Source organism: Alistipes sp. An116 (assembly GCF_002161005.1).
GTDB classification, from domain to species: Bacteria; Bacteroidota; Bacteroidia; order Bacteroidales; family Rikenellaceae; genus Alistipes; species Alistipes megaguti.
On sequence record NZ_NFLR01000007.1, the window covers coordinates 1 to 57,671 of the forward strand.

The window sequence follows — 57,671 nt, forward strand, 5'->3', positions numbered from 1 at the left end:
TCGATGGACCACAACGAGCGGGCGCTGGAGTTGCTCTCGACGATGCCGACGGATGCCGTGACGGAGTACCTGCGGGCCATAGCCTGCTCGCGGCTGGGGCGCAAGGCCGAGGGACGTGAGCACTTTCTCGAAGCCTGCCGCCGGGATGAACGCATGGAGTACCGGGGGAATCTGGACCCCGAAATTTCGGAACTTTTAAAAGAGTAAAAATGATGAAACGCAAACGCATAATAACGATTCTGACCTACGTTCTTCTGGCTGCAGCCTGGGGCGCGATCTTCGTCTCGCTCTTCACGGCCTGCAACGTCTATGAGGATACGACGGTCGAGGTGATCCGATGTCCGACAATAGACGCGGACACGGTAATGATTCCCGATTGGGAAGATGTGCCGAACGATTCGGTCGAATACTAAAAAACAAAAAACGATGAGACGATTGAAAAGATGGCTGGCGCTCTGCGCCGGCATAGCAATGACAGGCGTGCTGACTGTTGCATGCGATGAGAACCTGAACATTCAGCAGCGCTATGGCTTCACCCTTGAGACGATGCCCGTACAGAAGCGGCTCAGTGTGGGCGAGACAGCCGAGATACGCTGTACGCTGGTTCGCGAGGGAGAGTATGACGAGGCCCGATACACGATCCGCTATTTCCAGCCGGACGGCGAGGGGGAGCTGCGTATGGACGACGGGACGGTCTTCCTCCCGAACGACCGTTATCCGCTGGAGAGAACCTCGTTCCGCCTCTATTACACATCGTTGAGCGAGGCTCAGCAGGTGATCGACATCTATGTCGAGGACAATATGGGACAGGTGGTTCAGAAGAGCTTCACGTTCCAGAATGACACCGATACGGGTGAGTAAAAAACCGCAGACGCCCGGCAATTTTGTCGGGCGTTTTTAATACGAAAGAAAAATGACACCACAGGAAAAGGCAGACATTGCTCTGCTCGATCAGGATCAGACCTTTCAGGATTTGCTACGCACGCTGCCTCTTGAACGGCGTACGAAGGCTGTCTGCAGCCATGCCGTCGAGATGTCGGGAGCCAATATTCGCTATGTGCCTCGGGAGTTGCTCTCGCGGTCGCTGTGCCTCCGAGCCATTCGCGACTGGGCTTTTGCCTTCGATTACGTTCCCGAGGAGCTGAAGACGGAGGCGATGTGCCGGGAGGCGGTTCGCCATTACGGCTCGGCGCTGAATTTCGTGCCGGACAAGTATCGCACGGCATCGTTGTGCATGCTTGCCGTGCGCCATGATCCGTGGGCCTTGACATTTGTTCCCGACAAGGTGTTGACCGCGCAGATGTGCGAGACGGCCGTCAAGGGTGACGGACTTGTGCTGAAATATGTTCCCAAGGCGCTGCGCACGCCGGAGTTGTGCCGGGAGGCTCTGAATGCGGAGCCGTTCACGCGTGAGATGCTTCGCAGCGTTCTGGAAGATATTCCCTTCCCGGAGGTTTGTTTGGAGGGTTTGCAGAAGTACCATCGGCAAGGCTACAACCTTATGGAACTCATGGCCGGGATTGATCCCTCGGCGCTTACGGAGCAGGTCGCGCTCTACGGGGTTCAGACGGATCCGATGTGTCTGCTGGTTCTTCCGGCGCATTTGAGAAGCGAAAAGATCTGCCTGGAGGCCGTCCGAGGAGACGGCATCCTGCTGCATGATATTCCCGAGGCGCAGCGTAGCGCCGCATTGTGCGAGGCGGCGGTGATGAACAGCGTCGGAGCCTTGCTCTATGTCCCGGACAAACTGCATACGCGGGATCTGTACCGGAAGGCGCTGGCCGCGGATCCCGCGGCTATCCGTTACTTCAAACCGCAACTGCTGACCCGGGAGGATTGCGAGATGGCATACGCCCGGACGAAGGGCTGTGATCTCGTTCGCTTCATTCCATATCCCGATCTGCTTGAGCGCATGCTCGATGAACGCTGTGATACGTACTCCAAGACGCAGAATTTCCTCAAGAATATCAATCCGGAAGTCATGACGTTGCGTCTTGCCGAGAAGATCTTTCTGAAAGAGCCCGAACTGTTCTATGCGCTCCCGGAACGTCTCCGGGACCAGTCGCTCTGCGAAGCGGCTGTGAAGACCGACGGGATGAATCTTCGCTACGTCCCCGAGGCGCTCAAAACCGAGGCGCTGTGCCGATCAGCCGTCAGAACGAGCCCTTATGCCATCGAGTATCTTCCCGAGACGATGAAGAACGAGGCGTTTTATGCCTCGCTGATTGAAGAGACTCCGCGGATTCTTTTTGGCGTCCCGGAAGCGGAGCGTACGGAGGCGCTGAACCGCCTTGCCTTCGAGCGGAGCTACTTGCGTGATTCCTCGGATTTCTCGGCCCTCGGAGCGATCACACGTCCGGAGCTTCTGATGCAGGTGCTGCATGAGGAGCGCGATCCGCAGAAGATCGACCGGCTGCTCAACCTCATTCCGCGACGCATGGTAAGTGAGGAGATGGCCTATGAGGCGATACGGAAAAACAGCCGCTGCCTTCATCTTCTTGCCCCGGAGATCATCTCGAAGCGCATCGCCGAGAGCGCCGTGCGTGAGGATCCGCGGGCTATCCAGTGGGTTCCGCAACACCTGCGGACTCCCGATATGTGTCTGTATGCGGAATCGAACTACCTGCATTTGAGAATTTATGTCCCCGAGTCGGTGGCAAAGGGCGACAACATCTACTCTTTCCATCGACGTGTCGATCAGACGCTGCGGCAGCCTCTCGACTATGCACAGTATAAGATCCTCTATACCGGAGGTTCAGTTGTTGTGGATGATGTTGCGACACGGGCCGGATATGCCGGCTGCTGTCGGGTTTCTTTCGATCGGAAGAGGGATGAATTCAGCTTCCAGCAACTGACGCGGCAGCAGGAGCAGACCTTCCGCGTAGTCCGTATGCGGAAGACACAACGGAAGATGAAACTATAATTTTCGCGACGATGAACAACATGGAAAACAGCTCTCTGATTCAGTCCGAGGAATCCCTTCATCCGGGCGATGTCTTCATGATGCTTGCAACGGACGGGAAGGTTCAGGTAACATCGGCCAACGGTCGTTTTTTCAGAAGTTTCTAACATTTCTCGATACACTGAGCGATGGCTCTTCTCAATCAAATGCGGCCGCCGTATGGCAACAGCTTTTTTTGTCCATTGGCGCTTTGAGAATCCCGCATCCGTGTGGGCCGGAAACGAAAACATTTCGATCTACCCACGCAGGCTGCTGCAGGCCGTTCGGGACCAGGGCCTGCGGCCGCGTGCTACGAGACGTCTCTATCCATTGCTCTATGGCCTTCAAAGGGGGGGGGTACCCGTCAGATAGCGGATCTGTACGACAATCCCGACTATCTGGAACGGGTTCGCCTCTATGAGGGTTCCAATTTCGAAGAACGTCCGCTGTCGTACCGGGGTATTGAAACCGATGCGGGCGTTCTTCTCTTCAACTGCACTCTGCGTGGCGAGTCGCTTTACGATGATTATCTGCGTTTTCTTGCAGATCATCTCAACCATCCATGCATGGAGCTTACCTACGTTCGCACGTTGGAATTGCTGCCCGACGAGACCCTTCGTTCAAAGGTCAATCCTCCGGTGGACGTGCTTGGGTCCGGGAGTATGGAGATGCTCGGTCGCAGACCCTCCGTGTACCATGCGGAATGGGATCAGCTCGGGATCTACACCGAGCTTCGGCGCTTCGACCTCACTCCGAAGGAGACGGTGAATGCCGATTTGATCGAGAAGGATTTGCGCACCAAAGGTCGCTTGTCATTCAATGATTTTTCCATTATCGTCAGCGAAGAGGAATTAAAAACCGGATTTCAGGCCAGTGGCTTGTTTGCCAAGACGGGGCATGGACAACAATTGCTCGACACGCTGAAAGTGCATCTTAATGTACTGAATATTCCGGATCCAGCACTGATAGATTCCTATTTTGCGGCTTTTGTTGCAGAATTTCTCCGTTTGAAGATGTTGAATGTCGTGGAGACATTCACCATTGAAACGGTTATGTCCGACAGCCGCAAGTTGGATTATATTCAGCTGGCCAAGAGTATGGGCTATCGGATCTATCTCTATTTTGTCTCCACGAAAGATGTTACGATCAATATAGACCGGGGTCGTTTCCGAGTGGAAGTAGGGGGTCATGATGTTCCGGAGGAGAAGATCCGCAAGCGATATGAGGGGTCTTTGCGTAATCTGAGGCGAGCGATTCAACTTGCCGATCGAGCCTATTTTTTCGATAACAGCATTACGGACGAATATGTGAAGACCTTTTTTGCGGAGTATGATGGCTCTAAACATCAGATTCATTTCCGGGCAGATCACTATCCATGGTGGTTTGAAAAGTACGCTATAGGCCAATAATCATTATTATTCAAAGTCAAAGGGCGCTCCAATGCTTCCCGCATTGGAGCGTTTTTTCATTTGCAGGTCCTGTATGAATGTTCTGTTTACGGGACAGAACAGACGCACGCGAGTATTTACGAGGCTCTTTTCCTCCAAGCTGTTCGCCATAGAATTGTATTTCATAGCGATTTTTTGATCTATCCGGATGCGGATGGCACTCCGATAGAGATTTATTATCCCGACATATTTCGTTGTATATTAATTTTAGTTATTATAAATTTGAGTGATTAAGACATCAGAGTATGGAATAAGTCCGATCTTTCATTGGCCTGCGAGACCGAAAGCTATGTTCTGACCCCATACTCTTTACATCGGAATCCGGATAGTTCGTAAGGTGTTTGAACCCGTATTCGCAATGAAGGATCAAGGTGTAAGCGATGTCATTAAAACTAAAAAACCAAACGGCCATGAAATACATTGGAATCGACGTGAGTAAGGCTACATTCGTGGTGGCTTACTCCTCCAGCAAAGGCGGAGAAATCCATACTTTTAACAACACGACCGCTGGGATTAAGCAATTCATCGAAACTCTCCCAAAAGACGGCAGCATCCACTGTGTCATGGAAGCCACCGGAAACTACAGTGCCTTGCTGTTGTACATGCTTAATGTCGTAGGGATTACTATCAGCATGGAAAATCCGTTGAAGATAAAGAACTTCGCCAGACCATGCTCTCCACTGTCAAGACTGACAAAATCGGCGCTCGGCTCATAGCTCTCTACGGAGAGAAGATGAATCCGCAACCTTTCAAGATACAGGGAGAGGCTATCCTGCGGCTCAGGCAGAAGAGAACGGTCATACGGCAGCTCACTAAGCAAATTACCGCCATGTCGAACCTCCGAGGCTCTCTGGCTTGTCTGCCTATCCCGGATAAAGGTGCGATCCATACCGTAGACGAAACCATCAAGTTTCTCGAAAAGAAACGTGACAGGCTTCAATCGATCTTGCAGTCGGCATTGTTGATGATCGACTCCTTGACAATCGGCGCGAAGATGTAGTCCATGTTGGACAGCGCACGGATAACCGATGGATTGTTGACCGTCCCGGGCAAGTCGAAAAACACAATGTCAAAAGCGGCCTGCGACGTAATTCGTTCTGCATCCTCAATGGATCTTTCAGTGCTACTTTCGATGACCGGATAGGCCTTCTTGTTGAGACGCGTGAACTGCGCATAGGCAAGGCCTCGATAATACTCGTCATCCTTAATCTGCTTCAAATCCCGGCGCCGCATCTCCACGATCGAATGCTGGGGATAGTCACAGTCCAGAACTGCAACATTGTAACCTCTCACATAGTGCAGATACGACGCGACAAGTACGGTAAGCGTCGTTTTCCCGGCTCCTCCCTTCTGTGTCGAGAAGGCCAGATAAATGGGGTCTTTTGCCATACTCTTTTCAGATTTAAGAGTTCATATATAAATCATTGATTCATAGATATTCATGCCCGTTGGAGCAATTCTGAATTTCAATCTATCCTTAGCGAACGGCTGATAGATTGAACTAATGCCATGTTTCATCTCTGATTCTGTGTTGTGCATCCATATTGAAAACAGTGTATCTGTAAAACAACAAAACTGTGTATCGGTAAAACAGCAAAACAGTGTACCTGCAAAACAGCAAAACAATGTGTCCGTAAAACAGCAAAACAGTGTATCAACAAAACAACAAAACTGTACACCTTCAAATTTTTACATCGATGTTGATCGAATTGCATGTTGAAAAATTTAATGGCTGACTTGTTGAATCGAATCAATGCTGGTTTGTTGCCGGGAACAAAGAAAGGGGCATTTCACCCGATTTGCGCGGGTTCCTGAGGATATGGCAGTGGTTGGCGTCGGTGTGGCAGTGGTTGGCGTCGCGTTCGACCATGAAAAGCGATTACTCTTATCGAAAACCGTGTCCCGTGAGACTATGCCGGGACCCGACGTTCGCCTCTTTGTGCTGGCCGACGAACAGGGGGAAACGGGGCGTGATGTTCGACCCGTTTTTGAGTCCCCAGAACATAAAAAATGTTCGGGACTCAGCAAGCTGTGTTTTCCGTTACGCGAAATATTCTCGGTAACGAAAACAGCTTGCCCGCAAGGGAGTGGAAAACTCCTCCGAAGTCGTCGTTTTTTACAGGGCACCCCATGTGCCGAGACCGGATTTTAACCGCTGAAGGGTTTCCGGCACCCTTCGTTCAAAAATGGGGACCTTGGAAGGCATAATTGCGTCCTACGGGCAAAAGAAAAGGAGCAGCCTTTGAAAGACTGCTCCGACAAATGGGGATATTCTGTTTCGATTCTCGGATGAAATCACACCGGTTTTCTGACTGTAATCACGAGATATGACGAACATCTAATGGCTTGTTCCATCTCAAATCGAGGCCGTGACACGACCCTCTCTTCATACACATAAGCAACGTAAAACAATGGAATTAGCCGCCACAATGGCCTTCTCCCACGCTCAATCCCATAAAAACTCTGTCAATTATTACCATGATTTGCGGCGGTTAAGGACCATTCTTTTGTGCAAAAAATACGCTGGAAAACCTGCTTATGGGCACACCCAAATATGACCAAACAATTGCTGTCAGTGGAGGAAAAGTAGGTTGCACACCATTTATCGAGTTTATTTTTGAGTAATTGCAAAGACATAGACTACCCAGAAAACTGCCCCAAAACCACCTCAGTTTTTGCTCAGGAAGAGAAGTTAAATGAGAATGGTCGACACCCGGGAATTTCACATGCTGCTCTGGCCTGGTTGGTAGGTATTACGCCCGATGGTGTCAAATACCATTTGTAACGTCTGACTCGTGCGGGTGTGATTCGTCATGTCGGCCCAGCGCGTTCTGGCGAATGGATCATCTGCAAATAACAGCCACCCCGAAAACATACTCCGGTCTTTTCTCGCGCGAAGACCATACTCGGCAAAATATTTTGCGACCAGATAGGACAAAGGAAACTTAGCCTCTCGGGGTTGTCTTTAACACTCAATCTGTAAACATTCCAGCCCCTGCTACCTGCTATATTCTGTCCGTGGCAGTGGTTGGCGTCGGTGTGGCAGTGGTTGGCGTCGCGTACCCTTATACAACCAATGATTCCTCTCGGTAACTTTGCCTCGTGAAACAGACCGAGATCGGATCCTCTCTCTCCGGACAGTCAGAAGGACAAAATAATAGCATTGTCGTCTGCTGGATATCGGTCCACATTTAACACAGAGGAGCTTCGTCTCCTCCATGCAAAATTGAATGCTATGGAAGACCTTATTACTCCCGACAAACAAAGGAAACCGGGCAGGCCTCCCAAAGCCGATTCGGCAAAGAAATGCGTCATGGTTCGATTTACGGACGAAGAATACGCCCGTTTCCTGACCATGTTCGAGACATTCAATGGCTCGTTTCATCAAGAGGCGGATCTTTGACAAAACATTTCGCGTCATCCAATTGATTGCTGTCAGTGAGAAGATTTTTGCCACAGTTCAAAAATTAAGACAAAATGATAGCTAACATAACTACCGGAAAGAATGCGTATGGCATTCTGAATTACAATCAGTTGAAAGTCAACAAGGGAAAGGCTTTCGTATTGTCGACAAGACTGATATTTGAAGATCCTGACGGGAATTGAGAGCGCTACTCGCCCTGTATCGTATCGGTGTAGAAGAGCCGCAAGGATCACGTGCAGGAAACCATACCACGGTTTGGTATATACCGTGCTGGATGAGAATGGGAAAAAGCACCCGTGACGCCGCTGAAAGCGTCCAGCCTGGGAGATGACGCCTCCTTGAAAAAGGTCGAGACCATTCTGGCAAGTTCCTCGGAGAAGATCAAGTCCGCCAATCTTCATAAAATGACATTACATCATGCAGAGGAGGAGCCATAATAATTAACCATATCACTTTCAATAACAGTCTCTGCCAACGAAAGAATCCAAGGTTATCGAGGAAAATATAAGCAGTAATGACGAGAATTCCAGACTCACAGGGAGCTCCGTTTTTATTATGCAAGCTGGACTCTCATGATACTGGGAAATACCTAAAACTCGGGATTGTTTCTCTTTTCCCTTGAAAGTACTTTTGTCCCCGTATTTGAAAATGCGAGTCACAACGCAGCTAACGATGTTTTTCAGTCTAAATAGATTTAAATCTGCAAAAACTCTTGAGAATGCGTTCCGAACTCCATAAGCGAGCAAGCTACAGTCCTATCGTGCACATCTCCATATCCAACATAATGTTATATATACGAACAAACCGGCTCTGAATGAAAAAACATTACCTCGCAATTCTCCTCTCCTGGATACTGCCAGTGTTGCCAAGCATGGGTAGCTGGGCTCAAGAAAAAACGATCAAGCAACATTGCGAGTTGAGCGGCACTGTCACCGACAACCACGGGCAGCCCCTTCCGGGTACCACCGTGCGCATCAAAGGCACCATGCAGGGAACCGTTACCGACACCAACGGGCACTATACGCTGCGCGGAGAATGGGCCATGGGAGACATCGTGCTCTTCACCTTCATCGGCATGAAGGAAGTATCCGTAAAGTATACCGGACAGAAAGTTCAGGATGCCGCCATGCAGCAGGATGCTACCGATGTGGGTGAAGTGGTCGTGGTCGCCCGCCGCAACATCAACGAACTCGACATCCGCGCCAAATCGGGCGTCGTACAGCGCGTAGACATGGAACGTCTGAACGACAAACCGATGATCGACATGTCGCTCGCCCTGCAGGGTGCCGTTCCGGGACTGATTGTCACCAACACGGGCGACCTGGGCTCGAAACCCCAGATCCGTCTGCGCGGGAACTCATCGTTCCGAGCCGGAGATACGGCCAACGAACCCCTCTACGTCATGGACGGACAGATCATCTCTTCGGATGCCCTCCTGACGCTCAATCCTGCCGACATCGAAGAGATCAAGGTCCTCAAGGATGCTGTGGCATGCGCCCTCTACGGCGTAAAAGCCGCAAATGGAGTCATCGAAATTACCTCCCAGCGCGGAAACCCCGACGGAGTACTCAAAGTTAACTACGACTTCAGCATCGGCGTCACGCTGCGCGGCCGCCGTGGCGTGGAGATGATGCAGAGCGACGAAAAGCTGGAGATAGAACGTCTGTTGCAAAATCCGTCTACCCCCGGGTATCGCTACAGCGCCGACTATTACCGCAAATACTACCCCAACGATCCAAGTCGCGACGAAATGATCGCCCAGGGCTCTCAGATCCTCGATTCGCTGCGAGGCATCAACACCGACTGGTTCCGGGAACTCATCCGCCCGAACATCTACCAGCGGCACAACATCAGCATCCGCGGAGGTGACGACAACACCTCCTACTTTATTTCAGCGAACTACTCCCAACAGGGAGGCCGGGTTCCCGGGAACGATGTGCAGCGCATCTCCACACGCATGAGCCTCGATCAACGACTGGGCCGCTGGGGCTACCTCTCGCTGGCCAGTGACGCCGGATACTCGATCACGAACACCCCGAACGGCAGCTCCTTCTCGCCGACGGACCTCGTCTATCAGCTCAACTCGTACGAGACCAAAACCAGCCCGCTGGTCTCCTTCTCGAACGAATCCTCGGAGTATACCTACAACGACCTGCTGAGCCAATACCAGAGCAAATCCACCGACAAGCATGCCGGCATAAGCGGATCGCTCAACCTTCACCCGGTCGAAGGTCTCGACGTCGATGCCGTAGCGGGTGTGGATTTCATGTTGGACGAAGGTCTCACGTTGCTGCCCTCGACCTCGATTGAGGAGCGCAAGTCGGGCGCGGCCATCAACGAACGGGGTCGTCTGACCAAGAACAAAAATGTTACGACCAACGTGTCGTCGAACATCCGTCTGACATATAATCGGGTCTTTGCGGAACGCCACGACCTGACCATCGGCGGCAACATGGACTACTACCTGACGGATCAGGACAACGTCTCGATCACGGGCTACGGCGTCGGCACGCAGATGTCACCGGCGGCCATCAACCAGTCGATCACCGGCAACCGCAAACCATCGGTCGGCTCACTCAAGGAGAAGAGTGCCCAGATGGGATTCGGATTGGTGTTCGGATACTCGTTCGACTCGACCTACGACCTGTTTACCACCTACAAGACCGACGCCTCGTCGATCCTCCCGGCCGACAAACGGTGGAACGCCGCTTGGGCCGTCGGTGTGGGCTGGACCCCGACCCGCTACGGATTCCTGCGCGACAGCCGTGTCATCACGTCACTCAACCTCAAGGCTTCGTATGGCAAGATGGCCAATCTGGCTGGCGTATCTTCGGCTTCGGCAATCGGAACCTTCTCCTATTCGACGGATTTCTATGGAGATGCCCGTCTGCTGGAGCTCCTGGCCTTCTATAATACGGACCTCAAGCCCGAGCAGACCGAATCGATCGATGCGGGGCTTTCGCTCGAACTCTTCAAGCGAGTGACTCTCGGCGTGAACTTCTACCGCCGGGATACCGAGGATGCGCTGCTGTCGGTTCCCATCTCCCTCTCGAACGGGTTCTCGACCATGCTGCGCAACATCGGCGTACTGCGGAATGAAGGATACGAACTCTCCGCCTCGGTCAAGGTTGTGGATCGGGATCCCTGGCGTCTGTGGCTGCGTGGATCGCTGGCCTACAACCGAAACAAGGTGATGGATCTTTATTATGCCGACCGGATCTACGCCAGCGCCGAGTCGATCATACCCGATTACGAAGTGGGAAAGGCGTACGACATGCTTTACGGTCTGGAGTCGCTGGGGATCGATCCCATTACGGGACTTCCGGTTTTCCGAGGGGCTGACGGTCGCGAGATCCCCGCCACGGAGACACCCTCCAAAGAGAATATCGTGGCGTTGGGCCACAGCACGCCGCCCTACAGCGGATCGATCAACGTGAGTCTGTCGTACCGCAGTTTTGATCTGGACATGGACTTCTACTATGTCTTCGGAGGCGTGCGCCCCTACAACTACACCTATGTCCGCAACACGGACGACGCCAACAAGAATGCGATCCGCGGTCAGGTCGACAACATGTGGTTTAAGCGCGGCGACGAGGGCAAGATCTACCACTCGCCCTTCTTCAGCTCCTCGGCAATTGCCTCGCTCAACTACGCCAACACGATGACAGTCGGCAAGAGCGACTACTTCAAGATGTCGATGTTGTCGCTTCGTTACCGGCTCTCCCCGGCGTGGCTCGAACGCAACTGCGGCGGGGTGATCAAGTATGCCAGCGTGGCGTTCCAGGCCTCGAACCTCTTCATGATCACGCCCTACAAGGAGTCGGACCCCGAAACCGGATCACTGGCCGGGACGATGCAACCCGTACTGACCTTCAACCTCAGTCTCACCTTCTGAAACAATGACATCCATGCAAAAAATCATCAGATATGCACTTTCGGGGCTGATTGCAATGCTGGGCAGCACGGCCTGCACGCTGGATATCCCCTATGAAAACCAGCTCTCCGACCCGTCGGCCATCACCTCCGTGACGACGGCCCGTGAGTTGTTGGCCTCGGCCTACGACCGACTTCCCAACCCGGAGTTTGAGTTGTCGGTGTTGAGCGACGATTTCGAAACCACCTCGCTCATTTCGCGCAACAGCGACCTGGGCAACCTCTACAAATGGCAAACATTGCCCATGACGAATCTAGCCCTCACGCTCTGGCAGGGCTACTACGAATCGATTGCCATTGCCAATGCCGTGCTCGAACGCACGGTGGCGATCTCACCGCAGAACGAAAGCGAGCAGGCTGACCTTGCGGCTGTGAATGCCGAAGCCAAGGCTCTGAAGGCCTACTGTTACTTCGACCTGCTGCGCCTCTTTGCCCCGGACATCTCCGAGGGCGGCAGCCGCGACGGGGTAATCCTCAAGGAGCAGTTCGAGTTGGAATTCCTGCCGCGTTCGAGCATCGACGCTTGTGTGAGCTACATCCGCACCCTGCTGACTGAAGCCGTTGCCACGGAGAACAGTCCAGAAACAGCCTATTGGATTTCCCAGCAAGGGGTGCGGTGCCTGCTTGCCGAGCTGGAGCTCTATGCCGGGCAGTATGAAAAGGCGGTCGAGTGGGCCAATCTCGTGCTGACCACGGCTGGCGGGTACGATCTTTTCACGGAGACGAACTACCGGCAGCTGTGGAACGGTGGAGCCGGTCCCGAGAGCCTCTTCTCGCGTCACACGACTGCCCCGTTCTATCTGGACATGCGTTACGACACCGAAAAGGGCGATTTCCTGGAGGTTTCCGAAGAGCTCGCGGCAAGTTACGACACGGAGGATCTGCGCGGTGCAGAGAGTATCTATCCGAAGGAACTTCCGGGTGAGACCGTGGGCGAGACGATCACGATGCGCTGCCTGGGCAAGTACAACCGCATGAACTGGGACGCTACGGAGATCTCCTGCATCCACAAGCTGCGCACCGTGACGGCCTGCTTCGTACTGGCCGAGGCCTACTGCCTCCAGGGCAACCACGACGGCGAGGCACGCACGGCGATCAACGAATACCTCACACGCCGCAAGGCCCGGCCGCTCGACGAGACGCTTACGGGTGACGACCTGTTGCAGGCCGTTCTCGCCGAGAAGCAAAAGGAGTTCGTCGGCGAGGGCGAGCGCTGGTTCGACCTGAAGCACTACCGCAAGGGGGTGCTCGCCGACTGGGGCCAGGGGAACAGCGACAAGCGCATCGACGCCACGGACTACCGCTGGACGCTGCCCATCCCCCAGGAGGAGTATTTCTACAACGAGAACGTCACCCAGAACGAGGGGTGGCCCAAGATCGAGAACTGATCCGGCATGAGCCAATCCGGATCGGACCAGATAACGGAACATTCACCATCAAAAAAACGCAGAAAGATGAAAAAAGTATGCTTTTGGGGCGGGGTGCTGCTGACGGCAGCCGTCGCCATGACCTCCTGCAACGAAGAGAAAGCCACCGGTTACTCCGGTACGAATAGGATCTATCTGACGGCGGCCGACAACAACGCCGTCATCACGGAGTCGGATGCCACGCCGCTCGAAGTGGAGGTGTCCCTTACGTCGTCGGTCGAGACGACCACGACGCTGACCTTCCGTCTGGAGGATGACACGCAGGAGCTGCTCCGTCTGGAGGGCAACCCCGTGACGATCGCCGCAGGCTCGAAAACGGCGTCATTCCAGGTCATCTCAAACCTCAAGAACCTCCTTGCGGAGAGCACCTACATCTCTGTGGGCATCGATGCCGCCCAGCTGCCCGCAAGCATGGAACTGGCCGGGACGCTGCGCATCCGTGTCAACCCCAACCCGGCCATTCCCGAACTGACCGAGGAACAGAAAACGCTGATCGATGGCTACAAGGAAAAGTTCGGCATCGACCTCAACGAATTCCTCGGCGTGATGAAGTGCACGACGACCCTCAACATCCCGGGCAACGGCATGACCAACGACTTCTCGACCCCCAAGACCGAGGAGATCCCGGGTCAGACGATCATCACTCTCAGCGAGGAGTCCACGGCCGAGCAGCCCGTACTGAAGATGGTTGACAATCCGATGGGACTGACCGAACACCTCTACCGGGTCTTCCGTCAGAATACCATCGACGATGACGAGTACTGGAACAGCACGGATGAGGAGTACGCCTCGCCGAGCAATCAATATCTGATGGAGACCATCAAATGGACACCGACCAGCAACGAGACCTTCAACGTCAAACTCGACGGCATCAAGTGCCGGAATATCACCGCTACGGGAGCCGATCTCGACATCCTCGGCGAGGCGAAAGCCTACGAAGGGACCGATTATGAGACCGTCTATTCGCCCGTCGTACCGTTTGAGTATTCGTTCTCGGCCTGGGATCGCCAAAAGGCAATTCTCGAGACCGGAGATGCCGAAATGATGGATGCCTATATCTCGGGAGGCTCGGCCGAACCCAGCTACTATCTCTTCTCCTACAGCGTCGACGAAGACGGCTACGAAAACGGCAGCTGGATCGAGAGCAAGGGCCATATCGACTTCGAGAAGGGCGAGATGACCTTCCAGTTCGTCATGGACCACTACTACGCCGGCGACTATACAATCGTACACGTCACCTACACGAAATAAGAACACCGTTAACCACGAACAATCATGGGCGAACGTATTCAGAGAATCATCCGGAACTCGGCTGCTGGCATGCTGGCAGCCCTGTTCCCGGCTTTATTACAAGCTCAACCGGAGCCTCTGCCATTGCCCCGGGGGACCTGCGAAGGGGTGCTCCCCAACGGGTTACACTACATCCTTCGCCAAAATGACCTTCCGGCCTCGCGCATTGAATTCCGATTAGTATTGAGGACCGGATCGGTCCAGGAGCTTGATCGGGAGAAGGGTTGTGCGCATTTTCTGGAGCACGTCGCCTTCGGCGGTTCGCGTCACTTCCCCGACAAGTCGCTGCAAAGCTACCTCGAAACGCTCGGAATGAAGTACGGCGTGGATATCAACGCCTTCACGAGTCAGGACCGGACGATCTACCTCTTCGCCGTGCCGACCGACACCCAACGCAAGGGGGTCATTGACAGTGCCCTGCTGATTCTGCGCGACTGGCTGGACGGTCTGGTGATCAGCCCCGGACGAGTTGAGACCGAGCGGGGTATCATCCTCGAGGAGCTGCGCGGGTATGACGTCGGCGACGACTTCTACGACCTGAAGATCGGCGAGGGAATCCATGCCCGGCGATTGCCGCTCGGCACGGTCGAGGACATCCGGCGCATCACGCCGGCCACACTCGAAAACTACTACCGGAAATGGTATGTGCCGGAACTGGCAACAATCGTTGCCGTGGGCGATTTCGACACGTCGGAACTGGAGGGAAAAATCCGCGAACAATTCTCATCGCTCGCACCCCGCAAGGCCCGCGACTTCAAGGTCTATCCGCTCGAATACACCCCGGGAACCCGGGTGTTTGAGATCCGCGATTCGCTCTACAACCGCACTCAACTCGAGGTGATGATCCCCCACCGGAGCATCACGGTCCGAACGCTGAACGACGCCGTGGCCAAAGCCCGCGAGGAGTTGCTCATCGAGGCCCTCTCGGCCCGGATGCGCGGCCGCGAAATCCGGACGACAATCTCCGACACGTGGTATCTGAGCGACAAGAGCCACTTCACGGTGACAACGGCCGGTTCTTCGCGCGAAGAGTTGCTCGACGCTCTTGCGCATCTCTCCTCGGCCCTGCACGATTTGGTAACGGTCGGCTGGGATGAGGCAGAGCTCGCCGATATCCGTACTCGTCGCTGCAACCGGATGGCGCACTTCGAGGTCGATGCCCCGCAAAGCTCCTCGGCCTGGTGCGACGACTTCGCGGATTATATCCTGGCCGGCGACCGCACGATCCGTGACACGCTCCTCTACCGTCGGATTATCGACTCCGTGGCGGCAACGCCCGGAACCCTGCTGCAGGAGATGCTCCGCCGGCGCCTGTCGGGTTACGACGCCGCAGCCCGAATCGCCTGCCACAGCCATCCGGGACTCGGGGCGCCCCTGACATCCGAAGAGGTCGATGACGCCTGGCACAAGGGCGCCGCAACCCCTTGCGAGCGCTATGTCTATGAGCCTCGGGAAAGCAGAGAAACCGAGATTCCGGTCGAAATTCCGCGTTGTCTGTCCGTCCGTCCTCCGTTCGATTCGTCCATGATCGTCTCGACCCGGAAATATCCCGGTCTCGGCGTTCGCGAGGCCTTTCTGCAGAACGGTATGCGAATCATCATGCGTCCGACACCCGGAGGCGGCAAGGTGCTGTTCACGCTGATCGCACCCTATGGCACATCCGCGATTCCCGACGATCAATACCCGTTGCTCGAAGGGACAGCCGGGTACCTGGAGATGGGCGGCATAGCCAAAGCCGACCAGCAAAAGCTCTCGGAATACCTCTATCGCAACGATATCGCATTGTCGATGACTCTGGAGAACCATTGGCACGGTTTCATCGGTACGACTCCGGCTCAAACGGCTCCTGTTTTCTTTAACTTGATTCGGGAAAAGATCTTCGATCCGGAACTCAGATACGACGAATTCGAGGAGCTCCGCCAGGAAATGCTTCAGGAGAAGGAGGAGGAGTCGCTGCTGAGCCGTATGCTGCAACGCGCCTCCGACCGTCAACTTTCGGCTCGCATGGACGAATTCACCGGATCGGCCATTCCGCGTCACGCCACGAAGCTCCCGAACAAGGAGATTGCCAACCGACTCAATCTCGACAGCATCGCGGCATTCTATCATCGACTCTACACCCCGACAGAAGGGAGTTGTGCGATAATTACCGGAGAATTTGATCCCGATACGCTTTTGACCCAGTTTGCCGCAACATTTGCGCCGATCCCGGCTCAAGCCCACGGTCCCGAATTCGGATATCGCCAGCACCAACTTCCGGAACAACGGTCGGTCGAAGGGTTCGATAACGACAACGAAACCCAGACCCTGTTCGATTACATCTATCCGGGATATTACGAGCCATCACTGCGCAGCAGTTTGAAACTCAAACTCATGCGAGACATTCTGCGCAACCGGTTAATCTCCATTCTCCGAGAGCGGGAGTCGCTGGTCTATTCACCCTGTATTGCTCTCTTCTACGAAGGCATTCCAACACGCAGTTTCTGTTTCGACATCAATGCTTCAGCCGACAACCGCAACATGCCGGCCATAGACACGCTGCTGCGCACGATCATCACCGATCTGCAGATCCGGGATGTTCCGGCTCAAGAGCTGGAAAATCTCAAACGTTCCTTCCGAATCGCCAAACGAGAAACGCTGACCGACGATGCCGCATCGAACTGGCGAAACGTTCTGGCGGGCATTATTCGGAATGGGGAGACGCTTTCCGATTTCGAGGAGTACGACCGGATTCTCGAAACCATTACCCCCGCAGAGTTGCGAGAATCCTTTTCGCAACTCATCGATCCGGAATATTACGTATTGTTGTATTTGAGCAAAGAAAAACTGAAAGATGACACGTCCGATCGTTAGGCTGCTGTGCAGCCTGTTGCTGCTGGCGCCGCTCTGCACGGCCGCCGGCCCTGCGCCCCGTTCCGGAGCCGGAACGGAGACCGCCCCCCGGAAGGAGAAATCCGGCGAAGCCCGGCATGCCAGAGGCGAACTGCGCGCCTATGCCCTCTACGACAGCGAGTGGCACGAAATCACCTTCGGCGAACTGATCGACCGGCTCACCCCGTATGATGCGGTCTTCGTCGGCGAGGTGCACAACTGCCCGATCACCCACTGGCTCGAGCTGAAGATCGCCCAGGCGCTCCACGAACGCCACGGCAACAGTTTGGTTATGGGCGCCGAAATGTTGGAAAGTGACATCCAGCTGATACTCGATGAATATATGCAACGACTCATCTCGCCAGACCGCTTCGGTGCAGAGGCCCGGTTGTGGGACAACTACGAGACGGATTATCATCCGATCGTCTTTTTTGCCAAGGAGCATGGCATTCCGTTCGTGGCTACGAACGTTCCGCGGCGCTACGCCAACAGTGTCCGCAACCACGGTCTCGCGATCCTCGATTCGCTCTCCGATGAGGCCAAACGCTACATAGCTCCGCTGCCCATACCCTTCGAATATGACGAAGCACAGAGCCAGGCCACCTTCGGCATGATGGCCATGCTCGGACACGGCAGCGACACACGCCGGCTGGCCGAGGCTCAGGCCGTGAAGGATGCCACAATGGCCTGGTTCATCGCCCGCAATTTGAAGGAGGGGTGCCAATTTCTTCACTTCAACGGCAACTTTCACTCCGACTTCCACAACGGTATCATCGCCTACCTGGAGCGTTATCGACCCGGCACGCAGGTGGTCACGATCGCCTCGGTGCGGCAGTCGGAGATCGACAAGCTCTCCGAGGGACAATACGGACGGGCGGATTTCTACATCTGCGTCCCCGAAGAGATGACCAATACCTACTGATCCGAAACAAAGAGCGGCTAACTGCGGTTTCTGCAATGAGGAAGTGGCATGCCCCGCATACAATTTTCCATCGTTCACTCTTCTGTTGAATAGATTCTCACCTCATTTGGATAGCTGAAATAGCATTACAAGCCGGGACGTACACCTGTTGAACTTTGATATGCAGCGCAAAGAACAACCCGCCATTGCGTAGAGCTACTATTTTTTCACGCTATCACTCATCATAGCGCTTGCCAATCGGCTGTACCTTGCTTCCATTAAGAGCAAAAATCCTAAAAAATGGGTATTTGACATCTCTTGGCAACCTGCTTTCTTTGTATTATCAAACATGGGTCATCCATATATGCGACCGCTTAAAGACAAAACATACAAGGCTATCCTTGACGCAGCCCGAGGCGAATTTCTCCTTCATGGTTACAAAAATGCATCCATGCGGACGATTGCTCGCAGGGCCGGAGTAGGAACCAGCAATTTATATAACTATTTCGAAGGGAAAGACCGTATTTTCCGGGCGATTGTCACTCCAGTCCGGAATCGTCTGTTTTCATTCATTGCCGAGCAACACAGCAAAGAACGGGTATCCTGTAGCCGAATTGCCCCTTTCGGCCATGACATGGAGGTCGTGGAAAAATATATTGATCTGGTTTGGACATGTCGGGAGGAATTTTGGCTGCTGCTTTATGGAGCAGACGGCTCTTCGGAATCCGGCTTCCGAGACGCCTTGACCGATCACATCACGCGCGTCAGCCACGAATACCAGAAACTGGAAATTACGTATTTTCACCGTACAAAATCCGTATCGCCGTTTTTTATCCATATCATGGCGGCCTGGACGGTCAGCGTATTGGGAGAGATTGTTACACACCGCCTGGACCGGCCAAGGATCCGGGAGTTTTTCCGGGAATTTTTCCAGTTTGAATATGCGGGTTGGATGGCCCTGACCGAACCGAGGAGAGCTTAACAGTTCTCCTCTTTTTTTTGAACAAAACGGAACATTGTTCTCTAAAAAACAGAAGAGGTATGAAACCAACGTATGATTTTAAGAACGTGGTCGCCGAGACCCTGCTGATCCCGCTTTACATGCGGGCCAAGGAGAGCCGTCGCGGCGATGCAGCGATCCTGTGTGATCGTGAGGCTGAACGCCTCATGCAAAGTATCAGGTACGATTACAGCCGTTTCGACGGAGCGCCATTGAGCGAGGTGGGCTGCGTGGTGCGGGGATGGTATTTCGATCGGGCGGTCCGCCGGTTCATCGATCGGCATGACCACCCGGTTGTCGTCAATGTAGGATGCGGACTTGATACGCGGGCCCAACGGCTCGGAGAGAATCCGAAGGCGGTTTTCCGCGAGCTTGACCTGCCGGAAGTTATTTGCCTGCGGCGGGAACTGATTCCCGAAACGGAGCATGATCGCTATATCTCCGCCTCGCTGACGGACACGGACTGGATGGATACATTGAAAACGGCCTTCCCCGACGGGGAGTTCATCTTTGTCGCCGAAGGGGTGTTGATGTATTTCTACGAGTACCAGGTCAAGGAGTTCGTGCACCGCATTGCCGACCGTTTCCCGGGAAGCGAGTTGTGGTTCGATGTCTGCGGAACGATCATGTTCCGACGCGGGATCAAGCCCGATTCGCTACGTGGGCACAAGGCCGAAATCCGTTCGGGAATCAGCGACGGACATCTGCCCGAGCGCTGGGATGCGCGGCTGGCACTCATCGAACAGGCCAACTACATGAAGTTCTTCCGGTCACGCTGGGGCTTCCTGTTCGGGCAGATTCTGGGACGCCTGCCCCGGCTTTGTTTCGGATTCAGCTCCATGCTGGGATACAGAATCAAATAGGATTGTCTGAAAGATAAATACGGATATCCATGAAAATTCTGAGAAAACTGCAGCACTATATGGGGCCTCGCCGAGGGCTACTGCCTCTTGCCATGATACTCTCTGGATTGAGCGCATTGACAGGAATAATTCCATATGCACTGATTTGGTTGATTGTTAGAGACCTGTTAATCAGCGGCGGCATGCCGACTGATATGGAGCGAATCTCTGCCTTCGCATGGTGGGCTGTCGGGACATCCGTTGTCGGCATAGTCCTTTATTTTGCCGCATTGATGTCTTCACATTTGGCAGCCTTCCGGGTGGAATCGAACCTGCGCAAAGAGGCCATGCGCCGTATCGTCGGCATGCCGCTTGGATTCTTTGACTCGACTACCAGCGGCCGCATCCGCAAGATCATTGACGACAATGCAAGCATCACGCATAGTTTCCTGGCTCATCAGATGCCCGACCTGGCAGCAACCGTATTGGTGCCGGTCGCGGCTCTCGGATTGATTTTCCTTTTTGATTGGCGACTCGGAGCGGCCAGTCTGGTTCCGATGCTCTTCGCAGGCGGATTGATGGCGGTCATGATAGGCGGCAAATCGCAAGATTTCATGCGGGAATACATGAATGCATTGGAAGAGATGAACACCGAAGCCGTAGAATATGTACGAGGCATCCCCGTGGTGAAGGTATTCCAACAGACCCTCTTTTCATTCAAGAATTTTCACCGGAGCATCCTGTGCTACAAGGAGATGGTCACCCGATATACGCAGGCCTGGGAGCATCCCATGTCAGCGTATACGGTCCTTATCAACAGTTTTGTCTACATATTGGCCCCGGTGGCGATTCTGCTTATCGGCCGGACCGGGGAGTATATGGATATTTTACTCGACTTCTTCCTTTTTGTCCTCGTGACTCCACTCTTCTCGCAATGCATCATGAGAAGCATGTATCTGAGCCAAGCGGTAGGCCAGGCCTCCGAAGCCATTGCCCGCCTCGACGAACTGACGGCTGTCGCCGGATTGCCGGTTCCCGAAGCGGTCCAATCACCACAGTATTTCGATATTGACTTTGACAGGGTCACTTTTACCTATCCGGGGACCCGACAAAGAGCCGTCGATGGCGTCAGTTTCAGAATCCGGGAAGGAGAGACCGTCGCTTTGGTCGGAGCCTCGGGAAGCGGGAAGACGACGCTCGCCCGGCTCGTACCACGATTCTGGGATGTGGATGCGGGTCGCATCTCGATTGGCGGGGTGGATGTCCGGGAGATTCCCCCCAGCAGAGCTGATGCAGCGAATTTCCTTCGTCTTTCAGCGCCCACGGATGTTCAAGGCCACCCTGCTCGAGAATATCCGCTACGGACATCCGGATGCCTCAATCGACGAGGTGATGCAGGCCGCTGCCGCGGCGTGCTGCCGGGAGATTATCGAACGGCTGCCGAATGGGTTGAGGACCGAGATTGGCGTGAACGGCACCTTTCTCTCCGGAGGTGAACAACAACGGATAGCTCTCGCCCGGGCCCTGCTTAAAGATGCCCCCATTGTGCTTTTGGACGAGGCAACGGCCTTCTCCGATCCCGAGAACGAACACCTGATCCAGTCGGCCTTGCGTAATCTGATGCATGGAAAAACGGTACTGATGATTGCCCATCGTTTGTCAAGTATTACGGATGCAGACCGTATTCTTGTGATGGATCGGGGGCGTCTGGTCGAACAGGGGACACATGAGAAACTGCTGTCCGAAAACGGAATTTACCGGCGGATGTGGGAGGAATACCAGCAATCCACCGAATGGACCCTTAAAAAGAATTGACATATGTTCGGAATCATTCAACACCGCTTCGCCCTTTCGAAACAGGGCGCCAAAGATCTGTGCAGGGGAATTTGCTGGACGACAGGAATGGATCTCGCCCTGATGCTGCCGGCGGTCTACCTGTTTGTCTTCCTCAGAGATTATCTGCGACCTGTTCTCACCCCGGGGAGTTCGCCGCTGCTGGGGCTATGGTATTATGTCGCACTGGGCCTTTCGTTTCTGGCGGTCATGTATCTTGTGGCCCTGCGGCAGTATCGGAGCACCTATACGAGTGTCTATGCAGAGAGCGCCATCCGGCGAATCTCGCTGGCCGAGAAACTGCGTAAACTGCCACTGGCCTTTTTCGGCGAGAAAGATCTTTCCGATCTGACAGCCACAATCATGGACGACTGTCCGATCTTGAACACACTTTTTCCCATGCAGTGCCGCAGCTTATCGCCTCGTTGATTTGCCTGGTGCTTGTTGCCGCCGGCATGTCTGTTTATGACTGGCGATTGTCCCTGGCGCTTTTCTGGGTAGTCCCCGTAGCACTGGCTATCGTCCTGCTGGCGAAACGGGTTCTACACCGGAACAATCGCAAAGCCTACTTCACCCGGCGGGATGTCAGCGAACGGATTCAAGAGGGACTGGATGCAATCTGTGAAATCAAGGCCTGCAATCGTGAAGCGGAATTTTTGCGGGAACTCAACGAACGGATCGATACGCATGAGCGGGTTCAGACCCGCGGCGAGTTGTTGATCGGAGTTTTGGTAAATGGGGCACAGAGCCTTCTGAAGCTCGGCTCTGCGAGTGTCATCCTGGTTGGGGCCGGACTGCTTGGGGCTCAAGAGACGGATTTGCTTACCTACCTTCTCTTTCTGGTCGTAGGATTCCGAGTCTATGCTCCGGTCAACGAGGTGTTAAACAATCTGGCAGCGCTCTTTTACCTCGATGTGCGCATCGACCGCATGAACGAGATGGAAGCGATGCCCATACAGCAGGGACGGACAGACTTTCACCCGAAGAATTTTGATATCGAATTCGACGACGTGGACTTTTCCTACGAATCGGGGAAACCGATCTTGAAGCAAGTGTCGTTCACGGCCCGCCAGGGAGAGATCACGGCATTGGTCGGACCTTCGGGCGGAGGCAAGAGCACCGCAGCCAAACTCGCCGCCCGTTTCTGGGATATTCAGCACGGCACAATCCGCCTGGGAGGAGAGAACATAAGCGGGATCGACCCTGAAACCCTGCTGAAGAACTACTCGGTCGTTTTTCAGGATGTCGTGTTGTTCAATGCTTCGATTCGAGACAATATCCGCATCGGCAGACAGAACGCTTCGGAAGAAGAAATCCTGCGGGCTGCACGTCTGGCCTGCTGCGACGAATTCGTCCGACGGATGCCGCAAGGTTACGATACGGTGATCGGTGAAAATGGAGAAACGCTCTCCGGCGGAGAACGACAACGCATATCAATCGCCCGGGCTTTACTCAAAGATGCTCCAATTGTGCTGTTGGATGAGGCTACGGCCTCGCTCGATGCGGAGAATGAAACGAAAATTCAAGCGGGAATATCTGAGTTAATTCGCAACAAGACCGTACTGGTTATTGCTCACCGCATGCGGACCGTAATACATGCCAACCGGATTGTGGTTATGGACAACGGTCATATTGCGGAATCCGGGTCTCCCGAAGATTTACTGCAGCAAAATGGAATCTTTGCCCGCATGGCCAACACACAACAAGGCAAATAACCTTAATGTGATCATCTTGTCAACAGGATCTTTCAATTGACTGTTTGAAAAAGCTCTCCACCAAAACACATGGTTCAAACAATACCTAATACGCATCAGGAACAGACTGTAATAAATCATAAAAAGTAGGTATTGCCCGACCTTGGCAACTCCAGTAATTTTGCCCCGAAAACAAAAGTATCAAACGATATGAAAATCAAAACAGTACTTATGATGTTATCCGCCGCAGTCCTTATGATGGCGTGTGACAAGAATGAAAACGGTTCGGAAACGGTCGATTTTGCAGGCCGCTACAACGGCTATACGCTGGCCAGTTGCAACTATTTCCAGGACATGGTCTCGGCGGACGAGACGGTCGTAATCACGGAAAATACGGACGGCACCGCCTCCGTATCGTTCACCTCCGCCACGTGGGGTACATTCACCATCACCGATGCACAGGCGAGTGTAAGCGGAGACGTCTGCTCCCTTTCGGGCAACGGGCAGACGCAGATGGGCATGGGTGGAAGCACCTCGGCCTACGACTGTACTTTCACGGCCGGGATCAAGTCACAGACCGATGCCCGGATGGAGTTTTCGATACCGGCCGTCATGGGCGGTATGACCCTTACGTTCCAGACGGGCGACGCCCCGGCCGACCTGCTACTGGCCGGCACGTACGAAGGCTATACGGATGCCGACTGCTCCTACTTCCAGAATACCTACACCGACAACGAGAGTGTGACGCTGACGGCCAACGGCGATGGAACCCTGAAGATCGTCTTCGAGTCCGCCTCATGGGGAACCTTTACTGTTGAGTCGGCCACTGCGACCAAAGAGGGCGAAGAGTACGTCTTTACGGGCAGCGGCAGCGTGGCCATGGGAATGGGCGAATCGACCAGCAACTACGACTTCACGCTCAGCGGCCGGACCAATGCCGCCAAGGACGACTTCTCGATTGCGTTCAACGTACCGGCCGTCATGGGCGGACTGACCATCACGCTGCTGCCGGGAACGGCTCCCGCCACGGAAGAGTAACTCTACGGAAAAAGCGAGATTGGCCATGAACTGCAAACAGGCTGGGCTGTTCCTGTCGGGAGCGACACTGCTGCTGTCGCTCCCGGCCTGCAACGGCATCTTCGAGGGTATTTATGATATGCCCACATCCGAGACCGGGAACGAATATGGGTTTATCCTCATCGATGAAGAGGCCCGTACGGGACGGATCCATATCAACGCCACGGATTACACCGAATGGCATTATGTCGATCTGCACGACAAACAGCTGACAACGACACAGGTGGGTGACGCGGCTCCCGAAACGTGGGATTTTGCCGTACACCGATATGACACGAAGACCAACGGCGGCACCGTTTTGGAAAGCCAGGCGGGGTCTTTCGATGCGCTTACCGTTCCGGAATCGGTTTCCGGGGAGCAGTGGACGGCCGATGAATGGACCACCGACCGCATTACGGTCGACATGTCGCAGATGATGGACGGCACCATTCTCTACGCCGAGGACTACTGGAACCCGTGCCTTTCGCGCTGGCTCGATGTCGATACCTCGACCATGCCGCCGATCTACACCCTCTCGGGGAAGATCTATCTGCTTCGTCTGAAGGACGGTACCTTTGCGGCCCTGCGCCTCGCAAACTTCATGAACGATGCAGCCGTAAAGGGTTACATGACCATTGACTACCTCTATCCCGTTGAATAATGATGAAACTGCTGGTACTGTCTCTTTTGGGGTTGCTGTTTGCGCTGCACGCGCAGGCGCAATACAAGATATCCGGCACCGTTTCGGACATGGCAGGCAGACCGCTCACCGGGGCGGCCGTTACCGTAAAGGAATTGCCGTCACTCGGTGCCGTGACCGACACGGAGGGTCGTTATAAAATTGCACTTCCGGACAAAGAGACGTATACGCTTTGCGCCTCGTTTATCGGGTACGAACCGGCCGGCGAAAAGATCGCTGCCGGCCAGACCGGGCCCTTGAATTTCCGGCTTGCGGAGCGCTCCACGATGATGGATCAGGTGGTGGTGACGGCCACCCGTACCCCGAAACTGTTGAAGGATGTGCCGATTGTCACCCGAGTCATCTCCGAGGCCGATATCAAGCAGGTCGATGCGACGCATGTCGGCGATCTGCTGCAAAGCGAACTGCCGGGCATCGAGTTCTCCTATTCGATGAACCAGCAGGTTGCGCTCAACATGTCGGGATTCGGCGGCAATTCGGTGCTCTTCCTCGTCGACGGTGAGCGCCTGGCGGGCGAAACGCTCGACAACGTCGATTACAGCCGTCTGAACATGGACAACGTCGGGCGCATCGAGATCGTCAAGGGGGCCGTTTCGTCGCTCTACGGGTCGAATGCCATCGGCGGCGTGGTGAACATCATCAGCCGCGAATCGCGGGAGCCGTGGTCGGTCAACCTGAACGGCCGTTACGGGGCCCACAACGAGCAGCGTTACGGCGGATCAATCGGGCTCAATCAGGGCCGGTTCAACTCGACGACCAACGTGCAGTACACTTCGATCGACGCCATCGACCTCTCGAAGGGGACTGACAACGCAGAGGTCGGCGATTACAGCACCATATTCGGCAATTCGTCGCTCAACATCAAGGAGCGGCTCGTATTCACGGCGGCCGAAGGTTTGAAATTCACGGCCCGGGCAGGTTACTTTTACCGCGAGCGCGACGCTTCGGAGAGCATCAAGGACCGTTACCGCAGCTTCTCGGGCGGACTGAAGGGCAACTGGGCGATTTCGCAGTCCGATGATCTGGAACTCTCCTATGCCTTCGACCAGTACGACAAGAGCGACTATCTGGTCCCCACGTCGCGTGACGTGCGCGACTACAGCAACGTGCAGCACACCCTGCGTACGCTCTACAACCATACGTTCTCCGGAAAGCACATCCTTACCGTCGGCGGCGACTACATGCGAGACTACCTGATGTCCTACCAGTTTACGGACAACGGCAGCCATACGCAGCATACGGCCGATGCCTTCGCACAGTTCGACTGGAACCCGCACCGGAGATTCAACCTCATTGCGGGCCTGCGTTTCGACCATTTCTCGGCGGCAAACCTCTCGCACCTTTCTCCGAAACTCAGCGTGATGTATAAGGTTGCAAACTGCTCGCTTCGGGCATCATACGCAGGCGGATTCCGCGCCCCGACCCTCAAGGAGATGTACATGGACTTTTACATGGGCAACATCTTCATGATCTACGGAAATCCGGAACTGAAAGCCGAGACAAGCCACAACTTCTCGCTCTCGGCCGAATACATGGCCGGGCAGCACAATTTCACCGTCACGGGATTCTACAACCTGGTGGACAACCGCATCACCACGGTCTGGAACCAGGAACTTGACGGACAGGTCTACACGAACATGTCGCCTCTGCAGGTGGCCGGGGCCGAGGCCAATGCGTCGGGACGATATGCGTGCGGCATCTCGTGGCGCGTGTCGTATGCCTACACGCACGAGATGATCGAGCGGGGACAGCCCCTCCTCTCCTCGACCCGACCCCATGCGGCCACGGCGCGCCTGGCGTATGACAGGCAGTGGAAGAACTACGGTCTGAACGTGTCGCTGTCGGGACGCTGGCTGTCTGCCGTCACATGCGACGTCTATACCAAACTGACCTCCTACGAGGAGACCGTGCGGCAGACCTATCCGGGCTATACGATCTGGAAACTGAGCCTTACGCAACGTCTGTGGCGTGGGATGGACCTCACGCTGGCCGTCGACAACCTCTTCAACTACCGGCCCGACTACTATTACAGCAATTCGCCCACGACCATCGGTACGACCTGTTCGGTGGGTCTTTCGCTGAATCTCGAACAATTTTTCAAGAGCAAATAAAAAATGAAACAGAAGATACCAATGATCTGGGCAGGCGTGCTCCTGCTTGCCGTCGTAACGGGCATTATGGTCTGGAATCGCTGGTTCTCGGCCACACGCATCGCTTTTGTAAATTACCAGGCTACGACGCTCGGCCAGATCGCCCGGGCCAATGGCCATGCGCGGATCCGTCTTGCCTCGGTCGAACCGTCGGAGTTCGGCCGATTGGGGCGTTATGACGTGGTACTGATGAACGGCATGGGCCTCCGCATCACGGCCGAAGAGCGGGCCGCGCTACAGCATGCCGCCGACCGGGGGCTTACCGTTATCACGACCATGGCGACCAATCCTGCCAACGAGATTGTCTCGGCGGACTCCGCGACGCTGGCGGCCGTCAAGGGCTACCTCAACGGCGGCGGCCGGAAGAATTACCGCAACCTGCTCGTCACCCTTCGCCGTACGGTCGACGGCAAGCGGTTTGATACGGATGAGCCCGAACCGCCCATGGTGCGCGACCTGAAACAGTTCTACCATGCCGACCCTTCGGATCCCGAGGCGGAGGAGCTGGATTTTGACAGCGTGGAGACTTACGAAACCTTCCTGTCGCGGCACGGTCTGCTGAAACCGGATGCCCCGCGGGTGATTGTGACGGGACAGATGGGCGAGCCGACCGAACTGATTGCCCGGCTGGAGGAGACCGGCAACACGGTCTATCCTCTTCGTAACCTGCCGGCGGCGATCCGGAACGGGCAGGCCGACTCGATCCGTCCGTCGGCCGTCATCAACATGGCCCACGGACGCCTGGGCGATGCTGTCGTGGAGTACCTGACGCGCCAGAACATTCCGCTCTTCTCACCGCTCAACGTCAACCGGATGGTCGACGAATGGGAGGCCGACAAGATGGGCATGAACGGCGGTTTCCTGTCGCAGAGTGTCGTGATGCCCGAGATCGACGGAGCGATCCGCTCCCAGGTGTTGTTCGGACACCGCCTCGACGGCGAGGGAATCCAGCAGGTTCATGCCATCCCCGAGCGGCTGGAACGCTTCGTCGAGACGGTGAACCGCCATATTGTCCTGCAACGCATACCCAACAGTGAGAAGCGCATAGCGATCTACTACTACAAGGGTCCGGGGCAGAATACCCTGACGGCCTCGGGTATGGAGGTCATTCCGTCGCTCTACAACCTGCTCGTACGGCTCCGCGGCGAGGGTTACCGCGTGGAGCATCTCCCCGCGACGCCGGAAGGGCTGGCGGCTCTCATCCAGCAGCAGGGAGCCGTCTTCAACGACTATGCCCACGGTGCCAAGGCCGAATTTCTGAAAAACGGCAAACCGGCGCTCATCACCTCCGAGGAGTATGCCGCGTGGACCTCCGATGCCGTGCCGGCGGAACAGATGGAGGAGGTCCGGGCTCTCGACGGCGAATTCCCGGGCGGCTATCTGTCCGATGACGCCGGACGGCTGGCGCTGCCGCGCATCGAGCTGGGCAATATCGTGCTGCTGCCGCAGCTGGCGGCCGGGGCGGGCGACGACGACTTCGCCATCGTCCACGGCACCGACGCCGCGCCGCCCCACGCCTACATTGCCTCGTACCTTTGGGCCCGCTACGCTTTCCGCGCTGATGCCATCATCCACTTCGGTACGCACGGCAGTCTGGAGTTCACGCCCCGCAAACAGGTGGCCCTGAGCGGCAGCGACTGGCCCGACGCGCTGGTTGGAGCCACACCGCACCTCTACATCTACTCGATCGGCAACGTCGGCGAGGGCATCATTGCCAAACGCCGCGCCTATGCCACCCTGCAATCGTATCTGACTCCTCCCTTCATGGAGAGCGGCGTGCGTGGCATCTACCGCGACCTGAACACGGCGATCCAAACATACAACGACCTGCTCTACGCCGACGGACAGCCCGACACACGGGTTGCGGCGCTGCGCGTCAAGCGGCTGACCGTCGAACTGGGCATCCACCGCGAGCTGCGGCTCGACTCGCTGCTGACTGAACCCTATACCGAGGCGGAGATCGCCCGCATCGAGTCCTTTGCCGAGGAGTTGGCCGCGGAGAAGATCACCGGGGAACTCTATACGATGGGCCGACCCTATTCGCCGGAACGCATCCGCAGCAGCCTCTTCGCCATGTCCACCGAGCCGATCGCCTATTCGCTGCTGGCGCTGGACAAGTTCCGGGGCCGGGCCTCTGCCGATCTCGAAAAACACCGCACGCTCTTCACGCGCCGCTATCTTGAACCGGCCCGCGATCTGGTCGGGCGTCTTTTGAGCGGAGCGCAGCAGCCGACCGATGCCTTTATCTGTGCGACGGGCGGCATCTCGGCCGCGGAGTTGGAGAAGGCCCGCGAAATCCGGCAGTTGCTCTCCGCCCCGCAGGAGATGATGGCTCGGATGATGGTGATGGCCTCTTCGGGAGCACAGATGCAGCATCCGGCCGGCATTCCCAAGTCGGGCAAGGGAGCATCGAAACACCCCTCGTGGATTCCGAAGACCGGCAAACGACCGGCAAACACCGGACAGGCAGAGGAGAAGCCCGCAGCCATGCCGACCGAAGCGACAGCCGCCATGACGGGTCTTGGAAAAGAGTATTCGAAAGAGGATCGCGAATTTGCCCGGGTGGTGACCGAGCTCGAACGCACGATCCGCAACGTCGACAACTACCGCCGTGCGCTTGAAGAGAGCCCCGAGGTGGAGCTTTCATCACTCACCAACGCCCTGAACGGCGGTTATACGGCCCCCTCGCCGGGTGGCGATCCGATTGCCAACCCCAACACGCTGCCCACAGGCCGTAACCTCTACGCCGTGAACGCCGAGGCAACGCCGAGCGAACAGGCATGGGAGCGTGGCCGCGAGCTGGCCGACGAGACGATCCGCATGTACCGTGAACGTCACCACGATTCGCTGCCCCGCAAGGTGAGCTACACGCTCTGGAGCGGTGAGTTCATTGAGACCGAGGGGGCAACGCTCGCGCAGGTGCTCTACATGTTGGGCGTCGAGCCCGTCCGTGATGTTTTCGGCCGGGTGAGCGACCTGCGGCTCATCCCCTCCGAGGAGCTGGGGCGTCCGCGTATCGACGTCGTGGTGCAAACCAGTGGACAGCTGCGCGATCTGGCGGCATCGCGACTGTTCCTCATCTCGCGGGCCGTCGAGATGGCTGCCGCAGCGAAGGACGACAGCTATGAGAATTTCGTGGCCCGGGGCGTCGTCGATGCCGAGCAGACGCTTATCAACAAGGGGCTTTCGCCGCGGGAGGCGCGCGAAATCTCGACCCATCGGGTCTTCGGCGGCGTCAACGGCAACTACGGCACGGGCATTACCGGCATGGTGCAGAGCGGCGATCGTTGGGAAAACTCTTCGGAGATCGCAGCGGTTTACCTGCAGAACATGGGCGCCTATTACGGCAGCGAGCAGGCTTGGGAGCAGGTGCAGCAATATGCCCTCGAAGCGGCGCTGACCAACACGGATGCTGTCGTGCAACCCCGCCAGAGCAATACGTGGGGAGCGCTGAGCCTCGACCACGTCTACGAATTCATGGGCGGCATGAACCTCGCCGTGCGCAACGTCACGGGTCGGGAACCCGATGCCTACCTGAGCGACTACCGCAACCGGAACCGCGTGCGGATGCAGGAGCTCAAGGAGGCGATTGGCGTGGAGAGCCGCACGACGATCTTCAACCCGAACTACATCCGCGAGAAGATACAGGGCGGGGCGAGTGCCGCCGCAGGCTTTGCCGCGGTGGTGCAGAACACCTACGGCTGGAACGTCATGAAGCCCGACGTGGTGGACAACGAGCTCTGGGACGAGATCTACCGGGTCTACGTGCAGGACAAGTTCGGCATGGGACTCCGCGGCTATTTCGAGCGACAGAACCCCGCGGCACTGGAGGAGATCTCGGCCGTGATGCTCGAAACGGCCCGCAAGGGGATGTGGCAGGCCTCGGACGAGCAGCTCGCGTCACTTGCCGCCCTCCACACCGAGCTGGTCGGCACACACGGCCCCTCTTGCTCGGAATTCGTCTGCGACAACGCCAAACTGCGCGGCTTCATCGCCTCGAAGAGTACGCCCGAAGCTGCCCGCAACTACCAGCGGCAGATCCGCGAGGTGCACGAGGCTTCGCTCGACACAAAGGGCGGTACGGTGCTCAAACGCGAGGAGCTTGCTACCTCCTCTGACCGCACGACTACGCTGGTCAGCAACACGGTTGTCGCCGTGCTGGTAATCGGCATTATTGCGGTGCTGGTCCTTGTCGTTCGCCGCCGGCGCAAAAAGATGGAGGCCTGATGGAAACCGTCGTACTGGTCATGATGATCGTGGTCTGCTTCAACTACCTCGTGAAGCAGACCTGGCGCAAGCCCTTCTTTGTGGCTCTTTCGACCGTAGTCTGTGCCCTGTTCGTCGGGCTGGCGTGGCCATGGGCCATCGAGCAGTCGAAAAACCAGATCGCGGACTGGCTCGCCGACTCCGCGCTGATGCTCGACATGGCGGTCCTCCTTACACTGGAAGTCGCCTTGCAGATGACCTTCTGCGTCGTTGCGGCACACATCCACACGGCAGGACGCGTAAAACCCTCCGTCGTTTGGATCTACCGCCTGCTGCGCTGGTTTCCGGGACTGCTCGTCTTCCCGGTGCTGTTCAGCCTGCTGGTCGCCGCCATCTTTGCCCTGCCCGGCACCTCTTTCCCGCTGACGGCCTGGTCGCTGGCCGCAATTGTGGCAGCAGCGATTCCTCTGGGGCGTTGGGCGTTGAAGCACCTTCTGCCCGAAAAGGAGATCCGCCTCGAACTGCTTTTCCTCACCAATGCACTGATTGCCATTCTGGGAATTATCGCCACGGTCAACGGCCGCACGGCCGTTGCCGGTATCACCTCTGTCGACTGGCCGTCTCTGGGTGGAGTGATGGCCTTTGTCGCTGCCGGCTTGCTGCTTGGCGTGGCGGTTTTCCGCATCAAACAGAAACGTATGAATAAAAAACAGAAATAAAACCATGAATTACATTTCCGACATTCTCTATTGGATCTCGACCGGTCTGCTCGTTCCGGACATCGTTCTGCTGATCTTTTTCTTCGGGCGCTCGCTGCTGCTGATCGGCAGTTTCTTCGGACAGTATCTTGCCATCCGCCGTACGGCCTCACTCATCGGACGCGAACTGGATGGGCTCACTCCGCAGACGGTCGCCACGCTTGCCGAGCGTCTTCCCCAAAAGAATCCGTCGCTGCTCGTGGTCTACCTGAACCGCCTGCTTGAGGCCCGCGACAATGCCCCTCTTCGCCAACGGCTGCTTGCCGATTTCGAGATCGAAGCCGACCGCGACCTCGCCACCTCAAAGACGCTCTCGAAGATGGGCCCCATGCTCGGGCTGATGGGAACGCTCATCCCGATGGGCCCGGCGTTGGTGGGGCTCTCGACGGGTGACATCGCCTCGATGGCCTACAACATGCAGGTGGCCTTTGCCACGACCGTCGTGGGGTTGTTCGCCGCGGCCATCGGCTTCATCACCCAGCAGGTCAAGCAGCGCTGGTACCTGAAGGATCTGTCCAACCTGGAGTTCGTAGCGGAGTTGTTGAATGCCCAAACCGGGAAGCGATGAGACGCAATTTACTGAAGCACGACGAGGAGAGCGACCCGATGAGCGTCGTGAGTAACCTGTTCGACGTGGCGATGGTCTTCGCCGTGGCGCTGATGGTGGCTTTGGTGAGCCGTTACAACATGACCGAGGTGTTCAGCCGGGAGGATTTCACGGTGGTGAAGAACCCGGGCAAGGAGAACATGGAGATCATCACCAAGGAGGGCGAGCGGATCAACCGCTACACCCCTTCGGAGGATCAGGAGTCGCAGAGCGGCAAGCGCGGCCGCAAGGTCGGCGTGGCCTACGAGCTGGAAAACGGCGAGATCATCTACGTCCCCGAGTGACTGTCCCCTGTTCTGATTGCCAAACGCCTTCGAAACCAAGTTTTGAGGGCGTTTTTGTCATCCACCCATCTCACTCTACCAATAGCTACCAACTGGTCTGGAGTACTCTTCGATCAGAAAACAAGGATTTAAATCGGAAACATTACCTCTGTTTAGGAAAAAACGTCCGCCCCTGAAATATAGACGGTCGTATTTCTTGTCCATGAATCCTGCTCGACCGGCTTTTTATTCTTCCGATCTATTGGCAAAGATAAAATCATGCTAAAACTTGGACAATATGTTCTTTAACAAATATTTACAGTTCGGCCTATGTATATGAGATTTTGAAAACAGAATTAAGATTTGGGAAAATCATGCTGGAATAAACATATTCGTAAGTCACAAATTAAATTGCACATTTAAGAAAAATACTATAATTTTACATCGAGTCTAATGCAGACAAACCCCTGTCAAATAACAGCAGTGATTTGTGACTGATTTGTGACCGGACAAGAAAACCGTACATCAAGTCCCTGTAAATTAGTGAATTATACTATAATATTCTGAACCCACCAAATCTCTTCAACATGCATTCACGAATCTTTCGTATCACACTGCTGATGCTGCTGTGCGTCCTGGCCGTCTCCGGAGCACACGCTGCCTCGACCGTTCAGGGGCGCATCTATCTCAAGAACGGGCGTATAATCGAATGCGGCGAAAAAGACCGCATCGAACTCCCCAAACACGCGCAGGACGTCAAACTGCTGCGACGTGCTTTCTACAAGGACAAGAGCAAGGAGGTCTATCGCTACGAGGAGATCGACTCGATCGTCTGCTGGCACGCCACGGCACCTGAACATCCACAGAAGTTTATCCCCGCAGGAAAAGTCGGCTGGCTATGGGTCTATTTCGAGACGCCGCATATCTGCGTCGGCATCTTCGCACAGAAGGGATACGGCGTCGATTCGAACGGCGGCATCGAGGTGCTGATCAAGTATCGCTATCTGAGCCGTTCGCGCACGGCCTACTACCTGCGCAAGACGGGCGAAGAGGAGTTCTATGACGCCGGATCGGCCAGCCGCCGGGGCAAGGACCGCTTCCGCGAATCGGTAGCCGCCTATGTGGCCGATGATCCCGAACTGGCCACGGAGATTCTCCAGTCCAATACCTCTGACCGCAGCAAGATCATTCTGACGCTTGAGGCGTATCAACCTGCAACTCATTGAAAATTCAGTCACTAACCTAAGATAGTCATGAAACACTTTTTCCTCTGTGCACTTGCTGCATTAACCACCATCGGTATGATCTCCCCAGCCGAAGCCAAGGCCCCCGAAGATGCCGAGTCGAGCCACGTGATCGTCACCCTCAAGTCGGGCGAAAAGGTCGACTGCTATGTCCATCGCGGCTGGTACGCCGAGAATTCACGTTTCAAGAAGGAGAACTACTCGTTCAAAGTTACAAAAACGCCCGATAGCAAGGAGCCGATCAAATATACGGCCGACGATGTCGTAAGCATCGACTACGTGGAGACCACGACGAGCCATCCCGACGGCGTGCGCTGGGAGTCGCACCCGCTTGCCAGCCCCAACTTAACCAACCGCTACCACACCATGCAGATGCTCTTCTGCGTCAACAAAGTGGGCAAAAACGCCACGACCTACTGGTGGAAAATCTGGGTCGCATCGGGACGGAACAACATGGGCCGCTCGCTCCAGACCAACTACGGCATCCGCTTCCACAACGACCCTGAGGGGATTGTCTATCCCTACATGCTGGTCAACTCGGTGCTGATGAAGGATCGCTATCCGGGTCTGCAGGATTTCTGCAAGAAGTGGTTCAAGGGCCCCGAGGGCAAGGTTCACAAGAAGGAGGCCGGGGAGAACGATGCGTGGATCCTCGACATGTATGACGCCTATCTGGAGCAGATGGGCGACCAGGCGGCCAATCTGCCCTATCCGATTCCCGACAAGAAGGGCTCCAACGAAAAGTAGCCATCCGTTCAACAGGAACCATACAAATCGGGGAAGGGCCGGCTGGAACCTTGAAAAACGACAGGCCCGGAATGACATCCACGGGGGCCGGAATGATATCCACGGGGGGCTGGAATGATATCCACGGGGTCGGAATGACATCAACGGGGTCGGAATGACATCAACGGGGACCGGGATAACATCAACGGCATCGCCTCTAACCAAGCTGAAATCATACCAATCTCACAATACTTCGGTATTGTGAGATTTTTCATAAAACAGGCCTCGCAACTCCGAACGCCACCTACTCCGAAGCATCTGCCACGGATTATTCAACGGCAAACCGCGGATCATCTCCCCCAAGGCATCCAACCCTCCGACAAAACGAAGAGATTGTCCGTAAGGCGGCTCACACCCCGATATTCACGCCTCAAGGTTCTGCTCGCCGCCGACAAGCTCTTCCATCTCCAGGGAGAGCTGGACTATGCACAAAAGGCCACGCTGCTCTTCGGCAAGCAGGGCTCCGATTACAAGGAGCGCCGGACGAAGGAGATCTTCCTCGACGGAACGCCCGTCACACTGACGGTCAAACAGGAGGAGGAGGGCAACCCCTTCAACCCCTCGGGTATCGACGTAACGGTCAAGGGCAGTCCCGAACAGCGCCTCATCGACCTGCAGTTCTCGATCGAACTGATGAACATGTTCGTCGAACTGGGTGAAGGAACCGCCAAGGATGAGGAGGCAAAGGCCAGCTCCAAGAGAGCGCGTGACGACTTCAACAAGACGCTCTTCGCTTTGATCGACTCGGCCCGCAACTGCCGGATGATCACCTACATGATCAGTGACTTCATGGTGCCCCGCTACCCGATCAAGACGATCGACAGTCTGTTCAACACGCTGACCGACAGCGTCAAGCAGAGCCATCTGGGCCGCAATCTGGCCGACAAGATCGCCCGTCTGAAGGCGGTCAACATCGGCGCCAAGGCCCCGGATTTCACGCTCCCGACGGTCGACGGCGGTGAACTCCGCCTTTCGGACCTGCGCGGCAAGGTCGTGCTGCTTGACTTCTGGGCTTCGTGGTGCGCACCCTGCCGCGGCGAGCTGCCCAACGTGAAGAAGATCTATGAAAAGCACCACGCCGACGGACTGGAGGTTGTGGGCATCTCGCTCGACAACAAACGCGAAAACTGGCTCAAGGCGATCGAGGAGGAGCAGCTGCCCTGGATTCAGGTCTCCTCGCTGAAGGCCTTCGACTGCGACGTGGCGAAGACATACAGCGTACAGGCCATTCCGCGCATGTTCATCATCGACCGTGATGGCACGATCATCGGCCTCGACCTGCGCGGCGAGGAACTCGCTCAACGCATGGATGAGATCTTTGCCAAATAGGATCTGAAAAACCGGAATGGCAAGAGCCGCTCTCTTTTTACGGGGGCGGCTCTTTGCTTGAACGGCCCGGAAGGTTTCGCGGATGAAGACTCCGGCTGCGGCGGTCCCGGCAGTGAGGCCGTTCGAAAAAAAATCGCACTGCCCGAAACTCCCTGACAGCAAGTGCGACGCGCGCCAAAGACAAGAGCCGGACAAGGAGATGGGGATAGTCAAAATTTTGACTGTCGCACAAAATGAACTATCTTTGCGGCCGGAATCAAGGATCATGACCAACGGAGGCAACGATTTTCGGGAGTTTCAACTACAGATCGTGCGGATGCGGATCGCCTTCCGCCAGTGCCTTCAACGCACGCTGAAACGCCACGGCATCAGCGTAACGTTCGAGATGCTGCAGGTGATGAGCTGCCTGTGGCGCGAGGAGGGCTCGACGCAGCAGATTCTGGCCGAACGCACGGCCCGGAGCAAGGCCAGTCTGAGCAGCCTGATGACCACCCTCGAGAAACGCGGCTATATCGAACGCCGGGCGGAGCCCTCCGACCGACGCAACAAACGCGTCTACCTCTCGCCCGAAGGCGAACGCTTCTGGCTCGGCATCCTGCCGATCCTGAACGACCTCTACGCCCGCTTCGAACAGAGCATCGGGCCGGAATGTCTCCGTGTCATGACGTCGGATCTAACCCGCATACAGCATGAACTGGAAAGCATATAGGAACCTTCTTCTCCTTGCACTGGGAGCGACCGCCGGGCTGCAACCGGCCGCCGCGCAGAGCGACACGCTCTTTCTGCCGGTGGCCCGGCTCTTCGAACTGGGCGTTCAGCAGAGCCTCACCCTGCAGGCCGACGCACTGGAGGAGGATGCCGCACGGATCCGCGAAGAGGAGGCCCGGGCCAACCGGTTGCCCGACCTTTCGGTCGGGTTGCGCGGCGGCTTTGCCGGACAGCCGGTGATCTTCCGCCAGGGGCTGCGGGAGCCCTACCGCCCCGATTCGCCCGACTGGTCGCAGAACTACGCCGTCGACTTTTCGCAACCGCTCTACCGGGGCGGCAAACTGCGCCACTCGATCCGCCGTGCCGGCATGGAGCGCACGCTGGCCGCCCTGAAGAGCCAAACCGACGCCGCCGACCTGAAGCTGAATCTGCTCGGCCAGTACATGCAGCTCTTCAGCCTCTACCGCGAGCAGGAGGTGCTGTCGCGCAACATCGAGGAGTCGGAACGACGCCTGCACGACATCCGCCGCATGAAGGAGGAGGGGCTCATCACGAACAACGACGTGCTGCGCAGCGAGATGCAGCTGACCAACGACCGCCTGTCACTGCAGCAGACCGACAACGACATCGCCCTCGTGTCGCAGCAGCTGGACATCCTGCTGGGGATCGACGAGAGCCGGCTGATCGTTCCCGACACGACGCTGCTCTACCGCGCCATCACGATGGACGACTACGACCACTACGTCGAGGAGGCCTGCGCCGAGGATCCGACGATGAAGCAGCTGCGCATGCAGACCGAGATGGCCCGTACGGATGTCGATCTGGCCCGCTCGGCGCTGCGTCCCGACCTCTCGCTCTACGCCTCGAACACGCTGGCACGGCCCATTGCCCGCACGATGGAGGATCTCTACAACAACACGTGGAACGTCGGTCTGTCGGTTTCCGTACCGCTCTCGGCACTCTACAAGGGCCGCCACAAGGTGCGCGAGAGCCGCGTGGCGGTCGATGTACGCCGCAACGCCGAGGAGCAGCAGATGCAGCGCATCCGCGTGAAGGTCCGCACGGCCTTCCTGCGTCACCGCGAGGCCGTGCAGCAGGTCGAGGCGCTGCAGCTCTCGGCGCGTCAGGCCCAGGAGAACTACCGCATCATGCAGAACCGCTACATGAACCAGCTGGCCATTCTGACGGACCTGCTCGATGCGAACAGCGTGCGGCTGGACGTGGAGTTGCAGCTCACGGCGGCCCGCACGCGGGTGATCTACACCTACTACGAACTGCAGCGGGCCATCGGGCGGCTGTAATTGACCGATGGAGGGGCCTTCGCCGGAGGGACGAAGCCCCGAATGCCCGCACACGAATCCCTCCGGGAGGCGGCCGAAGCGGCCCGGAGACACCGACTCCGCAGGCCCGGCCCAAGGGAGGGGGGCCCCGCACGGAACGAGTGCGGCGGACGGATGACGAAACGAAGAACAAACGAAAGGAAAAAAGGTTAGGAAAGCATGGGAGACTGGAGTAAGAAACGCGACGAGCTTCGCAAGCAACGCCACCGCAACATCGTGTTGAACGTCGTCTGCATCCTGCTGGCAGGATCGGGACTGTGGGTAACGGCCGACTATTTCCGGCGCCACAAGAACTACGTGGTGACGAACGACGCCTCGATCGACCAGTACGTGGCGCCGATCAACATCCGCGTGGCGGGCTACATTCGCGAGGTGCGCTTCACCGAGCACCAGTTCGTCCACAAGGGCGACACGCTGCTGGTGCTCGACGACCGCGAATACCGCATCCGGGTCAAGGAGGCCGAGGCGGCGCTGCTCGACGCCCACGGCACGCAGCAGGTGATCCATTCGGGGATCGAGACGTCGCGGACGAACGTCGCGGTGCAGGATGCGAACATCGCCGAGGCGAAGGCCAAACTCTGGCAGACGGAGCAGGACTTCCAGCGTTTCGAACGGCTGATGCGCGATGAATCGGTCCCGGGCCAGCAGTACGAACAGGCCAAGGCGTCGTACGACGCGGCGCAGGCCCGCTACCAGGCGCTCGTGGCGCAGAAGGAGGCGGCCGTCTCGCAGTACTCCGAGGCGAGCAAGCGCACGGTCAGCGCCGAGGCCAACATTCTGCGCTGCGAGGCCGACCTCGACATGGCGCGGCTCAATCTGAGCTACACGGCCCTCACGGCCCCCTACGACGGCTACATCGGACGCCGTACGCTCGAACCGGGCCAGTTCGTGCAGGCCGGGCAGACAATCTCCTACATGGTGCGCAACCAGGACAAGTACATCACGGCCAACTACAAGGAGACGCAGATCGCCCATATCTTCATCGGACAGGAGGTGATCGTCAAGGTCGATGCCTTTCCGGGCCGCACGTTCCGGGGCCGCGTCACGGCGATCTCCGAGGCCACGGGATCGAAATACTCGCTCGTGCCGACCGACAACTCGGCCGGCAACTTCGTCAAGGTGCAGCAGCGCATCCCGGTGCGCATCGACCTGGTTGACATTTCGCAGGAGGAGATGGGCCAGCTGCGTGCCGGCATGATGGTCGAAACCGAAGCCGTGCGCCGATGATGACGACCGCCGAACTCGAACTGCCCGTCCGACGGTGGGTTCCCGACTGGCTGGGGGTGGTCAGCCTCTTCACGGTGCTGCTGCCCGTGACGATGCTCAACGGCTCCTATACGGGCAGCATGCTCGAGGTCTCGAACACGCTGGGGACCAATACCGAGGACATCACGATGGGTTTCTATGCCACGTCGGCCGGCATGTGCATCGCCTATCCGCTGGTTCCGAAGGTTCACGCCGCCTTCTCGTCAAAGGCGCTACTGTTGGTCGACCTGGCGCTGCAGTTCGTGCTGAGCTGGATCTGCGCCCGCTCGCAGAGCGCCGACACGCTGATTGTCTGCAGCTTCTTCATCGGCTTCCTGAAGGGTTTCCTGATGATGTGGTGCATCCGCCGCATCAAGAAGATCTTCAGTCCGAAGGATGTCCGCAGCGAGTTCTACGCCTACTTCTATCCGGTGGTCTTCGGCTTCGGCCAGTTGTCGATGATCATCACGGCCGAACTGGCCTACCGCTACGACTGGAAGTACATGTATTACTTCATGATGCTGTTGCTGCTCGTGGCGCTGCTCATCGTGGCCGTCTGCTACCGCCACGACCGGCCCAACCGTCCGCTGCCGCTGCGCGAACTGCACCTTCGCGAAATGCTGGTCATCTCCGCCGGAATACTGATGTTGATGTACGCCCTCAACTACGGCAAACTGCTCGACTGGCTCTCTTCGCCGCGCATCTGCCTCTACATCGTGGTTGCGCCGATGCTGATCGCCTACTTCCTCTGGACGCAGTGGCACGCCCGCAAGCCCTACGTCAATCTGGCGCCGCTCTACCAGCCCAAGGCCATCGTGGGCTACCTCTACATGATGCTGGTGATGTTCTTCAGCACCTCGACCACGTTGCTGACCAACTACATGACCACCATCCTGCAGGTCGACGCCACTCGCACCTACACGCTCTACATCTACCTGCTGCCGGGCTACATCCTCGGGGCGTTCATCTGTTTCTGGTGGTTCCGCTGGCAGCAGTGGCGCTTCCGCTTCCTCATCGCCGGGGGCATGGCCTGCTTTGCGCTCTTCTTCGGGATGCTTTACTTCGGGATCTCGCCCGACAGCACCTACGAGAGCCTCTTCATCCCGATCTTCATCCGCGGCACGGGCATGCTGGTGCTGATCATCGCCTTTGCGCTGTTTGCCGTCGAGGAGCTGGACGAACGCTACCTGATCCACAACGCCTTCTTCCTGATTGCCAGCCGATCGGTGCTGGCGCCGATCCTGGCCACGTCGTTCTACAGCAACACGCTCTACCGGCTGCAACAGCGTTATTTCAGTTCGCTGGCCGCCGACATCACGATGACCGATCCGCTGGCCGCCGAACGCTACACCTCGTCGCTGAACGCGTCGCTGGCCCAGGGCCACAGCTACAACGAAGCGGTACAGCTGGCCACCGGTTCGTTGCACACGACCCTTCAGCAGCAGAGTCTGCTGCTGGCGCTGAAGGAGATTCTCGGCTGGTTGTTTGTCGTCTCGCTGGTCATCGCGGTCATTTCGCGCTTCATTCCCTTCCACAAGACCATCCGCGTGAAGTTCACCAAGGCGGGCGACGATATGGTCTGATCCTTTCCTACCGGGCGAAGGTCACGCGGGCGCTGCCGCCGCCAACGGCTGCGGCCAGTCCCGAGGGATCGTCCAGACGCCCCAGCCGGGTGTAACTGTACGACGAGGAGAAGGTCTCGTAGAAGAGCACCACCGTCGAACTGCCCCACAGCAGCAGATCGCCCGCACGAATGGTTCCGGGACGAAAGGTCGCCGTCTGCAGGCTCTGCGGCAGATCGGCGTATTTCTCGTTGCCGTTCAGTTCGGTCATGTCCAACTCCAGCGGCAGCAGCCCGAAAAAGGCCCGTGCGGCGGCATTGTCTTCGAGGGTTGCCGTATAGGTGCGGCCGCCCACCGTTACGTTGATTTTCATATTCTGCGGGTTCTGATCGTCATTTTCATTCTCTCCGGGGGTGTCCGAATCATTCGGGTCGTCGGGGTCTGCGGGAGTCTGCGTCTCGTCGTCCGACCCCGAACCGGGCGTCTGGACCGTCCCCTGCCCGCCTGCGGGTGAGACGGTCCCGGCATCCTCCGGGCTGCAGGCCGCAACTCCGGCAAAGATCCAGCCGAAAAGCGCCATCAAAAACATGCGTTTTTTCATTGTGTTCTGCGTATTGTTGCGACCTTCGGCCGGCGGACAGTCTCCAACGCGCTCCGCCCGCAGGTCCGGTTACCGTTTATCGGATTCGACAGCCTCGCCGACCTCGATGCGGCGGATCCGGCGGGCCGGGGCTCCGCCGACGATGGTATTCGGCTCGACGTCCCGCGTCACGACGGCTCCGGCCGCCACGACGGCTCCGTCGCCGATCGTTACCCCCTGGAGGATCGTGGCGTTCGAGCCGATCCAGACGTTGCGTCCCACGATGATCGGTGCCGGGATCATTTCGGCCCGATGCGCCGGATCGAGACGATGGTTCAGCGTCGCGAAGACGACGTTGTGGCCCACCAGCACACCGTCACCCAGCCAGACACCGCCATGGTCCTGAAAGTGGCAGCCGGCATTGATGAAGACGTTGCGGCCCAGGTGGATATTGCGGCCGAAATCGGTGTAGAAGGGAGGGAAGAGGCGGAACGTGGGATCGACCGGCCGACCGAACAGCCGGCCCATCCACTCGCGCAGCTCCTCCTGCGTGTGGTAGGCACCATTGATCGCACAGGTGATGCGGCGCGCACGGTCGTTCATCTCGTTCATCAAGGCCGCGATCTCGGGCGTATCGAGCGACCGGCGTGCGGCCACATGTGCAAGAAAGGCTTCGAGTGTCATTGTTATCGGAGATTATCGCGGAAGAAACGCTCGATGCGGTCAAAGGGGATAATGTCCATCCGGTCGTAGAGATCGACGTGGCTGGCGCCGGGGATGATCACCAACTGCTTGTTGTCGCCCTTGAGGCGTTTGAAGGCATCCTCGCTGAAGTAACGCGAGTGGGCCTTTTCGCCGTGGATCATCAGCACCGCCGAGCGGATCTCGTCGCTGTAGGAGAGCAGCTTCGTATTGAGGAACGAGAGGGCCGACGTACGGGCCCAGCCGCCGTTGGAGTTCAGCGAGCGGGGATGGTATCCGCGCGGCGTCTTGTAGTAGTCGTAGTAGTCCCGGACGAACTGCGGGGCATCGGCAGGCAGCGGATCAACCACCCCGCCGGCCAGGGCATGAGTGCCCGTGCGGGCATCTTCGGTCCGCTGGGCATTGAGCTGACGGCGGAGTTCGTAGCGGCCGTCGGCATCCATTGAATCGAAGTAGCCGTTGGCCGTCACGCGGCTCATGTCGTACATCGTCGAGCTGACCGTGGCCTTGATGCGGGTGTCGATGGCGGCGGCATTGAGGGCCAGACCGCCCCAGCCGCAGATGCCGATGATGCCGATGCGCTCGGGATCGACGTCGTCGCGCAGCACAAGGAAGTCAACGGCCGCCGAGAAATCCTCGGTATTGATATCGGGCGAAGCCATGTAGCGGGGTTCGCCCGTACTTTCACCGGTAAACGAGGGGTCGAAGGCCACGGCTACGAAGCCGCGTTCGGCCATCGTCTGGGCATAGAGCCCCGAGGCCTGCTCCTTGACGGCGCCGAAGGGGCCGCAGACAGCCAGGGCAGGCAGTTTGCCCACGGCATTTTTCGGTTTGTAGAGATCGCCGGCCAAGGTCGTGCCGAAACGGGTCCGAAAATGGACACGCTCGACGGTGACCCGATCGCTCGGCGCAAAGGTCCGGTCATTCTTCCGGGCTTGCACGCTGTTCATGGTTACCAGTATTAAAAATAAGACAAAGACAAATATCCGTTTCATGGTCGCCGTTTTTACGGGTTATCGTTCAGCCGTCGGACGGATCCGGAGACCGGCCCGATTCACCGATACAAAGATCGGAAGAAGATTCGGGAAAAGCTGTAGATGAATTACCGATTTTACAACCCCAATTACGGATTGGCCGACGCCCTTGAAGATGTTTTTTTTCCGTTCAGAGACGTCGGAACCGATTTTTTCGCTATATTTGTCCGACACAAGAGGGGTGCCTTCGGGAAAAACGGACGCCGCACGGGATTCACACCGCCGGCGGGCAGGTTCCACGCAAAGGCTGAGATCACACCCTATGAACTTGATGCGGGCAACACCGACGAAAGGACTTGTTCATAGACCGTAATTTCTCACGGGCACGTCTTCTGCAAATTACGGGATCCATCATGGAAGTAACCATCAATCACAAGCCGGTCGGAGTCGAGACTCCGATGAGTCTGGCCGAACTGCTCGCGCACGAGGGAATCCCCGCCGAAGGGGTTGCCGTTGCGGTGAACAACCGCGTGGTGCCGCGCAGCGAATGGGCCTCGAAACCCCTCGAGGAGGGGATGAAGATCACCGTCATCCGAGCCGTCTGCGGAGGATGATGCGGATCGTCGTCATCACGGCGCCCGACTTCGTCCGGGGCGAGGCGGAGACGATCGGCCGCCTGCTCGACGCAGGGGTCGACCGCCTCCACCTGCGCAAACCCGCGTCGGAGGAGGGCGCCATGCGGCGGCTCATCGAGTCGCTGCCCGAGGCGTTGTACCCGCGTCTGAGTCTGCACGACCACCTGCCGCTGGCCGCCGAATACGGGCTGGGAGGCGTCCATCTCAACGGCCGCAATCCGGAGGCGCCGAAGGGTTTCGCGGGATTGCGGAGCCGTTCGTGCCACACGCTCGGGGAGCTCACGGCCTGCGCCGCAACGACCGACTACCGCTTTCTGAGCCCGATTTTCGACAGCATCTCCAAGAGCGGTTACCGGTCGGCCTTCGACGAAGAGGTGCTGCGCCGGGCCTCGCGGCAGGGGGTGATCGATGCGCGGACGCTGGCACTGGGCGGCGTCGAACCCGAACGGCTGCCGCTGCTGCGCGACGTGGGATTCGGAGGTGCAGCGCTGCTGGGGTGCATCTGGCGCGACACCTCCCGCGAGGGGCTGCGGCAGACGCTCCGACGGATCGAACAGTACAGAAACGCATAGAAAAACCATGTTGCAATTCATCACACATCGGAACGACCGATACGACGAAATCTCGGGCACACGGGCCGTCCTCGAGGGGGGCTGCCGCTGGGTGCAGCTCCGCATGAAGGATGCCCCGGACGAGGAGTTCCTGCGCGTGGGACGCGAGGTGGGACGCCTGTGCCGCCAGTACGGCGCGACGTTCCTCCTGGACGACCGCGTGCACCTGGTCACGGAACTCGGTGCCGACGGCGTCCATCTGGGCAAGAACGACATGCCGCCGCGCGAGGCCCGCACGCTGCTCGCCGCCGGAACGATCATCGGCGCGACGGCCAATACGTTCGAGGATATCGAACGGGCCGCAGCGGCCTGTGCCGACTACATCGGGCTGGGGCCGTTCCGCTTCACCCAAACCAAACGCAATCTGAGCCCCATCCTCGGGCTGGAGGGTTACCGGGAGATCTTCACACGCTGCCGCGCGGCGGGCATCACGCTGCCGGTGGTGGCCATCGGCGGCATCACGGCCGCCGACATTGCGCAGATCCTCGCCACGGGAGCCACGGGCATCGCCCTTTCGGGAGCGCTGCTCGGCGCCGCCGACCCCACGGAGGAGACTCGCAAAATCGTCGATATTCTAAAACAACACAAATCATGAACGAATTGGTAATCGGCGGACGGACGTTCCGTTCGCGTCTGTTCGTCGGCACGGGCAAGTTCAGCTCCAACGAGTTGATGTCGCGTGCCATCACCGCCTCGGAGACCGAGATGATCACCGTGGCCATGAAACGGGTCGACATGTCCAATCCGCAGGACGACCTGCTGGCCCATATCCGCCGTCCGGGCGTGCAGCTGCTCCCGAACACCTCGGGCGTGCGCAACGCCGAGGAGGCCGTTCTGGCGGCCCAGCTGGCCCGCGAGGCCTTCGGGACGAACTTCATCAAGCTGGAGATCCACCCCGATCCGAAATACCTGCTGCCCGACCCGATCGAAACGCTCCGCGCCACGGAGGAGCTGGCCAAGATGGGCTTCGTCGTGCTGCCCTACATCCAGGCCGACCCCGTGCTGTGCAAGCGCCTCGAGGAGGCCGGTGCCGCCACCGTCATGCCGCTTGCGGCACCGATCGGCACGAACAAGGGTCTCGTGACGCGTGAACTGCTCGAGATCATCATCGAACAGAGCAACGTTCCCGTGGTGGTCGATGCCGGCCTGGGCGCGCCGTCGCACGCCGCCGCAGCCATGGAGCTGGGGGCCGACGCCGTGCTGGTCAACACGGCCATCGCCGTAGCGGGCGATCCCGAACGGATGGCCCGGGCCTTCGCACGCGCCGTCGAGGCGGGCCGCGAAGCCTATGAATCGGGACTGGGCGCCCAGTCGCGCCATGCCGAAGCAAGCAGCCCGCTGACCTCGTTCCTCGACTAAAACCGTGCGTACGATGTTTTCCGAGGAATTAGCCAAATACGACTGGGAGGAGACCACGGCACGGATCCTCTCGAAGACGGCCGCCGATGTCGAGCGGGCCCTTGCGAAGGAGTACCCGACGCTCGACGACTTCATGGCGATGGTCTCGCCGGCTGCCGAGGCCTATCTGGAGCCGATGGCCCGACTGAGCCGCCGCTATACGCAGGAGCGTTTCGGCAAGACGATCTCGATGTACGTTCCGATGTACATCACCAACTCGTGCACCAACTCGTGCATCTACTGCGGATTCAACCGCCACAACGCCATTCCGCGCGTGATCCTCACGCCGGAGCAGATCGAGGAGGAGTGTCGGGCGATCCGCGAACTGGGTCCGTTCGAGAACCTGCTCATCGTCACGGGTGAGAATCCGCGGGCGGCAGGCGTCGACTACATCGAGCAGGCGCTGCACATTTGCCGCCCGTACTTTAACAACCTGACGATCGAGGTGATGCCGCTTTCAGCCGAGGATTACGAGCGGCTGACCCATTCGGGTCTGAACGGCGTGGTCTGCTTCCAGGAGACCTACAACCGCAAGAACTACAATATCTACCACCCGGCGGGCATGAAGTCAAAATTCGAGTGGCGTGTCAACGGCTTCGACCGCATGGGTCAGGCCGGGGTCCACAAGATCGGCATGGGCGTGCTGATCGGACTCGAGGAGTGGCGCACCGACGTGACGATGATGGCGCTGCACCTGCAGTACCTGCGCCGTCACTACTGGAAGACGCGTTACAGCGTCAACTTCCCGCGCATGCGGCCGTCCGAGGGGCACTTCCAGCCCAACGTCGTGATGAGCGACCGCGAACTGGCCCAGGTGACCTTCGCCTTCCGGATCTTCGACCACGACGTCGACATCTCCTACTCGACGCGCGAACGCGCCGAGTTCCGCAACCATATGGCCACGCTGGGCGTCACGTCGATGAGCGCCGGCTCGAAGACCGATCCGGGAGGCTACCGCGTCTACCCGACGTCGCTCGAGCAGTTCACCGTCAGCGACGAGCGTACGCCGTCGCAGGTCGAGGCCGACATCCGGCGTGAAGGCTACGAGGTGGTCTGGAAGGACTGGGACAAGGTCTTCGACTGATGATGGACTCGACGGAACGTTACGCCCGGCAGACGATGCTCCGGGAGATCGGCCCCGAGGGTCAGCGGCGTCTTGCCGAGGCGTCGGTGCTCGTGGTCGGGGTCGGCGGACTGGGCTCGCCGGCGGCGCTCTACCTCACCGGTGCCGGAGTGGGCCGCCTCGGGCTGGCCGACCCGGACCGCGTCTCGGAGAGCAACCTCCAGCGGCAGACGCTTTACACCGAGTCGCAGATCGGACGCCCGAAGACGGAGGCGGCCCGCGAACGGCTGTCGGCCCTCTGCTCGCAGACGCGCTTCACGTGTTACGACGAGGGGCTCACGGCCGAAAATGCCCGGGAGGTGATCGAGGGCTACGACCTGGTCGTGGACTGCTGCGACAACTTTCCGACGCGCTACCTGATCGACGATGCGTGTGCGGCCTGCGGCAAGCCGTGGGTCCACGGCTCGATCGGCGAGTTCCAAGGGCAGGTGGCCCTTTTCAACGGACGCTCGGGGCGCCGCTATGCGGAGCTCTACCCCGACCGCGAGGCGCTGTGCGCCCGGCCGCGGACCACAAGCGGCGTGCTGGGCACCGTCCCGGGAGTCATCGGTACGCTCGAGGCGTCGGAGGCCATCAAGTGGATCGTCGGCTTCGGCGAACCACTCGACGGACGTCTCTTCACCCTTGATTTGAAAACCCTGCAAACCGAAATCATAACCTTTTAAGCAAAAGACAACAGAAATGGGAAAAGGATTCGACCAGTACGCATCGGCCTATGATGCCTGGTTTCTCGACAACCGCAACGTACTCTATTCCGAGGTCAATCTGGTAGCCTCGACACTCAAGGATGCCGGGCGGGTGCTCTCGGTGGGCTGCGGCAGCGGTCTGTTCGAGAAGATTCTCCGCGAGGAGTACGGCATCACCGTCACCGACGGCATCGAACCCTCGAAGGGAATGGCCGAAATCGCCCGCAAGCGGGGCATGCACGTGGTGGAGGCGACGGCCGAGGAGGCCGATTTCGGCCACGGGACCTACGACACGCTGCTCTTCAACGGCACGCCGAGCTACATCGGCGACCTGCGGAGCGTGGTGCGCAAGGCCTACGAGGCGCTGCCCGCCGGGGGCCGGATCATTCTGATCGACGTGCCGAAGGAGAGCTCCTACGGCCTGCTCTACAACCTGGCCAAGGCCGTCGGGACGTGGGATCACCCGCTGCTTGCGGGGTGCTACCCGCCCAACCCCTACCCGATCGAGTTCGTCGATGTGGCTGCCTGGCGCACGACGGCCGAGAAGGTGGAGCTGCTGCGCGAGGCGGGCTTCACCGATCTGGAGTTCTCGCAGACGCTGACCTCGCACCCCGTCTGCTCGAACGACGAGGAGGAGCAGCCCACGCCGGGATACGGCAAGGGGGATTACGTGGCCGTTGTGGCCCGCAAACGCTGACCGGCCATGAGACGCTGGAGCGATGAGGCGTGGGAGGCGGCCCTCCCCGTCTACGAAAAGATTCTCGCGCACCCGTTCGTCGGGGCGCTGGCCGACGGAAGCCTTCCGGAGGAGCGTTTCCGCTTCTACATCCTGCAGGACGCCCTCTATCTGGACGGTTATGCAAGGCGGCTGGCCCACGTGGCCGCGCGTCTGCCCCGCAAGGAGCAGGCCGAACGCTTCCTGCACTTCGCGCTCGACGGTATCGAGGTCGAACGGGCCCTCCACGCGCAGTTCCTCGCGGGGAGCCACCCGGCCCCCGAAGAGATCAGCCCGACGTGCCTGCTCTACACCTCGGTGCTCGACGCCCAGGCGCTGGCTCCGGTGGAGGTCGAGGCGGCGGCCGTGCTGCCCTGCTTTGTGGTCTACCAGCGGGTCGGCGAGTGGATCCATGCCCGGGCGGAGAGCAACGGCCGACGGGCAGCCGACGGGCTGGCCGCAGGTTCCGCGACGCACGCCGACACCCCGACCGGGCCGAAAGCGCACAGACCTCTTGCAGAAAATCCCTACCGGGCGTGGATCGAGACCTATGCCGATCCGGCCTTTGCCGCCTCGGCGGAGCAAGCCACGGCGATCTGCAACGAACTGGCCGCCGCGGCAGGCGAAGAGACCCGCCGGCGGATGAGCGAACTCTTCGTGCGCTGTACGCGCATGGAGTGGCTGTTCTGGGAGAGCGCCTGGAATCTTGAAACGTGGAAAATATGAACAACGAAACCCCAAAACACTACAAACGCGCGCTGACCATTGCGGGGAGCGACCCCAGTGGCGGCGCCGGCATCCAGGCCGACCTGAAGACCTTCTCGGCGTGCGGATGCTTCGGAACGTCGGCCATCGTGGCCGTTGTCGACGAGAATACGGTGGGCGTCACGGGCGTCCATCCCATCCCGGTGGAGTTCGTCACGGGACAGATCCGCTCGGTGCTGGACGATATCGGCACCGACGCCGTGAAGATCGGCATGCTGCACTCCTCGGAGCTGATCCGCGCCGTGCGCGACACGCTCCGCCCCTACGGGCTGCGCAACGTGGTACTCGACCCGGTGATGGTGGCCACGTCGGGCGATCCGCTGCTGCAGCAGGAGGCCGTCTCGACACTGCGCGACGAGCTGATCCCCACCGTACGGATCATCACGCCGAACATCCCCGAGGCCGAACTGCTGCTCGGACGGAAGATCGACCGACAGGAGTCGCTGCCCGAAGCGGCACGCGAACTCTCGCGCAACGCGGGCGGTGTCTCGGTCTTTCTGAAGGCGGGCCACCTGCACGACGAGGAGCTCGTCGATATCTTCTACAACGCCGAAGAGGAGCGCATCCTGCCGCTGCGCTCGCGCCGTCTGGCAACGCGCAACACCCACGGCACGGGCTGCACCCTCTCGTCGGCACTGGCGGCCTTCCTGGCCCGGGGCTGCTCGCTCGACGAGGCGGCCACGCGCGCCAAGGAGTACATTGCCGGGGCCATCGAAGCCGGGGCAGCCTACGAGATCGGCCACGGACACGGCCCGGTCCACCACTTCTTCCGCTTCTGGGAGTAGCACCCAGCAAGGGACTGAACAAAAGGGGTGCGGCATGCAATTGCCGCACCCCTTTTTTCGAGACAAAGACTCTTCCGGGAGAGCTTCCGAGTAACAAAATAGTAACAAAATCGGCCTGAGAACGACCGGGAAAAGCGGATCAGCCAGCCGTCCCGAGGTGTAGAAAAAAAAGCAGTAACCGTTGCAAATGGCTGCATTCCATCACATTACAAATCAGACTACCGGAATTTTTCCCGATCCTTCCTGTATATCTGATAACTGTTCACGAAATTCTGCCAGACGATATAGGCCGTCGGGGCAATCGACGAGATGGGATTCAGAAAGGCCTGCGCCATCCACACGGCCAACACCGTATTTTTCTGCCCGAGCGACTGACCGCCGGCCGGCGGATCGCCATACCGACGACCAAGCATGCGCCCCACCTTGAACTGCACCAGACAGATCACCAGAGCGGCAAAGGCCAGCCACAACTCCGTCGACATCGAGGCATCGTGGAGGTCGATGATGAAACAGGTCGTACGGCCGATAATCACCAGCAGCGACAACAGCCACATGTAGAACGAGATCAGACTGTGATCGCCGATCCATCGGGCCGCCTTCGGGAAGACAAAACGGAAGAACTGCGCCGCGGCAAACGGTCCGATCAACAGCGGAGCGATGCGGGCCAGAATCTGCGAGAAGGTGCAGACGCCGTTGCCCGTGAAGGTGAGGATCACGGGGGCCACCAGCGCAATGGCCATGTTGCAGATCAGGCTGTAGGTGGCCATCGTGGCGACGTTGGCACCGAGCATGCCGGCGATGACCACGGCGGCCATCGCCACGGGAGCCAGTACACAGACCATGGCACCCTGAGCCACCACCTCGTTCAACGGGCGCAGCACCAGATAGACCGCCACACACATGACCACCTGGAAGAGCAGCAGCCAGAGGTGCAGCATCGAAGGTTTCATCTGTTTGGGGCTGACGCGGCAGAAGGTGACGAAGAGCATCAGGAAGATCAGCGTCGGGGTGATCATCTGATGACTTGCGGCCTCAAGTCCGGCGAGCGGCCGGCACAACAACGCCCCCACCACCATGACCGAAGGCATGGCAATGGTCTTCAGGTTGCGGTGCAACGATTCGGAAACGTGCATTACCTAAGCGAGCAACTCCTTGACCCGGGCCGAAATCTCCTTGCCGTCGGCACGTCCGGCCAGACGTTTCGAGGCGACGCCCATCACCTTACCCATCTCCTTCATCGACGTGGCACCCACCTCGGCAATGATCGTGCGAAGCTCGGCCGTCAGCTCTTCGGGCGTGAGCTGCTTGGGCAGGAACTCCTGATAGACGGCCACCTGCGCCAGCTCCTCCGACGCCAGATCGGGGCGGTTCTGCTCGGTGAAGATCTGTGCCGAATCGGTGCCCTGCTTGGCCAGCTTCGAGATGATTTTCAGCACGTCGGCATCGGGCAGTTCGGCCACCTCCGGACCGGCCGTCTTGGCCTCGATGATGTACTTCTTCGCATTGCGGAGCGCACTCAGACGCACCGTGTCCTTGGCCTTCATGGCCTCCATGATCCCTTTCGAAATCTGCTGTTCCAATGACATAACGTTATAAATTTTAGAATGTAAAACCTTTTTATCTCTACCTTTGCTTCACGAGGAAGTCCAGCACGTCGCGCATCATCCGATCGCGCTCCACCTCGCCGCCGATCGTCTCGAACGGGAAGCCCGCGACGAAGGTCCGCCCGGCGGATTCACTCGCCACGGCGGCCGTGCCGTTACCGTCGACATAGCGCATCACGGCAAAGGCCTCGCGGCCGACCGGCTCCAGCGCATCCGACCGCTCGACGACGTAGCAATCCGGACGATACTCCGTATTGAAGCGGTACTCGCCGCGCGAGAAGCCCGGATGGGCCGTCACGACGCGCACGCGGCCCGAACCCGTCGCGCGACACGCCCCCAGCCGGCAGCGCAGCACCTCCCCGGCGAAGCTCCGCTCACGCTCCGAGGCGGCCTGCCCGGCCAGATCCGACAGCACATAGGCACCCGAAGCGAACAACGCCCCTCCGTCGGCCAGATAACGTCTCAGACGACTCTGCAAAGCCTCGGGAAAGACCTCGAAGGCGGCATCGGCGATGCCCCGTCCGATCGTCGTGGTGCGCTGCTTGCCGAGGATCAGATCGACGGCATCGTATCCCCGCAGCGCCACACGCCCCTCTTCGACGGCCCGGGCCGAAGTCGAACAGTAGGAGTAACCGGCGGCCGCCATGGAACGGCCGTGCAGCGACGGATAGTCGAACGTATTGCCGCCGATGACGTCGGTCTCGTAATCGCGGTCGCAGGCCCCGAGCGCCAGGCTGTCGACATTGCTGCGCGCCATCGCGAGGTCGAAGACCCGCTGCGGCCCGACGAACGAGATATCCATGCGGTCGGGCACCCCGCCGTCGAGATCCATGCGGAAACCGGCCAACGAATCGCTGCGCATCGCAACGGGGCCGCTCACGCGGTCAAAGCCGTTGACGATCAGTACGCGTCCCCGCTCATCGGCCACCCGGCATGCGGCCAGCGTCTCGCTCGGGAAACTCTCGCCGCCGGCATTGACGGCCGTCACGCGGAAGGCGTAGCGGCGGCCGGGCTCCAGGTCGACGATCAGTTCGGGACGGTCCACCAGACGGCCGTTATCGAAACCGCCGTCGTCGAGCCGCATGTAGACCACATAGCCGGTCGGCACGGCCGACGCCTCGAGCGGATCGACGGTCGGCTGCCACGAAAGGCGCACGCGGTCGTCAGCCGTGAATTCGGCGGCAAACGAGCAGACCGGAAGCGGCTGAACCGTTACTTCCGATAATCCGTATTGCGAGCTGACATAGCGCAGGATACCCTTATAGACGGCGCGGCTGACCGCAAACCGGAACCGCGGATCCTGCCCCAGACGCATGTCGGCAAAATTCTGGTGCGAAAGCAGTTCGAGCAGCATCGTCGGGACACTCGGGACACGGGCTTCGTAGTAGGCCCGGTTCCAGAGTCCGCGCCGCTGCCAGTCGGGCTCATAGAGGTGGCGGATATCCTCGACCACCTGGGTCTGGACAAGGTCCGTCAGATCGCGCGAACGGTAGCGGTCGGCACCGCCCGTGAATTTGCCCCCCTGTTCGCGCGTATAGAAGATGCCCAGCGTGCCGACAATGCCGTCGCCGTCGCGCACCCCGGCATCCGAATGGAACGCGAGGGCCAGATCCAGCGGAATGTGCAACCCCGTCGAGTCGGGCAGGCGCTCCGAACCTCCCATCACGGCATTGACCCAATGGGCCCGCGACATGTAGTCGTCCTTGTAGTCGTCACGGTCGTGTTTGGGCGTGTAGACCCCCTCGGGGAAGCCGGCCCACTGCAGCCAGTAGCGAGCCCCCTCGCAGAAGCGCGGATAGCCGCTCGTCTCGGCGATATATTCGCGGTCGGCATGGCGCAGCGAGTCAATCGGCGTGCGGGCCACGTTGCCGAAGCCGCCGCCCAGTTTCACGGCATCGGCCGAAACAAGCCGTCCGGCCCGCCGCGAGCGGTTGGTCAGCGTCACAAGCGTCTGCTCGCCCGCCGCAAAGGTGAATCGTCCGAGGTAGATCCACGTCCCGCCGCCCATCGTCTGATTGACGGCAAATTCGGTCTCGCCGCCCAGGTGGTGCACCGTATAGTGGGCATCGTCAACGCTCTCGGGGGTCGACTCGTAGCTGACATAGACGGCATATTCGCCCCGCTCGGGGATCGTGGCCCGCCACGCAGCCTCGCCCGAGGGGCGATGGGTCACGCTGCGGATGCGACGCGTCGTGCCGTCACGGAAGGGATTCTCGCCCGTGAGGTAGACCTGCCGCAGATGGGCGAAGCCCGTGCCGCCCTCTTCCCACGCCCCCTGTTCGGCGTATTCGTCCCGCGCGTCGTTGTCCGCGAGCACCTCGTGAAGCTGCACGTCGCGTTCACGGGGCAGCACCACGCAGGCCCCGGCGTTCTCCAGCATCGGAACCAGGTAGGGCAGCACGTAACTCTGCGTATAGAGGTCCTCGCACGTCTGCCACAGCGTCGAACGCTGCCACCGCCAACAATCCCGCGTCTGGTCGAAATAGCGGCCGTGGCTCTGCCAGAGGGCGATATGGCGTCCGGCAAGGCCTCCGGTCACGGTGCAGGCCGCCGAGAGCGAAGTCACCAGCGGCCGTACGGACCGGTTGGTGAAGGGGATGAGGCGTCGTTTTTCGATCAGTCGCCGCGTCTGCCCGGCATCGCGGCACGCCATGGGGATCAACTCCCCCACCTCGCGGTTGTCGGTATAGAGTTCGATCTGCGCCTTGCGGTACTCGGCGGGCAGCAGCGCCCGCACCGAATCGCGCATGGCGGCGGTATTCTCCACACGGAAGGGATAGTACGAAAGTCCGATCGTCGCATAGATGCGCACCGTGCGACGCGATGCCTTCACGGCCTGCACCCGCACGGTGATCGGCTCGGCCTTCTGGTAGCCCCCCGAGACCTCGCGCGAGACGATCCGCGACAGCGTGCGGCCGATCCGGGTTCGCGTCGCCGAAGAGATCGAGGCGGCCGAGAGGGTCGTCGAAATGGTTAATGCCAAAAGCGAGGTGAAGATATGTAAATACCTATTTTTCATTTCGTTGTGACAGTATATACATGCCGATGACGGTAAAGGCGGCGTTATAGATCAACAGTTCGAATCCGATCTGGTAGTCCCACCTCTCGCGGGCCCAGAACTGCAGCAGCGCACTCAGCACCGGAGCTGCAACGGCCACCAGCGGCATCCAGCGGTCGCGCACCCGGCGGCGCGTCATCATGCCGAAGGCAAACATGCCGAGGATCGGACCGTAGGTGTAGCTGGCCACCTTGTAGACCAGATTGATGACGCTGTCGTCGGCCCAATACTCGAAAGCCAGAATCACTCCGGCCATCAGCAGCGCCATGCCGACATGCACCCCCTTGCGCAGGCGGGTCAGCCGGCAGTCGTCGAGTTGTTTCGTCCCCTCGAGGATATCGACCGTAAAGGAGGTGGTCAGCGCTGTCAGGGCCGATCCGGCAGCTGAATAGGTGCTTGAAATAAGCCCGACAACAAACAGAATGCCAACCACAAGCGGAAGTCCACCTTCTACGGCCACCATCGAAAAGACCTGGTCGCTCTTTGCGGGCAGCGGCAGCCCCGTCCGGTCGGCGTAGAGGTAGAGCAGCACCCCGAGAACCAGGAAGAGGAAGATGACGAAGATCTGGCTCACGGCCGTCAGCACGATATTCTTCTGCGAGTCGCGCGGCGTGGCACAGCTCAGATTGCGCTGCATCATGTCCTGATCGAGTCCCGTCATGGCCACCAGCAGCACGATACCCGCTGCAAACATCTTCCAGAAATAGCGCCCCGAGGCCGGGTCGTCGAAGAAGAAGATCCGCGACATGGGCGACCGGGCCACCTCGCGCGCCGTCTCAGCGGCCGAAAGGTCCAGCGCCCGCATGATGAAGAGGATCGACAGCACGAGGCTCCCGACCAGGCACAGCGTCTTGAGCGTATCGGTCCAGATCAGCGACTTGACACCCCCCTGCCGCGTATAGAGCCACACGAAGGCCATCGTGACGAGGGCATTGGCCCAGAACGGAATGCCGTAGTGCGAGAAGACCAGCAGCTGGAGCACCGCGCAGACGACGTAGACGCGCAGGGCGGCGCCGAGCATCTTCGAAAGGAAAAAGAACCAAGCCCCGGTGCGGTGCGAGGCGACGCCGAAGCGGTCGTCGAGGTATTCGTAGAGCGAGACCACCCGCAGGCGGTAGAAGGTCGGAATCAGCACGCAGGCCACGATGAGCTGCCCCACCGTGAACCCGGCAACCATCTGCATGTAGGAGAAGGAATCGACGGCCACCGACCCCGGGACCGAGATGAAGGTGACGCCCGACATTGCCGCGCCGATCATCGCAAAGGCCGCCATATACCACGGCGTGCGGCGGTTGCCGGTGAAGAAGCCCGCATTGTCGGCCCGGCGGCCCGAAAGCCATGCCACGACGAACAAGACGGCGATATAGCCCAATACGGTGAGAATGACGGCTGCGGGTGTCATGTGGTTCGGTTTGCGGAAGTCCGGAATTACACGTTGCCGGATCGCGGCACCCCGGTGGCGGGATGTCGTACGGAACGGATCTTCCGGTTCGTATCGGGACAAAGATACGAAAAAGCTCGATAGGATATACCCCGCACGACTACATTCAGGGTGTTCCTGTTGCGTGACCTCAAGGCGAGGCCTGCAAACGGCGTCCGACGGCCGGGCCCGACCGCGCAAAGGGCGTCACGCCGATCGGCTCGAATTTCAGGGTTTGGCGATTTTTTCGTATCTTTGTCCGGATCGGCACGTTTCGTCCGACCGTCAGTAAACTTGTAACCCATCAAAAATCGAACAGTATGGCTTTCTTCAAGGAATTCAAAGAGTTTGCTCTCAAGGGCAATGTCATGGACATGGCCGTCGGCGTGATCATCGGCGGCGCGTTCGGAAAGATCGTCTCCTCGCTGGTGAACGACATTCTCATGCCCCCGATCGGCGCCCTGATCGGAAATACCGACTTCTCACAGTTGCGGATCGATATCTCGAAGGTCCGCGACGTGACCGCGGGCGCCGTGCGGTCGGTCGGAGAACTCGTCGGCGACGGCGCCGCTGTTGCTCAAAACGCCCCCGTGGAACCCGTCTACTGGAACTATGGCGCCTTTATCCAGCAGTGCATCGACTTCACCATTCTGGCCTTCTGCGTCTTCCTGATGGTCAAACTGATGAACCGCCTCATGAAGAAAAAGGCCCAGACTCCCCCAGCTCCCCCCGCTCCGTCGAAGGAGGAGCTGCTCCTCACCGAGATCCGCGACCTGCTCAAGGCCCAACAGCAAAAACAAAACTGACAATCGAAAGCATATCGTCATTCAATCCGGATCAAAATGGTCCGGATTTTTCATTTCAAAACAATTCGAAACAATATACCCCACTATTTATGTTTCGAAATTGGATTATAACGAAATTGATGTTATATTTGCGAGGAACAGAAACCTAAAACGAAATCCCCATGAAAAATCGACTCCAAACTGCAGGGCTCGGTCTCCTCGCGCTGGCTGCCGGCGGATGCTCCAGCCAGAAACCAAACCAACCGAACATC

General features: G+C 58.4%; 45 protein-coding genes, 4 pseudogenes and 1 riboswitch (1 of these 50 running past the window's edge). Of the genes and pseudogenes, 41 read left to right on the top strand and 8 right to left on the bottom strand.

What is annotated here, in order from left to right; translation table 11 throughout:
• From B5E60_RS06220 to B5E60_RS14475, 6 genes and pseudogenes are all read left to right on the top strand, one after another.
• Nucleotides 1-207: pseudogene (locus B5E60_RS06220) on the top strand (hypothetical protein); the annotation flags it as partial.
• Nucleotides 208-212: 5 nt separating this feature from the next.
• On the top strand, nucleotides 213-413 hold the full coding sequence (locus B5E60_RS06225) for a hypothetical protein (RefSeq protein ID WP_087310660.1): 201 nt from the start codon (nucleotides 213-215) through the stop codon (nucleotides 411-413).
• Between the two features lie 13 nt (nucleotides 414-426).
• On the top strand, nucleotides 427-861 hold the full coding sequence (locus B5E60_RS06230) for a DUF3872 domain-containing protein (RefSeq protein WP_087310415.1): 435 nt from the start codon (nucleotides 427-429) through the stop codon (nucleotides 859-861).
• Between the two features lie 52 nt (nucleotides 862-913).
• Nucleotides 914-2,923, top strand: a complete 2,010-nt coding sequence (locus B5E60_RS06235; protein WP_087310417.1) for a DUF4116 domain-containing protein — start codon at nucleotides 914-916, stop codon at nucleotides 2,921-2,923.
• A 248-nt stretch (nucleotides 2,924-3,171) separates the two neighbouring features.
• Nucleotides 3,172-4,350 carry a DUF6047 family protein gene (locus B5E60_RS06245; protein ID WP_143260681.1) on the top strand — a complete coding sequence of 393 codons (1,179 nt, stop codon included), beginning with the start codon at nucleotides 3,172-3,174 and terminating at the stop codon, nucleotides 4,348-4,350.
• Nucleotides 4,351-4,799: 449 nt separating this feature from the next.
• A complete protein-coding gene (locus B5E60_RS14475; protein ID WP_446697998.1) occupies nucleotides 4,800-5,105 on the top strand; it encodes an IS110 family transposase in 306 nt (101 codons plus the stop codon).
• A gap of 238 nt (nucleotides 5,106-5,343) precedes the next feature.
• Here B5E60_RS14475 and B5E60_RS06255 read toward each other — a convergent pair.
• Nucleotides 5,344-5,778: pseudogene (locus B5E60_RS06255) on the bottom strand (ParA family protein); the annotation flags it as partial.
• 1,846 nt (nucleotides 5,779-7,624) lie between these two features.
• Here B5E60_RS06255 and B5E60_RS13930 point away from each other — a divergent pair.
• From B5E60_RS13930 to B5E60_RS06370, 24 genes and pseudogenes are all read left to right on the top strand, one after another.
• Nucleotides 7,625-7,792: a plasmid mobilization protein gene (locus B5E60_RS13930; protein WP_162611600.1), complete on the top strand. Its 168-nt coding sequence runs from the start codon at nucleotides 7,625-7,627 to the stop codon at nucleotides 7,790-7,792.
• An 835-nt stretch (nucleotides 7,793-8,627) separates the two neighbouring features.
• Entirely contained in the window at nucleotides 8,628-11,708 is a 3,081-nt protein-coding gene (locus B5E60_RS06260; protein WP_087310425.1) for a SusC/RagA family TonB-linked outer membrane protein, read from the top strand.
• 13 nt (nucleotides 11,709-11,721) lie between these two features.
• Complete coding sequence (locus B5E60_RS06265) at nucleotides 11,722-13,134, top strand: RagB/SusD family nutrient uptake outer membrane protein (RefSeq protein ID WP_087310427.1); 1,413 nt, start codon at nucleotides 11,722-11,724, stop codon at nucleotides 13,132-13,134.
• A 66-nt stretch (nucleotides 13,135-13,200) separates the two neighbouring features.
• The gene (locus tag B5E60_RS06270; RefSeq protein WP_239403246.1) at nucleotides 13,201-14,424 is read left to right on the top strand and encodes a DUF4929 family protein; all 1,224 of its coding nucleotides are present in this window, start codon (nucleotides 13,201-13,203) and stop codon (nucleotides 14,422-14,424) included.
• Between the two features lie 69 nt (nucleotides 14,425-14,493).
• Nucleotides 14,494-17,316 carry a M16 family metallopeptidase gene (locus B5E60_RS06275; protein ID WP_087310431.1) on the top strand — a complete coding sequence of 941 codons (2,823 nt, stop codon included), beginning with the start codon at nucleotides 14,494-14,496 and terminating at the stop codon, nucleotides 17,314-17,316.
• Nucleotides 17,297-18,256: a ChaN family lipoprotein gene (locus tag B5E60_RS06280; RefSeq protein ID WP_087310433.1), complete on the top strand. Its 960-nt coding sequence runs from the start codon at nucleotides 17,297-17,299 to the stop codon at nucleotides 18,254-18,256. The genes B5E60_RS06275 and B5E60_RS06280 overlap by 20 nt, the downstream gene beginning before the upstream one ends.
• A gap of 343 nt (nucleotides 18,257-18,599) precedes the next feature.
• The gene (locus tag B5E60_RS06285) at nucleotides 18,600-19,217 is read left to right on the top strand and encodes a TetR/AcrR family transcriptional regulator (RefSeq protein ID WP_162611601.1); all 618 of its coding nucleotides are present in this window, start codon (nucleotides 18,600-18,602) and stop codon (nucleotides 19,215-19,217) included.
• A 59-nt stretch (nucleotides 19,218-19,276) separates the two neighbouring features.
• Entirely contained in the window at nucleotides 19,277-20,098 is an 822-nt protein-coding gene (locus B5E60_RS06290; protein WP_087310437.1) for a class I SAM-dependent methyltransferase, read from the top strand.
• Nucleotides 20,099-20,127: 29 nt separating this feature from the next.
• Nucleotides 20,128-21,892: pseudogene (locus B5E60_RS06295) on the top strand (ABC transporter ATP-binding protein).
• A gap of 3 nt (nucleotides 21,893-21,895) precedes the next feature.
• Nucleotides 21,896-23,625, top strand: a pseudogene (locus tag B5E60_RS06300) (ABC transporter ATP-binding protein).
• Nucleotides 23,626-23,838: 213 nt separating this feature from the next.
• On the top strand, nucleotides 23,839-24,642 hold the full coding sequence (locus tag B5E60_RS06305) for a calycin-like domain-containing protein (protein WP_204246449.1): 804 nt from the start codon (nucleotides 23,839-23,841) through the stop codon (nucleotides 24,640-24,642).
• 25 nt (nucleotides 24,643-24,667) lie between these two features.
• Nucleotides 24,668-25,321, top strand: coding sequence for an HmuY family protein (locus tag B5E60_RS06310; RefSeq protein ID WP_087310441.1), 654 nt, complete (start codon nucleotides 24,668-24,670; stop codon nucleotides 25,319-25,321).
• Nucleotides 25,321-27,471: a TonB-dependent receptor gene (locus tag B5E60_RS06315; protein ID WP_087310443.1), complete on the top strand. Its 2,151-nt coding sequence runs from the start codon at nucleotides 25,321-25,323 to the stop codon at nucleotides 27,469-27,471. Before B5E60_RS06310 ends, B5E60_RS06315 begins: the two co-directional genes overlap by 1 nt.
• A 3-nt stretch (nucleotides 27,472-27,474) precedes the next feature.
• Nucleotides 27,475-31,737: a cobaltochelatase subunit CobN gene (locus B5E60_RS06320; RefSeq protein WP_087310445.1), complete on the top strand. Its 4,263-nt coding sequence runs from the start codon at nucleotides 27,475-27,477 to the stop codon at nucleotides 31,735-31,737.
• A complete protein-coding gene (locus tag B5E60_RS06325; RefSeq protein ID WP_087310447.1) occupies nucleotides 31,737-32,435 on the top strand; it encodes a hypothetical protein in 699 nt (232 codons plus the stop codon). The genes B5E60_RS06320 and B5E60_RS06325 overlap by 1 nt, the downstream gene beginning before the upstream one ends.
• Nucleotides 32,436-32,439: 4 nt before the next feature.
• Nucleotides 32,440-33,042: a MotA/TolQ/ExbB proton channel family protein gene (locus B5E60_RS06330; protein WP_087310449.1), complete on the top strand. Its 603-nt coding sequence runs from the start codon at nucleotides 32,440-32,442 to the stop codon at nucleotides 33,040-33,042.
• On the top strand, nucleotides 33,039-33,365 hold the full coding sequence (locus B5E60_RS06335; protein ID WP_087310451.1) for a DUF2149 domain-containing protein: 327 nt from the start codon (nucleotides 33,039-33,041) through the stop codon (nucleotides 33,363-33,365). Before B5E60_RS06330 ends, B5E60_RS06335 begins: the two co-directional genes overlap by 4 nt.
• Before the next feature lie 566 nt (nucleotides 33,366-33,931).
• On the top strand, nucleotides 33,932-34,570 hold the full coding sequence (locus B5E60_RS06340; RefSeq protein WP_239403248.1) for a hypothetical protein: 639 nt from the start codon (nucleotides 33,932-33,934) through the stop codon (nucleotides 34,568-34,570).
• 27 nt (nucleotides 34,571-34,597) lie between these two features.
• Nucleotides 34,598-35,335: a hypothetical protein gene (locus tag B5E60_RS06345; RefSeq protein WP_087310454.1), complete on the top strand. Its 738-nt coding sequence runs from the start codon at nucleotides 34,598-34,600 to the stop codon at nucleotides 35,333-35,335.
• 372 nt (nucleotides 35,336-35,707) lie between these two features.
• On the top strand, nucleotides 35,708-36,703 hold the full coding sequence (locus B5E60_RS06350; RefSeq protein WP_087310456.1) for a peroxiredoxin family protein: 996 nt from the start codon (nucleotides 35,708-35,710) through the stop codon (nucleotides 36,701-36,703).
• Nucleotides 36,704-36,968: 265 nt separating this feature from the next.
• The gene (locus B5E60_RS06355) at nucleotides 36,969-37,412 is read left to right on the top strand and encodes a MarR family winged helix-turn-helix transcriptional regulator (protein ID WP_087310458.1); all 444 of its coding nucleotides are present in this window, start codon (nucleotides 36,969-36,971) and stop codon (nucleotides 37,410-37,412) included.
• On the top strand, nucleotides 37,393-38,712 hold the full coding sequence (locus B5E60_RS06360) for a TolC family protein (RefSeq protein WP_087310460.1): 1,320 nt from the start codon (nucleotides 37,393-37,395) through the stop codon (nucleotides 38,710-38,712). Before B5E60_RS06355 ends, B5E60_RS06360 begins: the two co-directional genes overlap by 20 nt.
• A 198-nt stretch (nucleotides 38,713-38,910) precedes the next feature.
• A complete protein-coding gene (locus tag B5E60_RS06365; RefSeq protein ID WP_087310462.1) occupies nucleotides 38,911-39,978 on the top strand; it encodes an HlyD family secretion protein in 1,068 nt (355 codons plus the stop codon).
• Nucleotides 39,975-41,579 carry an MFS transporter gene (locus B5E60_RS06370; protein WP_087310464.1) on the top strand — a complete coding sequence of 535 codons (1,605 nt, stop codon included), beginning with the start codon at nucleotides 39,975-39,977 and terminating at the stop codon, nucleotides 41,577-41,579. The genes B5E60_RS06365 and B5E60_RS06370 overlap by 4 nt, the downstream gene beginning before the upstream one ends.
• Before the next feature lie 7 nt (nucleotides 41,580-41,586).
• Here the strand turns inward: B5E60_RS06370 and B5E60_RS06375 are convergent, their stop codons facing one another.
• From B5E60_RS06375 to B5E60_RS06385, 3 genes are all read right to left on the bottom strand, one after another.
• Nucleotides 41,587-42,159 carry a cyclophilin-like fold protein gene (locus B5E60_RS06375; RefSeq protein ID WP_143260683.1) on the bottom strand — a complete coding sequence of 191 codons (573 nt, stop codon included), beginning with the start codon at nucleotides 42,157-42,159 and terminating at the stop codon, nucleotides 41,587-41,589.
• A 69-nt stretch (nucleotides 42,160-42,228) separates the two neighbouring features.
• A complete protein-coding gene (locus B5E60_RS06380; protein ID WP_087310468.1) occupies nucleotides 42,229-42,822 on the bottom strand; it encodes a DapH/DapD/GlmU-related protein in 594 nt (197 codons plus the stop codon).
• 2 nt (nucleotides 42,823-42,824) lie between these two features.
• Complete coding sequence (locus B5E60_RS06385) at nucleotides 42,825-43,790, bottom strand: alpha/beta hydrolase (protein WP_239403249.1); 966 nt, start codon at nucleotides 43,788-43,790, stop codon at nucleotides 42,825-42,827.
• A 251-nt stretch (nucleotides 43,791-44,041) separates the two neighbouring features.
• Nucleotides 44,042-44,186, top strand: a riboswitch (TPP riboswitch).
• Between the two features lie 41 nt (nucleotides 44,187-44,227).
• Here B5E60_RS06385 and thiS point away from each other — a divergent pair.
• The 9 genes from thiS to thiD are packed head-to-tail and all read left to right on the top strand — an operon-like array spanning nucleotide 44,228 to nucleotide 50,532.
• Nucleotides 44,228-44,428 carry a sulfur carrier protein ThiS gene (gene thiS / locus B5E60_RS06390; protein WP_087310472.1) on the top strand — a complete coding sequence of 67 codons (201 nt, stop codon included), beginning with the start codon at nucleotides 44,228-44,230 and terminating at the stop codon, nucleotides 44,426-44,428.
• Nucleotides 44,425-45,021 (top strand): thiamine phosphate synthase, encoded by a 597-nt coding sequence (locus tag B5E60_RS06395; RefSeq protein ID WP_239403251.1) that lies wholly within the window; start codon nucleotides 44,425-44,427, stop codon nucleotides 45,019-45,021. The genes thiS and B5E60_RS06395 overlap by 4 nt, the downstream gene beginning before the upstream one ends.
• Nucleotides 45,022-45,028: 7 nt before the next feature.
• The gene (locus tag B5E60_RS06400; protein ID WP_087310474.1) at nucleotides 45,029-45,655 is read left to right on the top strand and encodes a thiamine phosphate synthase; all 627 of its coding nucleotides are present in this window, start codon (nucleotides 45,029-45,031) and stop codon (nucleotides 45,653-45,655) included.
• Entirely contained in the window at nucleotides 45,652-46,419 is a 768-nt protein-coding gene (locus tag B5E60_RS06405; RefSeq protein ID WP_087310476.1) for a thiazole synthase, read from the top strand. The genes B5E60_RS06400 and B5E60_RS06405 overlap by 4 nt, the downstream gene beginning before the upstream one ends.
• A gap of 13 nt (nucleotides 46,420-46,432) precedes the next feature.
• The gene (gene thiH, locus B5E60_RS06410) at nucleotides 46,433-47,542 is read left to right on the top strand and encodes a 2-iminoacetate synthase ThiH (protein ID WP_087310478.1); all 1,110 of its coding nucleotides are present in this window, start codon (nucleotides 46,433-46,435) and stop codon (nucleotides 47,540-47,542) included.
• Between the two features lie 2 nt (nucleotides 47,543-47,544).
• A complete protein-coding gene (locus tag B5E60_RS06415; protein ID WP_087310666.1) occupies nucleotides 47,545-48,246 on the top strand; it encodes a HesA/MoeB/ThiF family protein in 702 nt (233 codons plus the stop codon).
• Nucleotides 48,247-48,262: 16 nt separating this feature from the next.
• Nucleotides 48,263-48,964 carry a class I SAM-dependent DNA methyltransferase gene (locus B5E60_RS06420; protein WP_087310480.1) on the top strand — a complete coding sequence of 234 codons (702 nt, stop codon included), beginning with the start codon at nucleotides 48,263-48,265 and terminating at the stop codon, nucleotides 48,962-48,964.
• A 6-nt stretch (nucleotides 48,965-48,970) separates the two neighbouring features.
• Nucleotides 48,971-49,708, top strand: coding sequence for a TenA family protein (locus tag B5E60_RS06425; RefSeq protein ID WP_087310482.1), 738 nt, complete (start codon nucleotides 48,971-48,973; stop codon nucleotides 49,706-49,708).
• Nucleotides 49,705-50,532 carry a bifunctional hydroxymethylpyrimidine kinase/phosphomethylpyrimidine kinase gene (gene thiD / locus B5E60_RS06430; protein ID WP_087310484.1) on the top strand — a complete coding sequence of 276 codons (828 nt, stop codon included), beginning with the start codon at nucleotides 49,705-49,707 and terminating at the stop codon, nucleotides 50,530-50,532. Before B5E60_RS06425 ends, thiD begins: the two co-directional genes overlap by 4 nt.
• Nucleotides 50,533-50,750: 218 nt before the next feature.
• Here the strand turns inward: thiD and B5E60_RS06435 are convergent, their stop codons facing one another.
• The 4 genes from B5E60_RS06435 to B5E60_RS06450 are packed head-to-tail and all read right to left on the bottom strand — an operon-like array spanning nucleotide 50,751 to nucleotide 56,596.
• Nucleotides 50,751-51,665: a transporter gene (locus B5E60_RS06435; protein WP_087310486.1), complete on the bottom strand. Its 915-nt coding sequence runs from the start codon at nucleotides 51,663-51,665 to the stop codon at nucleotides 50,751-50,753.
• 3 nt (nucleotides 51,666-51,668) lie between these two features.
• On the bottom strand, nucleotides 51,669-52,118 hold the full coding sequence (locus tag B5E60_RS06440; RefSeq protein WP_087310488.1) for a GatB/YqeY domain-containing protein: 450 nt from the start codon (nucleotides 52,116-52,118) through the stop codon (nucleotides 51,669-51,671).
• A gap of 37 nt (nucleotides 52,119-52,155) precedes the next feature.
• Entirely contained in the window at nucleotides 52,156-55,119 is a 2,964-nt protein-coding gene (locus B5E60_RS06445; RefSeq protein ID WP_446697999.1) for a golvesin C-terminal-like domain-containing protein, read from the bottom strand.
• A gap of 25 nt (nucleotides 55,120-55,144) precedes the next feature.
• Nucleotides 55,145-56,596, bottom strand: coding sequence for a sodium:solute symporter (locus B5E60_RS06450; protein WP_087310669.1), 1,452 nt, complete (start codon nucleotides 56,594-56,596; stop codon nucleotides 55,145-55,147).
• Between the two features lie 338 nt (nucleotides 56,597-56,934).
• Here B5E60_RS06450 and mscL point away from each other — a divergent pair, with 338 nt between their 5' ends.
• Nucleotides 56,935-57,420, top strand: coding sequence for a large-conductance mechanosensitive channel protein MscL (gene mscL / locus B5E60_RS06455; RefSeq protein ID WP_087310492.1), 486 nt, complete (start codon nucleotides 56,935-56,937; stop codon nucleotides 57,418-57,420).
• A 161-nt stretch (nucleotides 57,421-57,581) separates the two neighbouring features.
• Nucleotides 57,582-57,671: the 5' portion of a sulfatase-like hydrolase/transferase gene (locus B5E60_RS06460; protein WP_087310494.1), read on the top strand. The gene runs 1,293 nt beyond the window's last position; only the first 90 of its 1,383 coding nucleotides appear in the window; the start codon lies at nucleotides 57,582-57,584; the stop codon falls past the right edge of the window.

Bases quoted from the DNA above. Each gene is read 5' to 3' on its own strand.
- B5E60_RS06360 (WP_087310460.1), top strand. From the start codon at position 37,393: ATGAACTGGAAAGCATATAGGAACCTTCTTCTCCTTGCACTGGGAGCG.
- B5E60_RS06260 (WP_087310425.1), top strand. From the start codon at position 8,628: ATGAAAAAACATTACCTCGCAATTCTCCTCTCCTGGATACTGCCAGTG.
- B5E60_RS06365 (WP_087310462.1), top strand. From the start codon at position 38,911: ATGGGAGACTGGAGTAAGAAACGCGACGAGCTTCGCAAGCAACGCCAC.
- B5E60_RS06370 (WP_087310464.1), top strand. From the start codon at position 39,975: ATGATGACGACCGCCGAACTCGAACTGCCCGTCCGACGGTGGGTTCCC.
- B5E60_RS06415 (WP_087310666.1), top strand. From the start codon at position 47,545: ATGGACTCGACGGAACGTTACGCCCGGCAGACGATGCTCCGGGAGATC.
- B5E60_RS06265 (WP_087310427.1), top strand. From the start codon at position 11,722: ATGCAAAAAATCATCAGATATGCACTTTCGGGGCTGATTGCAATGCTG.
- B5E60_RS06290 (WP_087310437.1), top strand. From the start codon at position 19,277: ATGAAACCAACGTATGATTTTAAGAACGTGGTCGCCGAGACCCTGCTG.
- B5E60_RS06375 (WP_143260683.1), bottom strand. From the start codon at position 42,159: ATGAAAAAACGCATGTTTTTGATGGCGCTTTTCGGCTGGATCTTTGCC.
- B5E60_RS06335 (WP_087310451.1), top strand. From the start codon at position 33,039: ATGAGACGCAATTTACTGAAGCACGACGAGGAGAGCGACCCGATGAGC.
- B5E60_RS06275 (WP_087310431.1), top strand. From the start codon at position 14,494: ATGCTGGCAGCCCTGTTCCCGGCTTTATTACAAGCTCAACCGGAGCCT.
- B5E60_RS06230 (WP_087310415.1), top strand. From the start codon at position 427: ATGAGACGATTGAAAAGATGGCTGGCGCTCTGCGCCGGCATAGCAATG.
- B5E60_RS06285 (WP_162611601.1), top strand. From the start codon at position 18,600: ATGCGACCGCTTAAAGACAAAACATACAAGGCTATCCTTGACGCAGCC.
- B5E60_RS06450 (WP_087310669.1), bottom strand. From the start codon at position 56,596: ATGACACCCGCAGCCGTCATTCTCACCGTATTGGGCTATATCGCCGTC.
- B5E60_RS06345 (WP_087310454.1), top strand. From the start codon at position 34,598: ATGAAACACTTTTTCCTCTGTGCACTTGCTGCATTAACCACCATCGGT.
- B5E60_RS06235 (WP_087310417.1), top strand. From the start codon at position 914: ATGACACCACAGGAAAAGGCAGACATTGCTCTGCTCGATCAGGATCAG.
- B5E60_RS06320 (WP_087310445.1), top strand. From the start codon at position 27,475: ATGAAACAGAAGATACCAATGATCTGGGCAGGCGTGCTCCTGCTTGCC.
- B5E60_RS06270 (WP_239403246.1), top strand. From the start codon at position 13,201: ATGAAAAAAGTATGCTTTTGGGGCGGGGTGCTGCTGACGGCAGCCGTC.
- B5E60_RS06315 (WP_087310443.1), top strand. From the start codon at position 25,321: ATGATGAAACTGCTGGTACTGTCTCTTTTGGGGTTGCTGTTTGCGCTG.
- B5E60_RS06395 (WP_239403251.1), top strand. From the start codon at position 44,425: ATGATGCGGATCGTCGTCATCACGGCGCCCGACTTCGTCCGGGGCGAG.
- B5E60_RS06330 (WP_087310449.1), top strand. From the start codon at position 32,440: ATGAATTACATTTCCGACATTCTCTATTGGATCTCGACCGGTCTGCTC.
- B5E60_RS06225 (WP_087310660.1), top strand. From the start codon at position 213: ATGAAACGCAAACGCATAATAACGATTCTGACCTACGTTCTTCTGGCT.
- B5E60_RS06435 (WP_087310486.1), bottom strand. From the start codon at position 51,665: ATGCACGTTTCCGAATCGTTGCACCGCAACCTGAAGACCATTGCCATG.
- B5E60_RS06425 (WP_087310482.1), top strand. From the start codon at position 48,971: ATGAGACGCTGGAGCGATGAGGCGTGGGAGGCGGCCCTCCCCGTCTAC.
- B5E60_RS06405 (WP_087310476.1), top strand. From the start codon at position 45,652: ATGAACGAATTGGTAATCGGCGGACGGACGTTCCGTTCGCGTCTGTTC.
- B5E60_RS06305 (WP_204246449.1), top strand. From the start codon at position 23,839: ATGTTATCCGCCGCAGTCCTTATGATGGCGTGTGACAAGAATGAAAAC.
- B5E60_RS06385 (WP_239403249.1), bottom strand. From the start codon at position 43,790: ATGAACAGCGTGCAAGCCCGGAAGAATGACCGGACCTTTGCGCCGAGC.
- B5E60_RS06355 (WP_087310458.1), top strand. From the start codon at position 36,969: ATGACCAACGGAGGCAACGATTTTCGGGAGTTTCAACTACAGATCGTG.
- thiD (WP_087310484.1), top strand. From the start codon at position 49,705: ATGAACAACGAAACCCCAAAACACTACAAACGCGCGCTGACCATTGCG.
- B5E60_RS06340 (WP_239403248.1), top strand. From the start codon at position 33,932: ATGCATTCACGAATCTTTCGTATCACACTGCTGATGCTGCTGTGCGTC.
- B5E60_RS06310 (WP_087310441.1), top strand. From the start codon at position 24,668: ATGAACTGCAAACAGGCTGGGCTGTTCCTGTCGGGAGCGACACTGCTG.
- thiS (WP_087310472.1), top strand. From the start codon at position 44,228: ATGGAAGTAACCATCAATCACAAGCCGGTCGGAGTCGAGACTCCGATG.
- thiH (WP_087310478.1), top strand. From the start codon at position 46,433: ATGTTTTCCGAGGAATTAGCCAAATACGACTGGGAGGAGACCACGGCA.
- B5E60_RS14475 (WP_446697998.1), top strand. From the start codon at position 4,800: ATGAAATACATTGGAATCGACGTGAGTAAGGCTACATTCGTGGTGGCT.
- B5E60_RS06280 (WP_087310433.1), top strand. From the start codon at position 17,297: ATGACACGTCCGATCGTTAGGCTGCTGTGCAGCCTGTTGCTGCTGGCG.
- B5E60_RS06440 (WP_087310488.1), bottom strand. From the start codon at position 52,118: ATGTCATTGGAACAGCAGATTTCGAAAGGGATCATGGAGGCCATGAAG.
- B5E60_RS13930 (WP_162611600.1), top strand. From the start codon at position 7,625: ATGGAAGACCTTATTACTCCCGACAAACAAAGGAAACCGGGCAGGCCT.
- mscL (WP_087310492.1), top strand. From the start codon at position 56,935: ATGGCTTTCTTCAAGGAATTCAAAGAGTTTGCTCTCAAGGGCAATGTC.
- B5E60_RS06420 (WP_087310480.1), top strand. From the start codon at position 48,263: ATGGGAAAAGGATTCGACCAGTACGCATCGGCCTATGATGCCTGGTTT.
- B5E60_RS06400 (WP_087310474.1), top strand. From the start codon at position 45,029: ATGTTGCAATTCATCACACATCGGAACGACCGATACGACGAAATCTCG.
- B5E60_RS06380 (WP_087310468.1), bottom strand. From the start codon at position 42,822: ATGACACTCGAAGCCTTTCTTGCACATGTGGCCGCACGCCGGTCGCTC.
- B5E60_RS06325 (WP_087310447.1), top strand. From the start codon at position 31,737: ATGGAAACCGTCGTACTGGTCATGATGATCGTGGTCTGCTTCAACTAC.